The following is a 57,671-nucleotide window of genomic DNA, read 5'->3' on the forward strand; positions in this document are numbered from 1 at the left end:
GGGTCTGGCCGATGGTGCGACGAAGTCGCTGGCGTTCACGACGCGGTCGGTCGCGATCGATGGTGGTGAGCTGACCGTCGATGCGACGGGTGGCGACGGGCTGGATGGGCAGGAGGTGCTCGCCTACGAGGCGGTGTCCTGCTCGTAGGTCGAGTGGGTCGGTGGTCGGTCCGTTCCCCGGGGGTGTGTGTTCCCGGGGGCGGGCCGGCCCCGGCCGGCCACTCGCGGGTGGCCGGGTCGTTGTTGTGATGTGTGGTTCGCGGGCCCGGTGGGCCTGTGTCGTATCGATCGGTTCGGTGTTGAGCCGGAATGGGAGAAGAAGATGGTCAAGCGCAGTGTGGTTCAGCGCGGTGTGGTCGGGCGTGCCGTGGTCGGTGCGGTCGGTGGTGTGATGCTCGTGGGTGTGGGGACGGCGGCGATGGCCGCGCATCCGGATGCCGAGGACACCAGTGCGGTCGAGATCGGTGTCGAGATCGAGTCGGTGGGTGCGTTGACGATGACGGTCGACGGCACTCAGTCGACGCTGGTCGAGGACGGGTCGACCGAGGAGTTCCGTCAGTTCACGGGCGAGTTGCCGAATGTGACCGTGACCGATGATCGCAGTGACGCGCCCGAGGGCGTGTACTGGTATGTGGTGGGTCAGGCGAGTGACTTCGTGGGTGATGCGGGGCAGGCCCCGATCGGTCCGGAGCACCTGGGGTGGACGCCGGCGATGGTGACCGAGAGTTCGAGCGGGGCCGTGGGTGAGGGTCAGGAGGTCGGTACCGTGCTCGACGCGGTCGGCGAGGGTCCCGGGTTGGCGGGTGAGGAGTTGTTCCTGCTGACGCTCGACTCCCAGGAGGCGCAGGCGGAGAACGGCAGCTGGACGGCGAATGCGGACCTGGTGCTGCGTACCGAGACCGATGTGGCCCCGGGCAGCTATTCCTCGGTGCTGACCCTCTCGCTCTTCGAAGACGGACAGTGACCCGACCCTGATCGAGCACGCCGACCGGACGGAGCGGCTCCGGTGCTCGGAATCCGTCGAGTGACCGTGACCGGGTCCTGTTCGCAGGACCCGGTCACGGTTCGCCCGTGCGTTACCGAGCACCGTTGGACGGGTAATGCAATTCGATATCGATGCAGATCGCCGCTATGCTCGGAGCGGGCCCGGGGGTATGGGCTACAGAACGCATCTCGAGGGCATGAGGGCACGACGACAGGAGCATGGACTAATGGCGCGTAACCGACGCTGGAATAGTATTTCGGCCCGATTCTTTGCGGGTGGCATTGCGGCTCTTTCGGTCATGGGGGCCTCGACCAACGGCGCGTCGAGCGAGACCATGGACGCCGACAGTGGCGTGCACGTCGACGTGGAGATCACCTCGACCGAGGCTCCGACCGAGACGCCGACCGAGGCGCCGACCGAGACGGCGACACCGACGGCGACACCGACCGGCGGGCCGACCTCGACGGAGGGGCCCACCTCGCCGGAGGGTCCGACGTCGAGCGCGTCGCCCAGCGATGACGGGGCGTTGTCGACGACCGGATTCGACCTCGGCGAACCCCTGCTCATCGCGGCGATCGCACTCGTCGCCGTCGGCGTCGTGGTGTACCTCGCCGTCCGCCGGCGCGCACGCAGCAGGTGAGCTGAGCTGAGCAGAGAGGCCTGCTCAGCCCGACTGAGGCCTGCTGAGGCCTGCTGAGCCCGACTGCGGCCTGCCGGGCGCGGCCGGCCCCAGGTCGGCAGGCCGTGGGACGGCGTCCGGGGGTCGGGCGCCGTCCCTGGCGTGACGCCGCGCGTTGCCGCTTTCGTCGATGAAAGTGGCACGGTTGCTCACGTTTCCGTCGGTTCGACGACCGCCAAACCGTGCCGCTTCACAGATGTCTCGCCGCGCCAACCGCACTTTTGGTTGACAGGTTCTAGAAGTTCCCCTACGGTCTCCCACATGGCTGTAACTGACGTCACTGTCGACCAGAGCGCGCGCGCTGTCGCGGCAACGACCACATACCGGGCCGGGATCATCGGCGCCGGGTTCATGGGCGGTGTCCATGCTCGTGCGATCCGTGTCAACGGGGGCGAGGTGGTCGGCGTCGTCGCGTCCGATCCCGAGCGCTCCGCCGAGGCGAGCGAGGCGCTCCTGGCGACCCGCACGATCGCGAACGTCGACGAGCTGCTCAGTGCAGACGACGTGGACGTCGTGCACGTGTGCACCCCCAACTACCTGCACCACCCGCTCGTCATGCGCGCCATCGAGGCCGGCAAGCACATCGTGTGCGAGAAGCCGCTCGCCACGAACCCCGGCGATGCCCACGACATGTGGCAGGCCATCGAACAGACCGGCGCCGTCGGCACCGTCCCCTTCGTCTACCGGTTCCACCCGATGGTCCGCGAGGCCCGCGACCGGGTGCGCCGCGGCGAGCTCGGTCGGCTGCTGCTCGCCCACGGCGCCTACCTGCAGGACTGGCTCTGCGCCGCCACGGACGACAACTGGCGGGTGGATGCGCGCCAGGGCGGCCAGACGCGCGCGTTCGGTGACATCGGCTCCCACTGGTGCGACCTGCTCGAATTCGTCAGCGGCGACACGATCACCTCGCTGAGCGCCCGGAGCAGCACCGTGAATGCGACCCGTGGCGTCGACTCCCGGCACGCGGTGGACACCGAGGACCTCGTGGTCATGCAGTTCGAGACCCGGGGCGGCGTGCTCGGCACCGCGACCATCTCCCAGGTCTCGCCCGGCCGGAAGAACCGGCTGCTGCTCGAGGTCTCGGGCACCGAGTCGACCCTGGCCTTCGACCAGGAGGAGTCGGAGAAGCTGTGGGTCGGCCGGCGCGAGGGCTCCCAGCTCCTCGTCCGCGACCCCGAGACGCTCTCCCCGGCCGCCGCCCGCTACACCACGGTCCCCGCCGGGCACCCACAGGGGTACCAGGAGTGCTTCGCGGGCTTCGTCGCGGACACCGCGAGCGCGATCGCGGGCGAGGCGCCGGACGGACTGCCGACCTTCGCCGACGGCCTCCGGGCCGCCCGGCTCGCCGACGCGGTCGTTCGGTCCGCGGCATCACAGACATGGGTGGAGGTCGACCGGTGACGAAGACGACAGGGGCGCCGTTGCTCCGAATGAGCGGGATCACGAAGTCGTTCTTCGGCGTCGAGGTCCTGCACGGCATCGACCTCGAGGTCCGCGCCGGTGAGGTGCATGCCCTCGTCGGCGAGAACGGCGCCGGCAAGTCCACGGTCATGAAGATCCTCGCGGGGGTCCACCAGGCCGACGGCGGCACGATCACCCTCGACGGCCGCGAGGTCGCCTTCTCCCATCCCCTCGAGGCTCAGGCCGCCGGGGTGACCACGGTCTTCCAGGAGTTCAACCTGCTCCCCGAGCGCACCGTGGCCGAGAACGTCTACCTGGGCCGCGAGCCCCGTAAGCACGGCCTGGTCGACCGGGCGCGGATGGTGCGCGAGACGACCGCCCTGTTCGACGACCTGGGCATCGACGGCATCTCCGCCCACACGAGGGTGCGCAGCCTCTCCGTCGCCGAGCAGCAGGTCGTCGAGATCGTCAAGGCGATGAGCTTCGACGCCCGCATCATCTCGATGGACGAGCCGACCGCCGCGCTCGCCGACCACGAGGTCGAGCTCCTCTACGGCCTCGTGCACCGGTTGCAGGAGCGCGGGGTGGCCGTGCTCTACGTCTCCCACCGGCTCAAGGAGATCTTCGACCTCTGCGACCGCATCACCATCCTCAAGGACGGCGCCCTGGTCGACTCGGTCGACGCGGCCGACATCACCACCGACGAACTCGTGCGCAAGATGGTGGGCCGCTCGATGAGCGCGATGTTCCCGGAGAAGCGCGAGGGCACGAGTGTCGGTGACGTCCGCCTGAGCGTGCGCGGCGCCGGCAACGGGATGGTCCGCGGCATCGACTTCGACGTCCACGGCGGCGAGATCGTGGCCCTCGCGGGCCTGCAGGGCAGTGGCCGCACCGAGATCGCCCACGGGATCTTCGGCGTCGAGCGGTTCGTGACCGGCGAGATCGCCGTCGACGGCACCCGCATCGACCCGCGCAGTCCGCGCGACGCCGTCCGCGCCGGGCTCGCCCTCGTGACCGAGGACCGCAAGGCCGAGGGGCTCGCCCTCAACCAGTCGGTCGCGGCCAACGTCCGGCTCGTGCTCGACGCCGTCATGCCGCGCAAGGCCAAGGCCGGCGCCCGCCGTGCCCCCGGGGTCCTCTCGTCGCTCGAACTCGCCGCCCGCAGCGGCGGCCACGAGGTCCGGTTCCTCTCCGGCGGCAACCAGCAGAAGGTCGTCCTCGCCAAGTGGCTGCTGACCGACCCCGGCGTCATCATCATGGACGAGCCCACCCGCGGCATCGACGTCGGCGCCAAGCACGCGGTGTACGAACTCATGCGCGACCTGGCGGCCCGGGGGGTGGCGATCGTGCTCATCTCCTCGGAACTGCCCGAGGTCATCGGCATGGCCGACCGCATCATCGTGCTCAACGACGGCGAGATCAGCGGCGAACTGCCCGGTGGCGCCGACGAGGAGGAAGTCATGGCCCTGGCCATCCGCACCGACGCAATCGAGGAACTCGCATGACCGCCCCGACCGAATCGCGCGCCGCCGCGCCGGCGTCCCGAACGGGCACCGGGAGCGCCTCCCTGCAGTCGAGGCTGCGCTCGTTCCCGCTCATCTACGTCGCCCTCGTCATCGTCGTCGCCGTCGGCGCCGTGCTGCTCGCCACCGAGGGCGAGAACCTCTTCAGCGGCGGGTCGATCGTCGACATCCTCACCCGATCGAGCCTGCTCGGCTTCATCGCCATCGGGCAGACGTTCGTCATCCTGTGCCGCTCGCTCGACCTCTCGGTCGGCTACGTCGCCGCGCTGTCGAGCATCGTCGCGGCCGTCGTCATGAACGGACAGGAGTCCCGGGTCGTCCTCGGGATCGTCGCGGCGCTCGCCGTCTCCGCCGCCGTCGGGTTCTTCAACGGCGTGGTCACCACGAAGCTCGGAGTCCACGCCTTCATCACCACCCTCGGCGCCGGCCTCATGATCAAGGGCTTCCTCGACACCCAGTACCCCGGCCCGTCCGGCGCCGTGCCGAACTCGTTCGTGGCGTTCGGCTACACGCGCATCGGCATCCTGCCGCTCTCGACGATCATCATGCTCGTCATCGCCGTCGTCGGGATCATCGTGCTGCAGCGCACGCGCACCGGCCACAGCATGTTCGCCGTCGGCGGGAACATCGACGTCGCGCGCCTGTCCGGCATCCGCACGGACCGCACCCTCATCCTCGCCCACGTGGCCAGCTCGCTCATGGCGGGCCTGGCCGGCCTGCTCCTCGCGGCCCGGTTCAGCACCGGGGTGGGGGCGCAGATCTACAGCGCCGGCTACGACCTCGACTCGATCGCCGCGGTCGTCCTCGGCGGCACGCTCCTGCTCGGCGGCCGGGGCGGCATCGGCGGCACGATCGCCGCCGTGTTCATCCTCGGCGTGCTCGACAGCGTGTTCAACGAGCTGCAGATCGATCCGTTCGCCCGCGACGTGCTCCGCGGCGTCATCATCATCGCGGCCGTCGCGCTCTACGCCCGCCGTCAGATCGACCCGAACAAGGCGAGGACGAGGTTCCGTGAACTGACCTCGCGTGGCCGGAGAGCCGCCGCCCGCGCAGCCCAAGGAGGACGCTCATGACCGCCGCACCCACGCAGCTGCCCAGGCCCGCCCTGCTGGAGCGCCTCAAGCACAACGGCAGCGCCCCCGTGTTCGTCGTGCTCATCGCCCTCGCGCTCGTCATGGTCTTCCTCAACCCGGGCTTCTACGAGCCGCCCTCGCTCATGGCGTTCCTGCGCTCCGCGGCGCCGCTCGTCATCCTGGCGATCGGCCAGTACTTCGTCATCGTCTCCGGGGAGTTCGACCTGTCGGTCGGCAGCCTCGTGGGCGCCCAGGTCGTCATCGCGGCGCGCCTGATCGACGGCGAGGAGAGCCGCACGTGGCCCGTCATCGCCCTCATGATCGGCTTCGGGCTCGTCGTCGGTCTCGTCAACGGCCTTGCGACGACGCTGCTGCGGGTCCCGTCGTTCATCACGACGCTCGGCACGATGCTCATGCTCTACGGGGCGATCCGGATGTGGACGGGCGGTTCCCCCACGGGCGCCCTCTCGGAGAGCTTCCGGCAGTGGGGCCGCATGGGCATCGAGATGCCGGTGCTGCGCCAGCTGCCGTACGCGGCGATCATCATGGTGGTCATCGCGGTCATCGGGATCTACGTCATGCGCTCCTCCTACGGCCAGGTGCTCGTGGTGACCGGCGACAACGACACCGCCGCCACGTTCGCCGGCGGGCGGGTCTGGCTCGTGCGCACGGGCGCGTTCGTCCTCTCCTCGCTCATGGCGACCGTCGCGGGCATCCTCATCGGCGGCTTCGCCGGCGTCACCGCCCAGGTCGGGCAGGGCATGGAGTTCACGGCGATCACCGCCGTCGTGCTCGGTGGCGTGCTCCTCGGCGGCGGTCGCGGCTGGATCGTCGGCGCCATCGCCGGTGCGCTCACCTATCAGCTGCTCGAGCGGCTGCTCGTGCAGCTGGCGATGCCCTCGACCCTCAATCCACTGATCCAGGGGGTCATCATCATCGCGGCCGTCGCCTTCGCCGCGAATCAGTCCCGCACCCGGCGCACGAAGGTCGCGGCCCAGGCCCCGGCCGAGCCGAGCCCCGTGGGAGTCGGATGACCTGACCTCGCGCCGCCACCCGGACTCCCCGTACCCGTCCCTTCGACCAACCCAACCCATCTCTCATCTCATACCAAGGAGGGTAAAGATGAAGCATAAGCTTCGAATGACCGCCGGATTCCTCAGCCTCGGCCTCGTGCTCGTCGCCTGTACGACCGATGCCTCGAACGAGACGCCGGAGGCCGCCGAGACGACTCAGGGCGCGGGCGGCGAGACCGACGCCGGCACCGCCGAGGGCGGCACGCCCGAGGGCGAGTTCTTCGTGCGCGCCGACTACGAGACCGAGCTCGCGCAGCGCGACATGACGCCCGAGGGCGACCCGGCCACGCCGTGGCTGCAGATGATCGAGCCGATCGAGATGGTCGACACCTCCGAGTTCGCCACCGAGGGCGGCGACGCGACCCTGTGCTTCTCCAACGCCTCGGTCTCGAACCCGTGGCGAGTCACCGGCTTCACCACGATGCAGCAGCAGGTCAAGGTCCTCCAGGAGGAGGGCGTCATCGGTGAGTTCCGCGTCGCGGACGCGGCCGACGACGACAACAAGCAGATCTCGGACATCCAGTCCTTCATCTCCGACGGCGACTGCGACGCGATCGTCATCTCGCCGTCGACGACCGCCACCCTCACCCCGGCCGTCGAGGCGGCCTGCGAGAGCGGCGCGCCGGTCATCGTCTTCGACCGCGGCGTGAACACCGACTGCGCGGTCACCTACATCCACCCGATCGGCGGCTACGCCTACGGCGCCACCGGTGCGGAGTTCCTCGTCGACAACCTCGAGCCCGGCTCGAAGGTGCTCGCGCTGCGCATCCTGCCCGGCGTCGACGTGCTCGAGCACCGCTGGGGTGCGGCGAACGACATCTTCGCGAACAGCGAGCTCGAGGTCGTCGGCGTCGAGTTCACCGAGGGCGACGCCGCCAAGATCAAGGACATCGTCACGCAGTACCTCCAGCGCGGCGACGTCGACGGCATCTGGATGGACGCCGGTGACGGCGCCGTCGCGGCCGTCGAGGCCTTCGAGGACATGGGCGTCGACTACCCCGTCTTCGTGGGTGAGGACGAGCTGAGCTTCATGCGCAAGTGGCAGGACACCGGCATGACCGCCGTCGGCATGAGCTACTCGAACTTCCAGTGGCGCACCCCGGTGCTCGCGGCCGAGATGATCTGGAACGGCGAGGAGGTCCCGGCCGAATGGGTGCTCCCGCAGGCCCCGATCACCGGTGACGACCTCGGCGACTACCTCGAGCGGAACGCGGACATGCCCTCGCTCCACTACGCCAAGTTCGGCGGCGAGGACCTTCCCGGCTTCCCGGAGGCCTGGCAGGGTCGCTGAGCCGACTCAGCCGACACCAGCCGGAACCGGCCGGCACCGGCCTGACACCGGTTGACGACTCGGCCGACCGGTCCCGGTGACCCGGCCGAGTCACCCCGATCCGTGGGGCGCGGCGCGTCCAGCACGCAGCACGCGCCGCGCCCCGCGATCTCCCGCCGCGATCACGCGGCCCCGTGCCGCCGGCACGCGACTCCCCGCCGCGATCACGCGGCCCTTTCTCCCCGACGAAGTGGATCGACGATGCCGTCCCGTATTCGACGCGCCCTGGGCGTCAACACCTGGGTGTGGACCTCCCCCCTGACCGACGAGTCCCTGCGCCGGCTCGCGCCGACCATCAAGGACTGGGGCTTCGACCTCATCGAGCTGCCGGTCGAGAACCTCGGCGACTGGGACCCCGTCGCGGCCGCGGCGCTGCTGGCCGACCTCGGCCTGGGCGCGACCGTCACCCTCGTCATGGGGCCGGGCCGTGAGCTCGTGGCCACGGACCCAGCGACCGTGCGAGTGACCCAGGACTACCTGCGCGGCGTGATCGACGCCGCCCACACCGTCGGCGCGTCCGTCATCGCCGGGCCCGCCTACGCCTCGGTCGGGCGCACCTGGCGGATGAGCGAGGCCGAACGCGCCGGCTGCTACGACGAGCTGGCCGCCCACCTCGCGCCGGTCGCAGCCCACGGCCGCGAGGCCGGGGTGAGCATCGCCGTCGAACCGCTCAACCGCTACGAGACCTCGCTCATCAACACGGTCGACCAGGCGCTCACGGCGCTGGCGGACGTGCCCGAGGTCGGCCTGCTGCTCGACGTCTATCACATGAACATCGAGGAGACCGACGTGCCGGCCGCGATCCGGCGGGCCGGCTCCCGGATCGCGCACGTGCAGGTCTGCGCGAATGATCGCGGGGCCCCCGGCGCCGACCACCTGCCGTGGCCCGAGATCGTGGCCGCGCTCGACGATGCGGAATACACCGGGCCGGTGTGCATCGAGTCCTTCACCGCGGAGAACGCGACCATCGCCACCGCCGCCTCGATCTGGCGCCCGCTCGCAGCGAGCCAGGACGCCATCGCGGTCGACGGTCTCGCCCACCTCCAGGTGGTGATGCCCCCCGCGTGACGTAGCCCGAGGCGCCGCGCGCGCCCCACCAGTGTCGGTGGCCGAGCGCCGCCGAGTTCGAGCTTTCTCATCTGGAAGGAACCCGATGTTCAACGCTCTGGGAAAGAGTTTGAAACGGGGTGCCGTCGCGGTCAGCGCCGGTGCCCTGGGCGTCACCCTGCTGACGACGCTGCCGGCGGCGGCGGCGGTGGACCCGCCCATTCCGGACCTGGACACCCCCCAGGTCCTCATCTTCACCGAGACCACGCAGTACCGGCACACGAGCGCGATCGACGAGGGCACCCCGGTGCTCATCGACGCCTTCGCCGACGTCGGGATCTCCTCGGTCCACACCGAGGACTCGAGCGTGTTCAACGACGAGGACCTCGCGAAGTTCGACGCCCTCGTCATGTTCCAGGCCTCGGGCGACCCGTGGACGGCCGACGAGAAGGCCGCGATGGAGCGCTACCAGCAGGCCGGCGGCGGGATCGTCGCGATCCACAACGCCACCGACATGCGCGGAGACTACAAGTGGTGGGATGACCTGGTCGGCTCGACCATGCCCGGCCACGCCGCCGGCGGCCAGACCGGCACGGTCCGGGTCGAGGACCGGACCCACCCCTCGACCGCTCACCTCCCGGAGCGCTGGGAGCGCGAGGACGAGTGGTACAACTACGCGACGAACGTCCGCGGTGAGGCGCACGTGCTCGCCACGCTCGATGAGACGACCTACGCGCCGGGCGGCAACGCCATGGGCTACGACCACCCGATCACCTGGTGCAAGAAGTACGACGGCGGGCGCGCCTGGGTCACCGGTATGGGCCACGAGGGCTCCTACTACCAGGAGGCGAACCTGGTCCAGCACATGGTCGGCGGCGTGGAATGGGCCGCCGGCCTCGTCGAGGGCGACTGCGGCGGCACCGACTGGGGCATGTACGAGCGCATCCCGCTCGACGAGAACACCTCGGCGCCCTTCGGTATGGACGTGGCCGACGACGGCCGGGTCTTCTACACCGAGCTCGTGCGCGGCCAGGTGCAGGTCTACGACCCCGCCTCCCGCACCACGACCACGGCCCTCGAGCTGGACGTCTACTCCGGCGGTGAGGACGGCCTCCTCGGCATCGCCCTGGACCGGGACTTCCTCGAGAACGGGCACCTGTACGTCTACCGTTCCCCGAACAGCCCGGACAACTCCGACCCCGCGAACTTCTTCAGCGTGCTCTCCCGGTTCACGATGGACCAGGAGACCGGCCTGATCGACCCGGCCAGTGAGCGCGAGATCCTCGAGGTCCCCGCCCGGCGCGAGCCGGACGAGCCGGGTCACACCGGCGGCGTCGTCGAGATCGGCCCCGACGGCAACCTCTTCCTCGGGGTGGGCGACGACGTCAACCCGCACTCGGAGCCGTCCGGCGGCTACGCCCCGCTCTCCGAGCGGGAGGGCACGTTCCACGACGCCCGCGCCACCTCGGCCAACACGAACGACCTGCGCGGGAAGATCCTGCGGATCACCCCGATCCAGGACATCCCGGCGGGCACCGAGCCCGGCCTCGGGAGCACGTACACGATCCCCGAGGGCAACATGTTCCCGGAGACCGAGGACTCGGGCGACAAGACGCTGCCCGAGATCTACGCGATGGGCTTCCGCAACCCGTTCCAGTTCGCGATCGACGAGAAGACCGGCAACATCTCCCTGGCCGACTACTCCCCGGACAACGGCAGCGACAACCCCGCCGACCGCGGTCCCGCCGGGATCGCCGAGTGGATGCTCATCGAGGAGCCCGGGTTCTACGGGTGGCCGCTGTGCATGGGCGACAACGAGCCATTCCGCGACGTCGACTACACGACCAGCCCGGTCACGGTCGGGGACTACTTCGACTGCGACGCCCCGGTGAACGACTCGATCCACAACACCGGCCTGACCGAGCTCCCGGCGGCCGTGCCGGCCGACATGTGGTACGGCTACCAGCGGGCCTCGCACCCGGAGATCATCACGCAGGGCGGCGGCCTGGCCCCGATGGGCGGCCCGTTCTACAACTACGACGCCGACAGCGAGTCCGACACCAAGTTCCCCGAGTACTTCGACGGCCAGCCCTTCTTCTTCGAGTGGGCCCGGAACAAGATGTACTCCTTCCTCCTGACCGAGGACGGCACGGGCCTGGAGAAGGTCAACTCCTTCCTGCCCTCCGAGCCGTTCATGGCCCCGATCGAGGCGAAGTTCGGCCCCGACGGCTCCATGTACGTGCTCGACTGGGGCGGCGGCTTCGGCCGGCACAACCCGGACTCGGGCCTGCACCGGATCGACTACGTCTCCGGTTCGCGGTCGCCCTCGGCGGTCGCCGTCGCGACCCCGGACAGCGGCCAGGCGCCGCTCGAGGTCGCCTTCGACGGCTCGGACAGCAGCGACCCCGAGAACGAGGAACTGCTCTACGAGTGGGACTTCGACGACGACGGGGTGGTCGACTCGACCGATCTCACCGCGGAGTGGACCTACACCGAGAACGGCGTGTACGACGCGCGGCTGACGGTCACCGACCCGTTCGGCAAGACCGGTACGACCACGGTGCCGATCACGGTCGGCAACACCCGCCCGGAGATCCAGTTCAACCTGCCTCCGACGGGCGCGTTCTTCGACTTCGGTGACACCGTGAGCTGGGACATCGACGCGAGCGACGCCGAGGACGAGATCAGCGACTCCAACCTCATCGTGCAGCCCGCCCTCGGCCACGACAGCCACGCCCACCCGGCCGTGGCGTCCTCGGGCCGGACCGGATCGGTCGCCACGAGCCTCGGCGGCGGACACAGCGACGACATGAACGTGTTCTACGTTCTCGACGCCCGCTACGAGGACTCCGGCGGCACCGGAGACGTCCCCAGCCTCACCGGCTCGGACACGTCGCTGCTGTTCGCCAAGACCCGTGAGGCGGAGTTCTACGCCGAGTCCGAGGGGGTGACGGCGAGCGACTCCCGCGACGTCGAGGGCCACGGCACCTCGATCAGCGGACAGGACGGCGCATGGGCCTCCTACGAGCCGGTCAACCTCGTCGGCATCGACCGCCTGCTGCTGCGAGTGGCCTCGGCCACCGGCGGGGACATCGAGCTGCGGCGCGACAGCGCCGACGGCGAGCTGCTCGCCACGGCACAGGTTCCCCCGACCGGCGGCCTGACGAGCTACATCGACGTTCCGGTCGTGATCGAGGACCCGGGTGAGTCCTTCACCCTCGTCGCGGTCTTCCCCGGTGAGGGCGAGCGGCGCCTCAACTTCATCGAGGCCGACGGCAAGGGCGTCTCGCCCACGACCAAGCCCGATGTCGCGATCACCGCTCCGACCGTCACCGACGATCTCGAGCTCGGTGAGATCACCGTGACGGCGGAGGCGAGCGACGCCGAGAACACGATCACCCAGGTCGAGTTCTTCGTCGGCGAGGAGTCCCTCGGAGTCGACACCGAGGCGCCCTACAGCGCCACGTGGACGCCGGCGGAGGAGTCCTTCTTCCAGCTCACCGCGGTGGCGACGAACGACAACGGGGTCTCGACCACCTCGCGGATCGTGCCCGTCACGATCGGTGCGCCGTTCGGCGACTTCAGCACGTTCTCCAACGTCGGCGGCGAGTTCAGCCGGGGCCAGGACGGATCCTTCGTCATCGACTCCGGCGGCGCCAACATGTGGCAGGGGGTCGACGAGTACAGCTCGCTCTACCTGCCCGCCGGCGCCGACGAGGACTGGTCCGCCACGGTGAAGATCGCCAGCCAGGGCAACAGCGCCGGCAGCGCCAAGGCCGGACTGTTCGTGCGCAACGACGTGACCGCCCCCGGCGCGTCCGCCGGCTACGGTGCGCTCGGCATCCGCCCCAGCGGCGGCTTCGAGTGGCTCCGGTCGAGTGACGGCTCGGGGCAGCTCAACGCCTCCGACTCCGGTGGCTCGACGAGCTACCCGGCGTGGGTGCGCCTCGAGCGCAACGGCGAGGACTACCAGGCGTACTGGAGCACCGACGGGGAGACCTTCGCCCCGATCGGCGGCCCGGTCGCACTGCCCGGTGCCGCGTCCGTCCAGGACCTCGGGCTGTTCGTCACGGCGCACAACTCCACCGAGACGAGCGAGGTCGTCTTCTCCGACTTCGTGTTCGACGACGATCCGGACTTCCCGGATCCGGAGGAGCCCGGTCCGGTGCCGGTGTGCGATGGCCCGATGAGCGATGAGTTCGGCGGCAGCACCCTCAACGCCGCCCGCTGGACCACAGTGCGCAACGACCCGGCCCTGCCGATCACGGTGTCCGACGGCGTGCTCCGCCTCCCGGTCACCGGTGCCGACATCGACGGCTCGAACACCGGGCCGATCAGCTACATCGGGCAGCCCGTTCCGGGCGGCGAGTGGCAGGTCGACACGAAGGTCACCATCGAGCAGACCCACGAATGGCAGTACAGCGGCCTGCTCGTGCACTCCGGCGACGACGACTACCGCAAGCTGGCCCTCACCAAGGGTCAGGACGGCGGCCGGTTCATCGAATTCTGGGGTGAGGACTCCGGTTCGCGCACGAACTACGCCGACAACGTCCAGCTCTCCGCCGGTGATCCGGAGACCGTGTTCCTGCGACTGACCAGTGACGGGGACAGCCTCGAGGCCGCCTACTCCTTCGACGGTGAGAGCTACACCACCCTGAGCGGTGCGCCCTCGTACGACCCCGATGCGACCTTCGGCCTCATCGCCGCCGGCGACACGGGCACACCGGAGACGGTCGCGAACATCGACTACTTCCGGGTGACCCCGGAGAGCGGTGACACCGGCGAGCGTGAGCCCGGCGACGAGTTCGAGGGCGACGCCCTCGACGGCTGCCGCTGGGACAGCACCGTCCGCTACAACCCGGACAACCTGTCCGTGCACGACGGCAAGCTGCACATCTCCACCCAGCCGGGGGACGTGAACAACGACAACCCGATCTCGCCGGAGAACTTCATCCTCCAGAGTGCGCCGGAGGGGGACTGGACGATCGAGACCCGATTCCAGGCTCCGCTCGAACACCGGTGGCAGTACGCGGGTCTGCTGGCCTACGGCAGTGACGACGAGTACGTGAAGTTCGACATCGTCGCCAAGAACCAGCCCGGCCAGAGCCTGTTCCTCGGGGCCGAGTTGGTCTCGGAGGTGAACGGCGGCTTCGGCGCCGGCGGCAACGTCGGAATCGATCTCGGTGGAACCCCCGAGAGCCAGTCCTGGCACCTGCGGCTCACCCGCACGGGCGACACGTACGAGGGCTGGGTCAGCGAGGACGGTCAGAACTGGACCTCCGTCGGGGATCCGGTCACCCACCCCGGTGACCTGAACACCTTCGGGCTCGTCGCGATCGGACCGGAGCAGACGAAGCCGGCGACCGTCAGCTTCGACTACTTCCGACTGGTCGACGGCGAGACCGAGCCGCCGGTGGACGAGACCGCCCCGACGGTGACGGGCAACGTGCTCGGCACCCTGACGGGCGGCTTCGAGTCGACGGGCCGGCCCACGAGCCTGGAGGTCGACGGCACCGCGACCCTGACGAAGTCCGAGTCCGGTACCAAGCTCCGGGTGCAGGCCGCCGGCCTCATCCCCGGGCAGACGTACCCGTCGCACCTGCACGCCGGCAGCTGTGAGGTCGCTCAGGAGCACTACATGAACGACCCCGACGGCGTGCACGCCCCGCCGAACGAGATCTGGGCCTCCTCCACGAACGACCCGGAGGGCTCGTTGGTTCCCAACGCGCAGGGCGTGGCCGTCGGATTCGGCAGCGCGGACTGGCTCACCCGCCAGGAGCCGCTGTCGATCATGATCCACGAGTCGCAGGCACCCGGCCTGCCGATCTACTGCGCGGACCTCGTCTCCTACGACGGGCCGGCGACGCTGGCCCTGTCGGCGGACGACGGTGACGGGTCGGGCGTCGACCTGGTCGAGTACTCCCTCGACGGCGGCGAATGGCTTGCCTACGAGGGCGACGTGACGGTCGAGGAGGCGGGCGACCACACGGTCGCCTTCCGCGCGACCGACGCCGCCGGGAACGTGAGCGAGGACGGCGAGCTGTCGTTCTCGATCGCCGCGGACGAGCCGGAGCCGCCGGCGGAGGTGCTGACGGAGACGTCGGTGACGACTCGGTGTGTGGCCGGTCGGCAGGTGTTGGTGGCGTCGGTGACGAATGTGGCCGGTGCCCCGCTCGATGTGAGTGTGGAGACGGCCTTCGGTACCAGGTCTGTTGCGGGTCTGGCCGATGGTGCGACGAAGTCGCTGGCGTTCACGACGCGGTCGGTCGCGATCGATGGTGGTGAGCTGACCGTCGATGCGACGGGTGGCGACGGGCTGGATGGGCAGGAGGTGCTCGCCTACGAGGCGGTGTCCTGCTCGTAGGTCGAGTGGGTCGGTGGTCGGTCCGTTCCCCGGGGGTGTGTGTTCCCGGGGGCGGGCCGGCCCCGGCCGGCCACCCGCGGGTGGCCGGGTCGTTGTTGTGATGTGTGGTTCGCGGGCCCGGTGGGCCTGTGTCGTATCGATCGGTTCGGTGTTGAGCCGGAATGGGAGAAGAAGATGGTCAAGCGCAGTGTGGTCAAGCGCGGTGTGGTCGGGCGTGCCGTGGTCGGTGCGGTCGGTGGTGTGATGCTCGTGGGTGTGGGGACGGCGGCGATGGCCGCGCATCCGGATGCCGAGGACACCAGTGTGGTCGAGATCGGTGTCGAGATCGAGTCGGTGGGTGCGTTGACGATGACGGTCGATGGCACGGAGTCGACGCTGGTCGAGGACGGGTCGACCGAGGAGTTCCGTCAGTTCACCGGGGAGTTGCCGAATGTGACGGTGACCGATGATCGCAGTGACGCGCCCGAGGGCGTGTACTGGTATGTGGTGGGTCAGGCGAGTGACTTCGTGGGTGATGCGGGGCAGGCCCCGATCGGCCCGGAGCACCTGGGGTGGACGCCGGCGATGGTGACCGAGAGCTCGAGCGGGGCCGTGTATGAGGGTGACCCGGTCGAGACCGTGCTGGACGAGGGCCTCGACGCCGTGGGACTGGAAGGTGAGGAGCTGTTGGTCATGACGCTCGACTCCCAGGAGGCGCACGCGGAGAACGGCAGCTGGACGGCGAACGCGGACCTGGTGCTGCGTACCGAGACCGATGTGGCCCCGGGCAGCTATTCCTCGGTGCTGACCCTCTCGCTCTTCGAAGACGGACAGTGACCCGACCCTGACCGAGCACGGGCGATGGGCCCGGTGCGCGACCCTCTAGGCTGAGGAACTGATGACTACATATTCCCGTCGTGGGTTGGGCATTGTCGGCCTGCTGCTCGTGCTCGTCGGATCGATCGTGTTCCCGGCCGGTCCCTCCGCGGCCGATGTCCAGGAGGACGAGTCCATCACCTGGACCGTCGCTCCCGCGGATGCTGAGGGACCGGACGGCCGCATCCGGATCGAGCACGAGCTCGACCCGGGGGAGCGGGTGAAGGAACACATCGCGGTCCGGAACCTCAGCGAGCAGGAGGTCACCTTCCAGCTGTCCGCGGCCGACGGCTACTTCACCCGCAGCGGCCGATTCGACATGCTCGCCTCGGGTGAGGAGTCGGTCGGGGCGGGCACGTGGATCTCGTTGCCGCAGGAGGTCACCATCGCCGCGGGCGAGATGGCGGTCGTGCCGGTGACGATCGAGGTCCCCGAGCGGGCTGAGCCCGGGGATCACGCGGCGGGCGTCGCGGCCTCGGTCATGTCCGTGCAGTCGAGCGAGGACGGCGGGGCCGGGGTCGGCGTGGAGAGCAGGATCGGTATCCGGGTCGAGACCCGGGTGCGCGGCACCCTCGATCCCGCGGCCGGGCTCGAGGTGAGCGGGGCACGGTACGAGCAGTCGTGGAACCCGTTCGTGCCCGGCCGGGCGACGGTCTCCTTCGAGGTGACGAACGAGGGCAACACCACGCTGGACGCGGCCGGCGTCCTGCGGATCGGGGGGCAGGAGATCGCCTTCCCCGCTGCGGACGAACGCCGACAGGAACTTCTGCCCGGTGAGAGCCGCGGGTTCGAGGTCGTGGCACCGGCCACGTGGCCGAGCGTGCGGGTGACCGGCACGGTCGATCTCGAGCCGACATCGAGCGCGATGGATGGAACCGTGTTGACGGTGCCCCCACTCTCGGTGCCGGTCGGGATGTGGGCCTGGCCCTGGTCACAGGCACTCCTGCTCGTGGGGGTGCTGCTCATCCTGGCGGCACTCTTCGGGAACCGCATCCGATCCAAGCGACGGTTCCAGACCCTCTTGGAGGAAGCCAGGCAGGCGGGGCGCCTGGAAGCAGCACGGACATCGACGAGCACGACGAGTGAGGACACATGACCGGCGCCACCCAGACACGCAGCAGGACCACCTGGCTGATCACCTGCTTGACCGCGCTCATGCTGATCGTGGGGATCTCCACGGCCGTGACTGCGGGCGCCGTGACCGCCGGCGCGGAGACGACCGGCGCGGCGGACGGCGATGGAGTCGCCGTCGACGTCGAGATCACCCCGACGGTGGACCCGACGGCGACGGCGGACCCGACAGGTGAGCCGACCGATAGCGCGGACGGCGCCGACGGCACGGACGGTGCCGAGGGTGCCGATGGTGCCGACGGTGCGGACAGCGCAGCGGCCGGAGCCGCTGAGGGGGCGGACGGGCAGACCCCCGGCGACGACAGCACGGCGCCGGGCGGCTCGCTTCCCGACACGGGGACGGACGTGACGCTGGTCGTCTCGCTCGCGGCGCTGCTGCTCATCACCGGCGCCGGGGTCGTGCTGCGCGCACGCCGCGGACGCTCCGCGAGCTCCACCACATCAGCGGGAGACCGCCCCATACGGTGAACGGACTCTCGTCACGGAGTCGGTCGTGGCGCGAAGGCCATCAACACAGTCGTGTAACGATGAGTGCCGTCTTCAGACTTTTGTCTTGACAGTATCGAAAGTCTCTCCCTAAGATCGTCGATTGTGTGATCCGCCGTCGATTCATCGATCAGGGGTCACAGGGAGCTCTCTCTGCTGAGAGCTCGGTATCCATGCCAGAGCACACCGAAGTGTGGCCCCGGGTCGCACGCCGCTGCTGCCCGCCCGTCGGCGAGCGGCCGCGCGCTGTGCTCCGGCCACGTGAAGGAGGAGAGAATGGTCAGACAGACTGGGGCCGGCCGATGGTCGGTCCGAGGCGCGGCGGTGGCGATGGCCGCCGGATTGGTCGTGCCGCTGGCGATGACGGGAGCGGTCGCCGCTCCCGGGCACGGGGGCGATGGATCCGCCGCCGTCCTCGCGGCGGAGGATCCCGCGCTCGACTGGGACAACTACGAGAAGATCCTGCTCACCAAGGACACCGGTGAGCCGATCGACCTGGCGGTGCTGCCCGACTCGCGCGTGCTGCACACGGCGCGCGACGGCGTCGTCCGCCTGACGGACCCGTCGACGGGCCTGACCACCGAGGCTGGGAAGCTCGACGTCTATCACAACTCCGAGGACGGCCTCCAGGGCATCGCCATCGACCCGGACTTCGAGGAGAACAACTGGGTCTACCTCGTCTACGCCCCGCGCGTCATGGCGGGGACCTCGCCGACCGGGGTCGCCTACCCGGAGACGACGCCCGAGGGCAGCGCCCCCGAGCAGCTCCCGGACGGTGAGGATGCCGAGACGTACTGGGACCAGTGGGTCGGCTACAACGTGCTGTCCCGGTTCCAGTGGGACGGCGCCTCGAACACCCTCGACCTGACGAGCGAGCAGGAGATCATCAAGATCACCGCCCAGCGTGGCCAGTGCTGCCACGTCGGTGCCGACATCGCCTTCGACGGGGACGGCAACCTCTATCTGTCCTCGGGCGACAACACCCCTGCGGGCACGCCCGGTGCGAACGGGTTCACCCCGATCAACAACGCCCCGGGGATGAACCCGGGCTTCGACTCCCGCCGCGGCGCGGGCAACAGCAACGACCTGCGCGGAAAGATCCTGCGGATCGACGTGCGCGAGAGCATCGCCGAGGGTGCCGAGCCCGGTCCCGGGAGCACGTACGACATCCCGGCCGGGAACCTCTTCGACTCACCCGAGTACGACCCGGACCTCGTGCGCGAGGAGATCTACGTCATGGGAGTGCGCAATCCGTTCCGCATGGACGTCGATGCCGAGTCCGGCGCGCTGGTCTGGGGCGACTACGGCCCGGACTCCGCCACCGCGCAGGACGACCGCGGCCCCATGGGGTATGTCGAGTGGCAGCTGACGACCGAGCCGATGAACGGCGGCTGGCCGTACTGCCACGGGCCGAACGACGGCGGCGCCTACAACGAGTGGGACTACGAGACTGGCACCCCCGGTGAGTTCTTCGACTGCGCCGCCCCGGTGAACAACTCCACCTGGAACACCGGCCTGACCGAGCTCCCGGCGGTCACGCAGCCGCAGATCTGGTACGGCGACAGCGTCGGCGACCAGCCGTGGGACGAACTGATCGAGTTCAGCACCGGCCGTGGCCAGGCCCCCATGGGTGGCCCGATCTTCCGCTACGACCCGGCGAACGAGTCCCCCGCGCAGTTCCCGGAGTACTGGGACGGCAAGGCCTTCATGGCCGAGTTCTCCATGGACTACGTCGCAGCGATCACGCTGGACGAGCTCAGCTCGGCCGGTCAGGTCACCCAGATCGAGAACTTCCTTCCCAACGCCTTCCTGAGTGACGCCGCCCAGCCCATCTGGGACAACGTCATGGACATGGAGTTCGGACCCGACGGTTCGATGTATGTGCTCGAGTACGGTGACGGCTTCTTCCGTCAGAACCCGGACGCCGGGCTCTACCGGGTCGACTACGCCGAGGGGAACAAGACCCCGCAGGCCTTCGTCACCGCCGACCCGATCTCCAGCAGCGACGTGCCGCTGACCGTGACCTTCGACGCCTCGGACTCGCGTGACCCCGAGGGCGGGGACCTCACCTACGAGTGGGACTTCGACGGATCGGGTGAGTTCGTCGAGGGCGGGCCGACCGCCACGCACACCTATGAGAACCTCGGCCAGTTCCACGTGACGCTTCGCGTGACCGACGAGGCCGGCAAGTTCGGGCTGGCGACCGTTCAGATCACGGTCGGGAACACGGCCCCCGAGGTGAGCCTCAGCGTTCCGAACGGTTCGCTCTTCAGCTGGGGCGACGACGTCCCCGTCTCGGTCACGGTGACCGACGCCGAGGACGACGCGGCCGGGGGTGAGGGGGTCGACTACGAGCGGACCCTCACCGCCCGATCCACCGTCGGCCAGTGGCTCTCGGACGCTCTCGGCGGCCCGATCCTGCTCGACGTGCTCGGCGTTCCCGCCGACGCGCTCGCCGCGGCCGCGGGTGTGCCGCTCGAGGACCTCGTGGCGTTGTCGGGCGGAGCGCTCACGGCGGAGATGGTGGCCGACGTGCTCGCCGCCTACGCCGACGCCCCCGACCCGGAGCCCTCGACCGTCGACTGCTCGCGTGTGAACTGGACCTTCGGGCTCGGACACAACGAGCACGCTCACCCCGAGGTCTCGGGAACGGGTTGCGAATTCACGATCGAGACCAGTGAGAGCGCGCTCGAGCACGGTGCGGGCGAGAAGCTCTACGGCACCCTCGTGGTCACCTACACGGACAACCCGCAGGGCGACGTCCCGGCCGCGACCGGTGAGGCGACGCTCGTGCTCAAGCCCGCCGAGCAGCAGGCCGAGTGGTTCGACGACGCCCAGGGGGTCGAGATCGTCGCGGACGAGTCGGCCGAGGCGCTGAAGAAGGTCGCCTCCTTCGACGTCGGCGACTGGTTCGCCTTCCGACCGATGACGCTCCAGCACGCACCGAGCGGCGAGGCGATCGACCTGGTGACGGCCCGGGCCAGCGGTGAGGGCACCCTCTCGCTCCGCTGGGACGAGTACCGGGCCGAGCCGTTCGCCGAGCTCACCTTCACGGGCGGGGCGGGCTGGCAGGATGTCGCGGCCGTGTTCGACTCGATCCCGGAGGGCTCCGGCACGGTCTACGTGACCACGACCGGTGGCCTCGAGGTCGACTCCCTCGTCTTCGGCGTCTCGGACGTCGAGCCGACCGACCCGCCGACCGACGGCGCCGACGGGGCTGCTGACGGTGCCGACGGTGCTGACGGTGCCGACGGGGCTGCTGAGGGTGCCGACGGTGCCGACGGGGCTGCTGACGGTGCCGACGGTGCCGACGGGCAGACTCCCGGCGACGACGCCACGGTGCCGGGCGGCGCGCTGCCCGACACGGGGGCGGGCGTGATGCCGGCCGCCGTGCTCGGCGCGCTGCTGCTCATCGCCGGCGCCGGGGTCGTGCTGCGCGCACGGCGCGAACGCGCCTGATCACGCCGTAGACGGCCGCCGATGGCCGGGTCCCCGCTCGGGGCCCGGCCATCGGTGTGTCTGAACCCGAATCCGCGCGTATTCAGTGACACATCCGAGCCCAGTCCACCCGAGCGATCGCTGCAAGCGGCGCTTGAAGGATGGCAGATGATGACACACTTATGTTTGACGGAACAACAAAAGGTCGGTAGATTGCGGATCGTGGCTTGCGTCACATGTCGTCCTGTCGTGGATCGGTAGTCGCGCATGACGGCGCCGGCCGCTCGCCCCGGATCCGACGACGGACCCGGGGGACACCGGCGGAATCCCGCCGAAGCGCGCTGACCGACCACCATCCGGGCGGGCGGGCTGCGCACCTTACACACGACTCGAGGAGGATCCGTGGTGAGACGAACACAGGGCGGCAGCTGGCCGTCCCGCGTGGCGGGCATGATGCTCGCAGGAGCGCTCATAGCGCCGCTCGGAATGAGCAGCGCCTTCGCGCAGACAGAACCGCCGCCGCCGGAGGACGAGGCGTTCGACGCCCTCGTCTTCAGCAAGACCAGCGCGTTCCGGCACAGCTCGATCGAGACCGGAATCGCGGCCATCGAGGCCCTCGGGGCGGAGAACGGCTTCTCGGTCGACACGACCGAGGACGCCGGAGCCTTCACCGCGGCGAACCTGGCCCAGTACGACGTCGTCGTCTGGCTGTCGACGACCGGTGACGTGCTCGATGCGGACCAGCAGGCCGCGTTCGAGGACTACATCCGCTCCGGTGGCGGATACGCCGGCGTCCACGCCGCGAGCGACACCGAGTACGACTGGTCGTGGTACGGCGACCTCGTGGGCGCCTACTTCTCCGGTCACCCCGCGAACCAGGACGCGACCGTCGTCGTCGAGGACCCGGCGCACCCCTCGACCGCGCACCTGCCGGCCGAGTGGGACAGGTACGACGAGTGGTACTCCTTCCGCGACAACCCGCGCGGCGACGTCCACGTGCTCGCCTCCCTCGACGAGGACAGCTACGACCCGGGCGGCAACGCCATGGGCGACGACCACCCGATCGCCTGGTGCCAGGACTTCGACGGCGGCCGATCCTGGTACACCGCGGGCGGTCACACGAACGAGTCCTACGGTGAGCCCGGGTTCCGGGAGCACCTCCTCAAGGGCCTGCAGACCGCGGCCGGAGTCGTTCCCGCCGACTGCAGCGCCTCGCTCGACGCGAGCTTCGAGAAGGTTCCGCTCGACCTCAACACCCAGAACCCGATGGACGTCTCACCGACGCCGGACGGGCGGGCCGTCTACCTCGAACGCGACGGCCGCGTCCAGATCGTGCAGGCCGACGGCGGCACGGTCACGGCCGGGACCCTCGCGGTCACCCAGGTCCAGGAGTTCGGACTGCTCGGCATCGAGCTCGACCCGGACTTCGCCGAGAACGGGTGGATCTACCTCTACTACTCGCCGCAGGGCTCCGAGACCGACCGCGTCGCCCGGTTCACCCTCGAGGGCAACACGCTCGACCTGAACAGCGAGAAGGTGCTGCTCGAGGTGCCGGTGCAGCGGGACGAATGCTGCCACGCCGGGGGAGCGCTCGAGTTCGACGGCGAGGGCAACCTGTACATCGCCCTCGGCGACAACACGAACCCCTTCGCCTCCGACGGCTACACCCCGATCGACGAGCGGGACGGCCGCGCCGCCTGGGACGCGCAGCGGACCTCCGGGAACACGAACGACCTGCGCGGCAAGGTCCTGCGGATCACCCCGCAGGACGACGGCAGCTACACCATCCCCGACGGCAACCTCTTCGAACCGGGCACCGAGCTGACCCGGCCCGAGATCTACGCGATGGGCTTTCGCAACCCGTTCAAGATCGGCATCGACCCGCGCACGGACACGCTGCTCGTGGCGGACTACGGCCCCGACGCGGGGTCGAACAACCCGAACCGCGGGCCCGCCGCCACCGTGGAGTGGAATGCGCTGACCCAGCCGGGCAACTACGGCTGGCCGCTGTGCGTGGGCCCGAACACGCCCTACAACGACTACGACTTCGCGACCGGCACGAGCGGGGCGACGTTCGACTGCGAGAACGGACCGACGAACGACTCGCCCCACAACACCGGCCTGACCACCCTGCCCCCGGCGATCCCGGCCACCATCTGGTACCGGAACAACGGATCCGAGAGCAACGCCCCGGAGATCGGCAACGGCGGGGCACCGATGGCCGGCGGGGTCTACGTCTACGACGAGACCTCCGACTCCGAGCGGAAGTGGCCTGCCTACTGGGACGGCAAGGCGATGTTCGGCGAATGGAACACGAACAAGCTGTTCTCGTTCCAGCTCTCCGACGACTCGAGCAAGGTCCTCGACATCAACGAGATCTTCACCTCCATGTCGTTCGCTCGCCCGCATGCGCTCGAATGGGGTGCCGACGGCGCCCTGTACGTGATCGAGTGGGGTGGCGGCTTCGGCGGGAACAACGCCGACTCCGGCCTGTACCGGATCGATTACGTCTCCGGCAACCGATCGCCCATCGCGCGCATCGCCTCCGACGTCACCTCCGGCCCCATCCCGCTCGAGGTGACGTTCAGCGCCGACGGATCCCGGGATCCGGACGGCGGCGAGGTGACCTACGCCTGGGACTTCGGCGACGGGTCGACCTCGACCGAGGCGAACCCCACGCACACCTACACCGGCGCCGGCAACTACACGGCGACCCTGACCGTGACCGACCCGGACGAGAAGTCGACCTCGGCCACCCTGCCGATCACGGCCGGGAACACCGCCCCGGTGATCGACGTCGAGTTCCCGGCGAACGGCGGGTTCTTCAACTTCGGTGACGTGGTCAGGTACAAGGTCTCGGTCACCGATCCCGAGGACGGCGAGATCGACTGCGACAACGTCATCGTCCAGCCCGCCCTCGGCCACGACGAGCACGCCCACCCGGCCGATCAGTTCCGCGGCTGCGAGGGTGCCATCCCCGTCGAGGGCGACCAGGGCCACATCGGCGCCAACATCTTCGGCGTCCTCACCGTGACCTACACGGACCAGGGCGCGGACGGGGTGGACCCGCTCACGACCCAGGAGATCGTGATCCTCCAGCCCAAGCGCAAGGAGGCGGAGTTCTTCTCCGACACCGGACGGCTGCCGGGCTCGACGAGCACGGGAGACCCGGGGGTCCAGACCGAGGACACGAGCGACGTCGGCGGCGGCCTGAACATCGGCTACGCCGAGGTCGACGACTGGTTCTCCTTCGACCCGACCAACCTGACCGGCATCGACGCCATCCGCGTGCGCGGCGCGTCCGATCCGGGCGGCACCATCGACATCCGCACCGGTGCGCCGGACGGGCAGTCGTTGGGCACCGTGACGATCCCGGACGGCGACTGGCAGGGCTGGGGCGACTACGACCTCGACCTCCCCGCGGACGTCACCACGGAGACCGGGCCGCTGTACTTCGTGATCACGGCCGGTCAGGCCAACGTCAACTGGGTCGAGTTCCTCGGCACGGGCGTCACGGACAACTCGAGCCCCGTCGTCGAGGTCGAGACCTCCGCGACGACCGGCACCGCCCCGCTCACGGTGGACTTCACCGCGACCGGCAGCGATCCGGACGGCGACACCCCGCTCACCTACTCGTGGGACTTCGGTGACGGATCGGCGACGGTGGACACCGCCGCGGCGACCCACACCTATACGAGGCCGGGAGAGTACGCCGCCACGGTGACCGTCACCGACACCCGCGGTGCCACGACCTCGAGGGGTGTGGCCATCACGGCGAGGCCGGCGACCCTCATGTGCTTCGCCGGCCGGTCGGACGACTTCACCGGCGACGCGCTCGACACCGGCCGCTGGGACGGCGTCGTCCGAGGAAACCAGGAGCTGCGGATCGAGGACGGATCGCTCATCATCCCGACGAGTTCGACCGACATCTACGGCACCGGCAACTCGGGCACACCGAACCTCGTGCTGCAGGATCTGCCGGAGGGCCCGTTCACGGCGACCACCAAGGTGACGATGCCCGGCACACAGGCCTACCAGCAGGCCGGCCTCCTCATCTACGGCGACGACGACAACTACGCCAAGATGGTCTTCCAGGCGCGGGACACGGCGTCGCCGAACGCGGACTCCCGGATCTTCCAGTACATCGTGGAGGAGAACGGCGATCCCCGTGAGGTGGACGACTCGAACACCGCCGACCTCGGTGCGGACTACCCCACGACCGTGTGGGTGCGGTTCATCAGCGACGGTGAGAGCCTCAACGCCGCCTACAGCGCGGACGGGGTGACCTTCACCGAGATGCCGGAGACCAAGTCGATCGCCGGCATCGACAACCCGCGGATCGGTCTCGTCTCGCTCCAGGGCGGCGACCGTCCGCAGGCACCCGTCGAGGCGGCGTTCGACTACTTCACGTTCACCCCGGACGACACCGTGCCCCCGGTCGGCCCGGACGACGAGTTCGACGGCACCGCGCTCGACGGCTGCCGCTGGGACGTCGTGCGCCCGGACTACGACCACCTGCGGGTGATCGACGGCCGGCTCGAGCTCGATGCGCTCACGGGAGACATCTACGGCACCGACAACTCCGGCACCGGGAACTTCGTGCTCCAGGATGCGCCGGAGGGTGACTGGACGGTGGAGACCCTCGTCGATGCCGACTCCTTCAGCCGGCAGTACGAGCAGGCGGGCCTCATCGCCTACGTCGACGACGACAACTACGTCAAGCTCGACGTGCTCGCCACGAGCACCGAGGGAAGCGCCGTGACGCGCAACCTCGAGCTCCGCAGCGAGATCGGCGGCGTCGTCCAGGATCCGCAGCCCTCGCAGTCCGGGGTGGACCAGGGCGTGTGGCACCTGCGCCTGCAGAAGGAGGGGACGACGCTGACCGGCTCGTACTCGGCCGACGGCGAGGCATGGACGCAGTTCGAGTCCGTGACCAACGCCGACGTCGCGAACATCGGCCGCGTCGGCCTCTTCACCCTGGCCGCCGGCTCGACCGCGCAGCCCACCGCGACGTTCGACTACTTCCGGGTGGTCGACGGCGATCCCGAGCCGCCGGCAGAGGTACTGACGGAGACGGCGGTGACGACCCGGTGTGTGGCGGGTAGGCAGGTGCTCGTGGCGTCGGTGACGAATGTGGCCGGTGCGCCGCTCGATGTGAGCGTGGAGACGGCCTTCGGTACCAGGTCCGTTGCGGGTCTGGCCGATGGTGCGACGAAGTCGCTCGCGTTCACGACGCGGTCGGTCGCCATCGACGCCGGTGAGCTCACCGTCGATGCCGCGGGCGACGGCTTGGACGGGCAGGAGGTGCTCGCCTACGAGGCGACGTCCTGCTCCTAGGACGTGCGTGACGTCGGTCCGTTCCCTGGTGAGTATCGCCGGGGAGCGGGCCGACGATCAGGCGCCGGCGAGGAACTCGTCGATCGCGGGCGCGTCGAGCACCCGCTTGGCCACCATCCGGGCGGCCCCGAGGATCCCGGCCCGGCCGGCGGTCTGGGAGGTGACGATCCGCAGGTGCTCGGTGGCCAGCGGCAGCGAGCGGCTGTAGACCACCTCGCGCAGGCCGGCGAGCAGGTGCTCGCCCGCATCGGCGATGACCCCGCCGATGACGATGACCGACGGATTGAGCAGGTTGACGCACCCGGCGACCACGTCGCCGATGTCGCGACCGGCCTGGCGCACGGCCTGCATCGTGCGCGTGTCGCCGGCGCGCACGAGGTCGACGATCTCGGCCGTGGCCTCGATGTCGTACCCCTGCTCGCGCAGTGACTCCACGATCGCGTGGCCGCTGGCGAGTGCCTCGAGGCAGCCAAGGTTGCCACAGCGGCAGGGCACCGGTTCCCCGCGGGGGACCGCGATGTGCCCGAGGTCGCCGGCGGCCCCCTGCGCGCCCCGCCGCAGCTCGCCGTCCGAGATGATCCCCGAGCCGACGCCCGTGGCGACCTTGATGAACAGCAGGTTCGCGACGTCGGGCCACTGCGACCGGTGCTCGCCGAGCGCCATGATGTTCACGTCGTTGTCGACCAGCACGGGGACCGGGAACGTCCGTTGCATCCGTGCGGGCACGTCGAAGCCGTCCCAGCCGGGCATGATCGGAGGGCTGATCGGCTGGCCCGTGTCGTGCTGGACCGGGCCCGGCAGCCCGATCCCCACCCCGAAGACGTCGGTGACCGGCCGGTCGATCTCGATGAGCATCTGCTCGAACTCGGCCGCGACCGAGTCGAGCACCGGCTCGGGGCCGGCGCTGATCGTGACCGGCAGCGAGCGCTCGCTCACGATGTTGGCGGCGAGGTCGGTGATGGCCAGCCGGTAGTGGCTCGCGCCGATGTCGGCGACGAGGATGAGGCGCACGCCGGCGTTGAACGCGAACGTGGCGGGCGGGCGCCCGCCGGTGGAGACCGCCTCGCCCGTGGCGATGAGGAGGCCGGAGGCGAGGAGCTCGTCGACCCGGGCGGCCACCGTCGGCCGCGCGAACCTCGTCGCCGCGGCCAGCTCGGCGCGCGTGTGGGGGAGTCCGTCGCGGACGAACTGGAACAGGGCTCCGGCGGAACGAGGATCGTTCCCCCGTGGCTTGGCGGCCACGAGCTGGGAGACTCGGGTGTCGGTGTCTGTCATGGGACAAGTTAACCACCCCGAAGTGCCCCAGCTTTTAGGAATGGGCGGCGAGTTACGATTCGGACACGGCGTAACTTTTGGTTGACTCGTTCCATAAGTGGCGCTAGTCTGTGGCTATGGTCACAGCAGACCCCTCCACACCGCTCCTGAGCGTGACGGGGCTCATCAAACACTTCCCTGGTGCCAAGGCGCTCGACGGGGTCGACTTCGACGTGCGTACGGGCGAGGTGCACTGCCTCCTCGGCCAGAACGGTGCCGGCAAGTCCACCCTCATCAAGGTGCTCGCGGGCGCCCATCAGCTCGACTCCGGGCAGGTGCGATGGAACGGGGAGGACGTCACGATCGCCTCGCCCTCCGTCGCACTCGAGATCGGGATCGCGACGATGTACCAGGAGCTCGACGTCGTCGACGGGCTGAGCGTCGCCGAGAACATCTTCCTCGGGCACGAGCTCGCCCGCGGCGGGGTGCTCCGCCGGGGCGAGGCCCACGACCGAACGAGGAAGCTCCTCGCGCGGCTCGGACATCCGGAGATCCGGCCGGGCCAGGAGGTCGGGCAGCTGTCCGCCGCCGGCCGCCAGATCGTCTCGATGGCGCGGGCACTCTCGCGCAACGCCCGCGTGATCGTCATGGACGAGCCCTCGGCGGTGCTCGACCCCGAGGAGGTCGACAACCTGTTCAAGGTGGTGGAGTCCGTGACCGCCGAAGGCGTCGCGGTCATCTACATCTCCCACCGACTCGAGGAGATCCGCCGCATCGGCGACCGGATCACCGTGCTCAAGGACGGCAAGACGGTCGCGAGCGGCCTGCAGGTCTCCGAGACCTCGACGCCGGAACTCATCGAACTCATGACCGGTCGCGTCATCGCCGCCGACTTCGGCGGCGCCCGCACGGGCGAGATCGGCGAGGTGCGACTCGAGGTCGAGGACCTCGAACTCGCCGGGGTCTTCGAGCACGTCTCCTTCACCGTCCGCGCCGGGGAGATCGTCGGCCTGGCCGGGCTCGTCGGGGCCGGCCGTTCGGAGATCGTCGAGAGCGTCTACGGCGCGCGCACCTCGACCGGCGGCACGGTGCGGGTGAACGGCAAGGCGCTGCGCCGGGGCTCCGTGGAGCGCGCCGTCGCGCACGGCATCGGGCTCGCCCCCGAGGAGCGCAAGAGCCAGGGCCTGCTCCTCGACGAGCCCGTCTACCGCAACATCACGCTGTCCACCTTCGCGCGCTTCGCCCGCGGCGGCTTCCTCAAGGAGCGCGCCGAGCGCGCCGCCGCCCGCGAACAGATCGAGTCCCTGCAGCTGGCCCCGGGCGATCCGGACCGGCGGATCCGGACCCTCTCCGGCGGCAACCAGCAGAAGGCGATGCTCGCCCGCTGGCTCGTCCACGGCTGCGAGGTCCTCATCCTCGACGAGCCGACCCGCGGCGTGGACGTCGGCGCCCGAGCCGAGATCTACGCACTGATCCGTACCCTCGCGGCCCAAGGCGCCGCCGTCCTCATGGTCTCGAGCGAGATCGAGGAGGTGCTCGGCCTGGCGGACCGGGTGCTGGTCATCGCCGACGGCCGCGTAGTCCACGAGGGACCGGCCGATCAGATCGACGAGCACGGAGTGCTCGACCTCATCATGGAAGGAACCAGCGTATGAGCGAGAACGTATCGGCGGTCCAGTCCGCCGGACCCCTCGCGCGAGTTCGGAGCAGCCCGGGGCTCGTGCGCAACCTCGGCCTCATCATCGCCCTCGTGCTCTTGTGCGTCGTGGGCGCGGTGACCTCGGGCGACCAGTTCGTCAGCTCCGCGAACCTCATGGTCATCCTCAGCAGCGCCGCGACCATCGGCATCATGTCCATCGGGATGACGTTCGTGATCACCGGCGGCGGGATCGACCTCTCGGTCGGCTCGATGCTCGGCCTCGCGACCGTCTGGGCGACGACGCTGGCCACCCAGACGATGGCCGCCAGCAGCGGCTGGTTCGTCATCGCCGTCACGGCAGTCCTCGTGGGCGCCGGAGTCGGGCTGGTCAACGGCATCATCATCGCCTACGGCCGGGTCGAGGCGTTCATCGCGACGCTGGCCATGATGGTCGGTGCGCGCGGCCTGGCCGAGATCATCTCCGGCCGCCACACCCAGCTCGTCGACAACGACGCGTTCCTCGACGTGTTCCGGGCGGACGTCCTGGGCGTGCCCGCGATCGTGTGGATGTTCCTCGTCGTGGCCGTCGCCGGCTGGTTCCTGCTCAACCGCACGACCTTCGGCCGACGCACCATCGCGGTGGGCGGAAACCCGGAGGCGGCTCGCCTGGCCGGAATCAAGGTCAAGCGCCACACCATGTACCTCTACGCGCTCGCGGGCACCACCGTCGGGATCGCCGCGATCACGATGCTCGCGCGCACCCGCTCCGGCTCGTCCACGAACGGCACCATGTACGAGCTGGACGCGATCGCCGCCGTGGTGATCGGCGGCACGCTGCTCATGGGAGGGCGCGGGACCATCTTCGGCACGGTCCTGGGCGTGCTCATCTTCTCCACCCTCACGAACGTCTTCATCCAGAACAACCTGTCCACATCGGCCCAGTCGCTCGTCAAGGGCGCCATCATCGTCATCGCGGTGCTCCTGCAGCAGCGCTTCGCCAATCGCGGGTCGAGTTAGCCCGCGGTGATTCCGCATCCATCATCAGCTCCCGATTCACCTGTCACTACGTCAAGGAGGACACCTATGTCACGGACCATCACGCGTCGCCGGCTCACCGTCGCCGCCGGACTCTCCACCATGCTGCTGCTCGCCGGCTGCGTGAGCAACACCCCGGAGGACACCTCCGGCGAGGGCGGCTCCGACACCGGCTCGGACTCCGCGCCGGCCGCCTCGGGCAACGACGAGCCGGGTGACACGGTCACGATCGGCTTCTCCGCCCCGGCCGCCGACCACGGCTGGATGGGCGCCATGACCACCCTCGCGCAGGCCGAGGCCGCGAAGTTCGAGGACGTCGACCTTCAGGTCGCCGAGGGCACGAACGACGTCGCCCTGCAGATCACCCAGATCCAGACCTTCATCAACAACGGGGTCGACGCGATCGTCATGGTCCCCTTCGACGGCGCGGCCCTCACCGGCGTGGCCCTCGAGGCCATGGCCGCGGGCATCCCGGTGATCAACGTCGACCGCGAGTTCTCGGACTCCAACGCCTCCCGCGTGACCGTGCTCGGCGACAACTACGGCATGGGCGTGAGCGCCGGCGAGTACATCTGTGAGCGCCTCGGCGGCCAGGACGACGCGGTGATCGCCGAGATCGCCGGGATCGACAGCCTGCCCCTGACCCAGGACCGGAGCCAGGGCTTCGCGGACGCCCTCGGCGACTGCGGCCTCGAGGTCTCCAACCGCGTCGCCGCCGACTTCACGGTCCAGGGCGGGGAGGAGTCGACCTCCAACCTGCTGCAGGCCGCCCCGAAGATCGACGCGATCTGGAACCACGACGACGACCAGGGCGTCGGCGTGCTCTCGGCGATCGACGCCGCCGACCGCGACGAGTTCTTCCTCGTCGGCGGTGCCGGCTCGGCGAACATGATGCGTCACATCCAGGAGGGCGACTCGGTGGTCGAGGCCACGGTGCTCTACCCGGCGACCCAGGCCGCCGACGGCGTGCGCCTCGCGCGACTGCTCGTGCAGGACAAGGCGATGGCGGACCTCGCCGAGGTGCAGGTGCCCCGCAAGGTGCAGCTGTACGCCCCGGTCGTGACCTCGGACAACGTCGACCAGTTCATCGACGCCGCGTTCGAGTCCTGAGTCGCGGGCGGCGTGCCGGGAAGGGCCGGCACGCCGCCTCGTCGTTGCCGGGCCCGGTGGGTCCGGCACCACCGCAGAAGGGGATGACACATTGAATAAGCAAGGCCGACTGAATGTCGCGATGATCGGATACGCCTTCATGGGGCGGGCCCACTCCCAGGCGTGGCGGGTGGCCCCGAGGTTCTTCGACCTCCCGCTCGAGCCCCGCATGGGGCTGCTCGTCGGACGGAACGAGGCGGCGGCCACGGCGGCGGCCGGCAGGCTCGGCTGGGCGGAGGTGGAGACCGACTGGCGCCGCGTCGTCGAACGAGACGACGTCGACCTCGTCGACATCTGCACGCCCGGCGATACGCACGCCGAGATCGCCGCGGCGGCATTGCGCGCCGGCAAGCACGTGCTCGTGGAGAAGCCGATGGCCAACTCGGTCGCCGAGGCCGAGGCGATGGTCGCGGCCGCCGAGGACGCCCGCGGGAGCGGCGCCCGGGCGATGGTCGGCTTCACCTACCGGCGCGTGCCCGCGGTCGCCCTCGCCCGCCAACTCGTGGCCGAGGGCCGGATCGGGCAGGTGCGCCAGGTGCGCGCCCAGTACCTTCAGGACTGGCTCGCCGACGATGAGGCGCCGCTGTCGTGGCGGCTCGACAAGGACCGGGCCGGCTCCGGGGCGCTCGGCGACATCGGCGCGCACATCGTCGACCTGACCGAGTTCGTCACCGGGGAGCGCTACGTCGGGGTCTCCGGGATGCTCGAGACGTTCGTGCACGAGCGCCCGACCGCGGGCAATTCGGACGGCCTGAGCAGCACGGCCGGGACCGGACGGGGCCGGGTCACCGTCGACGACGCGGCCGCATTCACCGCTCGCCTCTCCGGCGGGGGAACCGCGGTGCTCGAGGCGACCCGCGTGGCCTGGGGCCGGAAGAACGCGATGCGCTTCGAGATCTCGGGCAGCACGGGAACGCTCGCGTTCGACTTCGAGGAGATGAACATCCTCCACCATTACGACGCCTCGACCCCCGCCCGCGACGGCGGATTCCGGCGGATCCTCGTGACCGAATCGGATCACCCGTACATCGCGGCCTGGTGGCCGCCCGGGCACGGTCTCGGCTACGAACACGGCTTCACCCACCAGGCCGTCGATCTCGTCGAGGCGATCGCGGGCGGGCACGACCCCGCGCCGTCCTTCGCCGACGGGCTGCACGTGCAACAGGTCCTGGCCGCCGTCGAACGCTCGAGCACTGCCCAGGGCGCCTTCACGGCCGTGGGCGACTGACGCCGTCGGGCACGGTCACGAACCACCGGCGGCACCGCCGCCGCCATCACGAGAAAGGACGCCATCCATGGCACGACCGATCACGCTGTTCACCGGCCAGTGGGCCGACCTGCCGTTCGAGGAGGTGGCCCGGCTCGCGGGCGAGTGGGGCTACGACGGCCTCGAGATCGCCTCGTGGGGCGATCACCTCGACCCGTGGCGCGCCGCCGAGGACGACGCCTACGTGCGCAACCGCCTCGACATCCTGGAGAAGAACGGCCTGCAGGTCTTCACCATCTCCAACCACCTCAAGGGTCAGGCCGTCTGCGACGACCCGATCGACGAGCGCCACCGGGGCATCCTGCCGGACCGGATCTGGGGCGATGGCGACCCCGAGGGCGTGCGCCGGCGCGCGGCGGAGGAGCTCAAGGTGACGGCGACGGCCGCGGCCCGGCTCGGCGTCAAGACCGTGAGCGGCTTCACCGGCAGCTCCATCTGGAAGTACGTGGCGATGTTCCCGCCGGTGTCGGAGGAGCTGGTCGAGGCCGGCTACCGGGACTTCGCCGACCGCTGGAACCCGATCCTCGACGTCTTCGACGCCGAGGGTGTCCGGTTCGCGCTCGAGCCGCACCCCTCCGAGATCGCCTACGACTACTGGACGACGCAGCGCACCCTCGAGGCGATCGGGCACCGGGAGGCGTTCGGCCTCAACTGGGACCCCTCCCACTTCATGTGGCAGGACCTCGACCCGGTCTCGTTCCTGTGGGACTTCCGCGACAAGATCTTCCACGTGCACTGCAAGGACTCCAAGCGGCGCCTCAACGGGCGCAACGGCCGGCTCGGATCGCACCTGCCGTGGGCGGACCCGCGCCGGGGCTGGGACTTCATCTCGACCGGTCACGGCGACGTGCCGTGGGAGGACGCGATCCGCATGCTCAACGCCATCGGCTACGACGGCCCGCTCTCGGTCGAGTGGGAGGACGCCGGCATGGACCGGCTCGTGGGCGGACCGAAGGCGCTCGAGTTCGTGCGCTCGCTCTCGTTCAAGACCTCGGATGCGGCCTTCGACGCCGCCTTCTCCACCCGCTGAGGCACACCGGCTCCACGCGCTGAGGCGCACCGGGCGCCGCCGTCGTTCGGCGTCACACAGCGGTTCTATCGCTGACCAGGGTCACATCCCTGGAATCGGATCCGATTCCAGGGATGTGACCCTGCTCGTTTCCGGGGAAGCCTCCCGTTGTCCCGCACCGGCGAGTTTCCCCGCGTGCCCGATACAAGACACCCGCGTGCCCGATGTTCACGCCGCCCCCACCAGCCACCGGCCATCGCCGACACCTCCCGCCGCACCCACCCGGGCGGACGCCTTCCGCCCCGCTCCGGGCGGCAGTAGCGTTGACCTCGATCGACGCGCCGCCGTTCCACCGCGCGTGCCGGCATTCCCCGACCGGGGCGTGCCGGCGCGATGTCCCGGCCGCCGCGTCAACCCGTGACGATGACCTGTCGGTCGGATGCGGCCACCCGGACCGGACGGCCCACCTCGACCCATTCTTGACGAAGACGACCCGCGAGGTGCCCGGCCGGGCGGCGCGGGCTCGGTTCGCCCCGGGCGTGCCACGTGCCGCGCGGGTCTCTGGGAAGGAACGGCAATGAATCGACGAATTCCTCGGTCGATCGCGGTGGCGGCGGGTGTGCTGCTGGCCGCGGTGGCGGGTGTGGCCCCGGCGGGAGCACACGGGCGCGGGCATCCGCGCGGGCCGGATGCGGATCCCGTGGTGATCGCCACCGGGCTCGACAATCCCCGGCAGCTGAGCGTGGGACCGGGTGGCGCGCTGTACGTCGCGGAGTCCGGGGTCGGGGGCGACGGCCCCTGCATCACGACGTCGGAGGGCGTATTCGCCTGCTACGGGCCCACGGGTGCGATCACGCGGATCACGCACCACCGGGGCGACTGGTCGCAGCGCCGGGTGGTCACGGGCCTGCCCTCGCTCGCCCCGCCCGCGAACCTGCCCCCCGCGCAGCCGGGCCAGGCACCCGTGGTCAAGGGCGGCAGCGCCACGGGCCCGAGCGACGTCGCCGTGTTCGGATCCCATTACGTGGCGAGCATCGGACTCGGCGCCCCGCCGGCCGCGCTCGCCGAGGGGGCGGCCACGAGCCAGGACGGCGACACCGCCCAGACGCTGCCCGAGGGATTCGCCTCCCTCGTCGAGGGACGGCTCTCGCATTCGTGTTCGCGGGACGGGCGCCACGGCGGCCACGGGCGTCACGCCGGCCGCGGGCATCAAGGCGGCCACGGGCGTCACGGCGGCGACCCGCGGGAGTGCGGTCAGTGGCGCACCGTCGCCGACCTCGCCGGATTCGAGGCCGAGCACAACCCGGTCGACGGCCCGGACAGCAACCCGGCGTCCGTCGAGCGCGTGCGCGGCGGCTACGTGGTCGCCGACGCGGGCGGCAACACGGTCGTCGACGTCGGCCGGCGCGGGCGGACCTCGCTCGTCGCCTCGTTCGACGACGTCATGGTCGAGTTCCCGCCGAACTCGGGCAACGAGATGCCGATGCAGTTCGTGCCGACGAGCGCCGTTCCGGGGCCCCGCGGGTCCTACTTCGTGAGCCAGCTGACCGGCTTCCCGTTCCCCGAGGGCGGGTCGACGATCTGGCAGGTGTTCCCGGCCCGCGGTCATCGTGACGCGCGCGCGGTGCCGTACGCGACCGGCCTGACGAACGTGACCGACCTGGCGCTCGCCCCGGGCGGCGACCTGTACGCCGTGCAGATCTCCTCGACCGGGCTCGCCTCACCGGCCGGGCCCACGAACGGGGCGCTCGTGCGGATCTCGCACCGTCGTGGGCACGAGGTCACGACCGTGGCGGGCGGGCTGTTCGCGCCGTACGGGGTGGCGCTGCACGGCCGGTCGGCCTACGTGACGACCGGCAGCATCCTTCCCGGCGGGGGAGAGGTGGTTCGGGTTCCGCTCGGCCGTTGAGTCCGCTCGGGTCGGGAGGCGTCGATCATGGACGGCGCCTCCCGCACCCGGTCAGGCCGGTGGCACGGGGGGCTGTGGCTCGGCCGGGTGCCACGCGAGCTCGGTGATCCGGGTGCCGGTCATCCGCGTCACCGCGAGCGTGTGGTCGTCGACGGCCACCGTGTCGCCGACGGCGGCGATCCGGCCCAGCCGGGCGATGACGTAACCGGCCACGGTCTCGTAGCTGCCGTCGTCGGGGAGCTCGACCCCGGTGGCCTCGGCGAACTCCTCGAGGGTCGAGCTTCCCGGCACGATCGAGGGGTCCTGCATCGACGGCGCCGGCCGGGCGTCGTACTCGTCGCGGATGTCGCCGACCAGTTCCTCGACGAGGTCCTCGAGGGTGACGATGCCGTCCGTGCCGCCGTACTCGTCGACGACCACGGCCAGGTGGGTTCCGGCGTGGCGCATCTGCGAGACAGCGGGGAGGACCCGGTTGGTCCCCGGCAGCACGAGCACCTCCCGGATCACGTCGTGGACGCGGCGGGTCTCGTCCACTCGCAGGTCGATCAGGTCCCGCGCGTGCAGGTAGCCGAGGACGTCGTCGAAGCCCTCGCCGATGACCGGATAGCGGGAGAAGCCCTGCCGGCGTGCCCAGGGGGCCGCGTCCCGCAGCGGCATGTCGGCGTCGATGAAGACGACGTCGGTGCGTGGCCGCATCGCCTCGCGCAGGAGGGTCTGGGCCGCTCCGAGGACGTCCTGGATGATCTGCCGCTCGTCGTCCTCGAGCCCGTCGTGCGTGGCCACGAGGTCGCGCAGCTCCCGCTCGCTCAGCTCCTCCCGGGTCGCCTCGGGGTCGCCGCCGAGGAGCCGGACGAGGGCGTTGGTCGAGACCGACAGCAACCAGATGACCGGCCGCATCACGGTGGCGAACCGGTCGAGGGACGGGGTGGCGAGCAGCGACAGTCCGGCGGAGTTCTGCAGGGCGAGGCGCTTGGGCACCAGTTCGCCGAGCACGAGCGAGAGGTAGGCGATGAGCAGGGTCATCACGAGCAGGGCGGTCGTGGCCGCGGCGGACTCCGACAGGCCGAGGCGCTGCAGGTAGGGGGCGAGGTCGGGGGCGAGGGTCGAGCCGCCGTAGGCCGCGCTGAAGAAGCCGGCGACCGTCACCCCGATCTGCACCGCGGCGAGGAAGCGGTTCGGGTTCCGGGCGACCGCCGCGACCCGGGCGCCGCGGGCCCCCTGGCGTTCCAGCTGCGTGAGCTGACTGTCGCGGAGTGAGACGAGGGCGATCTCGGTCGCGGCGAAGACCCCGCCGACGATCACGAAGAGGACGACGAGGCCGAAGCTGGCGAGGGTGTCGGTGTCCATCAAGCTCGTTCGCCCGCGCGGCGCGAACGGCGGCTGGGCCGGGGGTCGTCCATGATGGGATTCTAGACGAGACGACGGAGGAATCCGTGGAGCGGGTGACGGGAATCGAACCCGCACCATCAGCTTGGAAGGCTGAGGTTCTACCATTGAACTACACCCGCAGTGCAGCCCCCAGGGTACCCGATCGGCGGCACTGGAAAAGACCACTACACTGAGCCTGGCCGGAGCACCGGCACGCATCGGGATGTGGCGCAGGTTGGTAGCGCGTCCGCTTTGGGAGCGGAAGGTCGCAGGTTCAAATCCTGTCATCCCGACCAGGGGCCCGGGGGCTACCGGCCGGTGGGATCGACGATCCGGGCCACCTCGACCGCCAGCTCGAGCCGTTCCTGTGCCGTGGCGATCCGAGGATCGTCGAGCGCGCACACGACCACCCGGTCCGCGCCCGCCACGACGGTCACGGGCAGGTCGGCGCGGGCGTCCACGGCCGACCGGATCGCCGCTCCCCACGTGTCGAGCACGCGGGGGTCGCCGTCGACGTGGGCGCGGGAGCCGCGATCGCGCCGATCCCGCTCCCGGGTGCGCAGGTCGACCCAGGCCGGCTTCATGAGCGCGGGGTCGAGGCCCACGCCGCTCAGGACGGCCACGCGGTGCCCGCGCGTGCGGGCGCGGACCGAGACGATCTCCCGATACGTGCTCTGCCGCTTCGACGTCGACGCCGACCGCAGGTGCCACGACTGCACGAGCGCCTCGCGGCCACCGATCACCCCGCGGAGCGAGCCGAACGCCACCGGTGCCCGCCACCCGCGCGGCAGCACGAGGCCGGCCGTCGCCGGATCCGCGGCGGTCTCGGCGCCCGCGTACGCCCACCCCCGCGCCTCGGCCCAGGCCCGGCGCTCCCGCTCGATGCGCCGGCGAACCGCGATCGCGCCGACGAGGGCGCGGGTCGCCGCGAAGGCCGCGGCACCCGCCGCGAGCACCCCGGCGACGGCGAGCAGCTGTACGGAACGGGGCTGCGTCGTCGTCCATGCCGTCGCGATCACGACACCGGCGACGGTGCCGACGGCCACGAGCAACGGCGCGCCGCGGCCCCAGGTCCAGGACCGCCGTCCCAGCGCGCTCGCTCTCACGGCTCGAACGGCGCGGGAGCGGGCCCGGGCGGTCCCGAGGAACTCCGGCTGCTCGTCCGTTCTCACGCCGTGAGTGTATCGCCGCGGACGATTCGGGTGCCGGACGCCGCAACGACAGATCCGATGTTTGGACCTCTGATATCGTCGCCAGTCGACCCAGTCACCGTAGACTCGCGGAGGAGATCGGATGTATAAACGCTTGAAGCAGGTTGGAATCATGACAATGGCAGCGGGAATGCTCGTGGCGACCGCGGGGGCGAGCTTGGCGGACGACGGCACGGACGCGCCCGCGCAGTCCCAGCAGAACCTGCTCTGGTTCGACGAGCCCGCTCCGGTGGACACCGACCGCAACCAGTGGCAGTCGACCGTGCTCCCGATCGGGAACGGCTACATGGGCGGGCTCGTGTTCGGAGGGGTCCAGCAGGAGCGGATCCACTTCAACGACAAGACCCTGTGGTCGGGCGGGCCCGCCGAGTCGCGCCCCGACTACAACGGCTCCAACCGCACGACCCCGGTCACCCGGGGGCAGCTGACCGACTTCGCCGAGCAGCTCGACGACAAGAGCACGGACGTGTTCGGCCTGCCGTTCGACGAGGCCAACCGCATCCTCACCCGCGAGATCATCGACCCGTCCGCCTGGAAGAACGGCATGGGGATGTACCAGGACTTCGGGGACATCCGCCTCGACTTCGGCGAGGACGCCCCGGCCGAGGGCGAGGTCGAGGACTACATCCGCGACCTCGACCTCGAGACCGCCATCGCCGGCGTCTCGTATACGGCGGGCGGCGTGGCCTATGAGCGGGAGGTGTTCACGAGCTACCCGGACAACGTGCTGGCGGTGCGCCTGAGCGCCGACGAGGCGGCCTCGATCACGGTCGGCGTGAGCCTCGACGACGCCCAGAAGGTCGGTTCGACGAGCGTCTCCGGCGACACGATCACCCTCGCCGGCGCCCTGCGCGACAACCAGCTGCAGTACGAGGCCCAGGTCAAGGTGGTCGCCGACGGCGGGCAGGTCGCCCGCGCCGGCGACGGCCTCCAGGTCACCGGCGCCGACACGGTCACCCTGTACCTGGCCACCGGCACCGACTATGCGAACGACTACCCGACGTATCGCGGCGATCACCCCCACGAGGCGGTGACCGAGCGGGTCACCGGCGCCGCAGCCAAGGGATACGAGGCCGTCCGCGCCGACCACGTGGCCGACCACGCGGAACTCTTCTCCCGCGTCCAGCTCGACCTGGGGCAGGGGCGCACGGACCTGCCGACCGACGAGCGGATCCAGGCCTACCGCGACGGCGGGGCCGACCCGGCGCTCGAGGCGCTGCTGTTCCAGTTCGGCCGCTACCTCACGATCGCGACGTCGCGGGAGGGCACGCTGCCCTCGAACCTCAACGGCGTGTGGATGATCGGCAGCGGCTCGCAGTTCTGGAACGCCGACTACCACTTCAACGTCAACGTGCAGATGAACTACTGGCCGAACCTCGTGACCAACCTCGCCGAGACCGCCGTGCCGTTCAACGACTACATGGAGAGCCTGCGCGAGCCGGGGCGGGTGACCGCCGGGGCGACCTCGGCCAGCCCGAGCGGCCCGGGGGAGGAGAACGGCTTCATCGTCCACACGGTGAACAACATCTTCGGCCTGACCGCCCCGTACGCCGTGCAGGAGTTCGGCTGGAACATCGGCGGGTCCACGTGGGCCATGCAGAACGTCGGCGAGTACTACAAGTTCACCCAGGACCGGGAGTACCTCCGCGAGGAGATCTACCCGATGCAGCGGGAGATGGCCGGCTTCTGGCTCGACTACCTCTGGTACAGCGAGTACCAGGACCGGCTCGTGGTCACGCCGTCGGTCTCGGCCGAACAAGGCCCCACGGTCAACGGGTCGACCTACGACCAGTCGCTCGTGTGGGAACTCTTCGAGGACGCCATCGACTCCGCGACGGAGCTCGGGGTCGACGAGGAGCTCGCCCAGGAGTGGCGCGCGGCGCAGGCCCGGCTCGATCCGATCATGATCGGCGAGGCCGGCCAGATCAAGGAGTGGTACGAGGAGACGACCCCGGGGCGGGCCCAGGCCGGTGACCTCGCCGAGGTCGACATCCCCAACTTCAACGCCGGATACCGGCCGCTGCCGCACCGCCACCTCTCCCACCTCGTGGGGCTCTACCCGGGCACCCTGCTGAGCAAGGAGGACCCGGCCGAACTCGCCGCGGCGCGCGTCTCCCTCGAGGAGCGGGGCTTCGAGTCGACCGGATGGGGCAAGGCCCACCGGATCAACCTGTGGGCCCGTGCCCTCGACGGTGAGGGCGCCTACCGGGCGCTCACCTCGATGGTCGGCACCCCGAACGGCTACGCCGGGATCATGGACAACCTGCTCGACTCCCACGGCCAGGGCACGAACCACGACGAGCGGCCCGTGTTCCAGATCGAGGGCAACATGGGGCTGACCGCCGGCATCGCCGAGATGCTCATCCAGAGCCATCTCGACCGGGTCCAGCTCCTGCCCGCACTCCCGGACGAGTGGGCCGACGGCAGCATCGCCGGCATCAAGGCGCGCGGCGACTTCGAGCTCGACTACCGGTGGCAGGACTCCCGTCTGGTCGAGGCGACGATCGAATCGGGAAGCGGGCAGGACCTGCTGCTCGAGAACCCCGGCCTCGCCGACTTCGTCGTCCTCGACGGCGCCGGCGACCAGGTCGCGCTGACGGAACGGACCGAGGACACGATCGGGTTCGAGACCGAGGCCGGGCAGACCTACCGGCTCGTGCGCGCCCACGACCTCACGGTCGAGGCCGGTGACGGGGGCGCGGTCTCCGTCGCCGGAGCGCAGGCGGCCGGCAGCTACGAGGGTCGCGTGCCCGACGGCGCGCAGGTCGTGCTGGTGGCCGAGCCGGAGTCCGGATTCACGTTCGACCGGTGGGTCGACGAGGCCGGCGCGGAGGTCTCCGCCGACGCCGAGCTCGCGGTCACCGTGGCGGAGGACACCTACCGGCGCGCCGAGTTCGTGGCCGCCCCTGATCCCGCCCCGACGGATCCCGCGCCGACGGATTCCAGCGATCCGGCCCCGACGGATCCGGCACCCACGGGTGGCGCAGACTCGCAGGCCGGTGCGGACCAGGCCGGTGACGATCCGGCCGACACCCTGCCCGACACCCTGCCGAACACGGGGGCCAAGGTCGGGGTGGCGGCCGCCGTGGCAACGATCCTGGCCGCGGCCGGGTGCCTGATGCTGCTGCGGCGCCGTACGTCGGCAGCCTGAGGATCCAGCGCGGGATTCTGTCGAGGTCGACGCCCTCGACAGAATCCCGCGTTCGGCTACTGCTCCGGCGCCGCGACCGCGCAGCGAAGGCCCGGTGCCCGGCCGATCCGCCGGTCGAGGGTGACGAGCGTCGCGTCCAGGAGCTCCGCCAGCGCGACGTAGCCGGCGTCGTAGGCCGTCAGATTCGGCCGCAGTTGCCAGGCTCTGGGGCCGAGAAGCTCATAGGGCCACTGCTCGATGGCCAGTCCGAGGAGATCGGCGTGGGCGGCGGACGCCTGATCGGACGTGACGAGTCCGGCGAGTTCGTGGCGCCGGATGATGTTCGCGACCTCGAACGGGAGCAGCGTGGGGGCGTGGAGGTCGGCGCCGATCAGCGCATCGGTGGACCAGCGTCCGTCGGCCCCGGAGTCCAGCAGGAGCGCGACCACCGCGGAGGCGTCGCAGACGACCTGCGCTTTCATCGCCGGTCGGCGTCACGGGCGGCGAGGATCGATCCGGCATCGACCCGGGTTCCGGTCGCCTCGACCCGGGCCCGGGCGCGCGCGATCGCGTCGTCGACATCGGGGCGCGCTGCCTTCGCCACGAGCATGCCGCGCAGGTACTCCTGGAGTGACATCCCGGCGCGGGCGGCGCGCACGGCCAGCTCGGCCCGCACGTGGTCGGGCACGTCCCGCACCGTGATCGCAACCATGCAGCTATTTTAGCAGCAGTGCCTGCAATTCGGCGGTGTCGATGTCGCCGGGTTCACGCCGCCGGTTCGAACCGGCGCAGCTCGACCGAGCGGGCCACCACGGCCCGCAGCTCCTCGAGGCCGCCGGTGACCCAGCCGTGATGGCGGGCCTGCACGAGCACATTCCCCAGCGCCGTCCCCTCGACGGGACCGGCGACCACGGGCAGGCCGGCACGGTCGGCCGTGCGCTGACACAGCAGCTCGTTGAGCGAGCCGCCGCCGACCACGTGGATCGTGCGCAGGGGCGTGATGCCGCCGAGCCGGGCGGCGTCGTGGGCGGTGCGGGCGAACGCCTCGGCGAGGCTCTCGACGATCGAGCGGGTCACGGCGGCCGGCCCGGCGGGGGCGCGCAGGCCGCGGCCGGTGAACCATGCGGTGATCCGGGCGGGCATGTCGCCCGGGGCGAGGAACGCCTCGTCGTCGACGTCGAAGAGCGGTGCCTCCTCGACCCGGGCCGCCTCCCGCAGCAGGGCAGGCACGCTCACGTCCAGGCCCGAGCGCTGCCACGTGCGCACCGATTCGCTCAGGAGCCACAGCCCCATGACGTTGCGCAGCAGCCGGATCCGCCCGTCCACGCCGCCCTCGTTCGTGAAGTTCGCCGCGCGGGCGGCCTCCGTGGTCACGGGCGCCGCGGTCTCCACGCCCACGAGCCCCCACGTGCCGCAGGAGACGTAGGCGCTCGTGCCGGGGTCCATCGGCACGGCCGCCACGGCCGAGGCCGTGTCGTGCGATCCCACGCTCAGCACCGGCACCCCGGCCGGGATGTGCCAGTACTCGCTTGCCCGGGCGTGGGTCGGGCCGATCAGCTCGCCGGGGTCCACGAGCGGGGCCAGCAGCGCGCGGTCGACGCCGGCGGCGCGCAGGATGGCCGGATCCCAGTCGCCGGTGTGCACGTCGAGCATGCCCGTGGTCGAGGCGTTCGTGCGTTCGGTGGCGCGGACCCCGGCGAGCTGGAAGTTCACCAGGTCCGGCATGAGCAGCAGCGAGTCGGCCGCCTCGAGCACGCCCCCGCCCCGTTCGGCGGCGAGCTGGTAGAGCGTGTTGAAGGGGAGGAACTGCAGGCCCGTGCGCGCGTAGAGCGCCGCGAAGTCGAGCCGCTCGTGCACATACGCCACGCCGCGGGCCGTGCGCGGATCCCGGTAGTGGAACGGGTCGCCGAGGAGCCGGTCCCCGCGCAGCAGCCCGTAGTCGACCGCCCAGGAGTCGACCGCGATCGAGGCGGCCCCGTGCTCCCGCACGCAGGCCGCCACCCCGCGCGCGAGCGCGCCGAGGAGCCCCGTGAAGTCCCAGTGCAGCCCCGAGGCGAGCGGCGCCGGGCCGTTGCGGAAGCGCGCCACCTCCTCCAGGTGCACCTCGGCCCGGCCGGCCGCCCCGGTGAGGCGGCCGGCCATGACGCGTCCGCTCGTGGCACCCAGGTCCACGGCCGCGACCGTGCGCGTCGTCGAAGCCATGGCGCTCAGCGCAGGAACGCGGCGGCGACGCCGGCGTCGACGGGGATGTGCAGGCCGGTCGTGTGGGTCATGTCCGGGCCGGTGATCGCGTGCACCGCGCCGGCGATGTGCTCGGGTAGCACCTCCCGCTTGAGGATGGTGCGCTGGGCGTAGAACGCGCCCAGGTCCTTCTCCTCGATGCCGTACGTGGCGGCCCGGTTCGCGCCCCAGCCGGAGGCGAAGATGCCCGAGCCCTGCACGACCCCGTCGGGGTTGACCCCGTTCACCTTGATCCCGAACGCCCCGAGCTCGACCGCGAGCAGGCGCACCTGGTGGGCCTGATCGGCCTTCGCCGCGGAGTAGGCGATGTTGTTCGGTCCGGCGAAGACAGAGTTCTTCGAGGAGATGTAGACGATGTCCCCGCCCAGGTCCTGCTCGATGAGCACGGCCGCGGCGGCCTTCGACACGAGGAAGGAGCCCTTGGCCATGACGTCGTGCTGGCGGTCCCAGTCGGCCTCGGTGGTCTCCAGCAGCGGCCTGGACAGCGACAGGCCCGCGTTGTTGACCACCAGATCGACGCCCCCGAAGGCGAGCACCGCCGTCCGTAGGCTCTCGGCGATGGCGCCGGCGTCGGCGACGTCGACGCCCACACCGATCGCGACGTCACTCGAGCCGATCTCGGCGGCCACGGCGACCGCCTTCGCCTCGTCCAGGTCGGCGACGATCACGCACGCGCCCTCGGCGGCGAGCCGCTCGGCGATGGCCCGCCCGATCCCGGAGGCTGCGCCGGTGACGAACGCGACCCGGGTGGCGTGCGACTTCGGCGCCGGCATGCGCGCCAGCTTGGCCTCCTCGAGCGCCCAGTACTCGATCCGGAACTTCTCGGAATCCGAGATCGGCGCGTACGTCGAGAGCGCCTCGGCCCCGCGCATCACGTTGATCGCGTTGAGGTAGAACTCGCCCGCGACCCGGGCGGTCTGCTTGTTCCGCCCGAAGGAGAACATGCCCACCCCCGGCACGAGCACGATCGCCGGATCGGCCCCGCGCATCGCGGGGGAGTCGGCATCGGCGTGCGCGTCGTAGTAGGCCGCGTAGTCGGCGCGGTAGGCCTCGTGCAGCTCCTTCAGCCGGGCGATCGCCTCGTCCACGGGCGCGTTCGCGGGCAGGTCGAGCACGAGCGGCTTGACCTTCGTGCGCAGGAAGTGATCGGGGCAGGAGGTGCCCAGCGCCGCGAGGTCGGCGAGCTTCTCGCGGGCCATGAACTCCAGCACCGCGTCCGTATCGGTGAAGTGTCCGACCTGGCGCAGGTCACGCGAGGCGAGCCCGCGGATCGTCGGGGCCAGCGCCGCGGCCTTGGCCCCCCGTTCGGCCGGCTCGAGCGCCTCGAACCCGGGCACGACCGCACCGAACGGGTCGGGCCTGCCGTGCTCGGCGATATGGGCCTCCGCGGTGCGGATGATCCACAGCGAGTTCTCCTCCGCCTCGCCCGAGGTCTCACCCCAGGCGGTGATCCCGTGCCCGCCGAGGATGCAGCCGATCGCGGCCGGGTTGGCCTCCTTGATCGCGGCGATGTCGAGGCCGAGCTGGAAGCCCGGGCGGCGCCACGGCACCCACACGACCTTCTCGCCGAAGATCGTGGCCGTGAGCTCCTCGCCGTCGGCGGCGGTGGCGATCGCGATCCCGGCGTCGGGGTGGAGGTGGTCCACGTGCGCGGCGTCGACGAGGCCGTGCATCGCGGTGTCGATGCTCGGCGCCGCCCCGCCCTTGCCGTGCAGGGCGTAGTCGAAGGCGGCGACCATCTCGTCCTCGCGTTCGAGGCCCGGATACACCGCCGTCATCGCCCGCAGCCGGTCGAGGCGCAGCACGCACAGGCCCGGCTCGGTCAACGTGCCCAGGTCACCCCCGGAGCCCTTGACCCACATGAGGTCGACGCCCTCCCCGGTGACCGGGTCGGTCTCGGTGCCCTTGGCGGAGGTGTTCCCGCCGGCGTAGTTCGTGTTCTTCGGGTCGGCGCCCAGCCGGTTGGAGCGGGCGAGCAGGTCGGCGACAGTGGGGTTCATGGTTCAGCTTTCTTGGCTTGTGGACGACGTCTGGCTGGGTTGGTCTCAGGCGCCCCAGCTCGCCTGGGTTCCGCCGATGCGATCGGCCTCGATCCGCTCCTGGTAGCCGGAGGCGCGGTGGGCGGCCATCGGGTCGGCGGGCAGGCCCCGGGACTGGCGCCACTGCGCGAGCGCGGGGCGCACGTCGGTGTAGAAGGCGTCCATGTAGACCTCGTTCGCGGTGAGCACGTCGCCGTCGCGTTCGGCGGCGGCGAGCGCGTCGCGGTCGAGGAGCAGGGCCCGGGCGGTCATCTCCTGCACGTTGAGCACGGAGCGGATCTCGCCGGCGATCTTCGCCTCGACGTTGTGGCACTGGTCGATGAGGAACGTGACCTCGGGGTTGTTCAGGCCGCCGCCGCGGATCACCTCGGCGAGGATGCGGAAGAGCTGGAACGGGTCGGCCGCGCCCACGATGAGATCGTCGTCGGCGTAGAAGCGGGAGTTGAAGTCGAACGCGCCGAGCTTGCCGAGCCGCAGCAGCTGCATGACGATGAACTCGACGTTCGTGCCGGGGGCGTGGTGGCCCGTGTCGAGGCAGACCTTCGCCCGGTCGCCGAGCGCGGAGACCTGCGCGAAGGAGGTGCCCCAGTCGGGCACGTCGGTGTGGTAGGTCGCCGGCTCGAAGAACTTGTATTCGAGCACCATCCGCTGCTCGGGGCCGAGGCGGGAGTAGATCGCCTCGAGGGACTCGGCGAGGCGGTCCTGGCGGCCGCGCAGATCGCCCTGCCCCGGATAGTTCGTGCCGTCGGCGAGCCAGACCTTCAGGTCGCGGCTGCCCGTGACGTCCATGACGTCGATGCACTCGTAGTGGTGGTCGATCGCCTTCTGGCGGACCCCGGCGTCGACGTGGGCGAGGCTGCCGAACTTGTACTCGTCCTGCTGGAACGTGTTGGAGTTGATCGTGCCGATCCGCACCCCGTGCTCGCCGGCGTGGTCGCGCAGGTCGGCGAAGGAGTCGACCCGGTCCCACGGGATGTGGAGCGCGACCGCCGGTGCCTGACCGGTGTGCCGGTGCACCTCGGCGGCGTCGGCCACCTTCTCGAACGGGTCGCGCGGGGTGCCCGCGGTGGAGAACACCTTGAACCGGGTGCCGGAGTTCCCGAACGCCCAGGAGGGCAGTTCGATGGCCTGGTCGGCGAGCTGGCTGGTGATGGCCTCAGGAAGCGCAGTCACGATCCTCTGCTTTCTACTTCTCGGTGCGCGGCTGGGCCGCGGCTGTCAATTGGTCCTCGAGATGGAAGATCTCGGTCAGGGGGAGGGCGGCCTGGTCGGGTCGCCCGTCGAGGCCGAGGAAGAATCCCGCCATGGCGGCCTCCCATCGGGCCGTGCGGGGATCCGCCGCGAGCGCCGCCCGGGAGGCTGCGTCGTCGTCCGTCTCGTAATAACCCACGAGCAGACCATCGGGACGCAGAAACAGGGAGTAGTTGCGCCGTCCGCTCGCGGCGATCGCCTCGAGCATCTCGGCCCGGACGCGCCGGTGGGCGTCCACGTACTCGTCGATCCGTGCGGGATCGACCTGCAGCTGGAAGCAGATCCGTTCCACCCCTGTGCCTCCCTGATGAGGTGGTCCGGGCCGGGGGATGCCCGGCCCGGACCACGGTCGACTAGAAGTCGAAGTCGCCGATGTTGTCGGCGTCGAACACGTACGGGTCGCCGAGGAGCACGACGGAGTCGGCCCCGACGGTGTACTCGCCGAGCTTGCCGGCGGTGAACGTGTCACCCTCGGCGCCGGTGATGTCGCCCGCCACGAGCGCCGCGGCGGCGTAGGAGGTGAGGTAGCCGAGGTCCTCGGGGTTCCACAGGGCGAAGGCGGTCACGGTGCCGTCCTCGACGTAGTCGCGCATCTGGTTCGGCGTGCCGAGGCCGGTGAGTGCGACCTCGCCCTTGTACTCGGAGGTGCTCAGGTAGCGGGCGGCCGCGGCGATGCCGACGGTCGTGGGGGAGATGATGCCCTTGAGATCCGGGTTCGACTGCAGCAGGGCCGCGGTCTTGTCGAAGCTCGTCTGGTCGTCGTCGTCGCCGTAGACGACCTCGGTGATGGTCAGGTCGGGGTACTCGGAGGCCGCGTAGGTCTTCATGTCCTCGATCCAGGCGTTCTGGTTCGTGGCGTTGGCCGAGGCGGACAGGATCGCCACGTCGCCGGCGCCGCCGATCTGGTCGGCCACGAGGTCGACCTGCACCTTGGCGATGCCTTCGGCGTCGGCCTGGTTGATGAACAGGTCGCGGCACTCGGCGTCGGTGTCGGAGTCGAACGTGACCACCTTGACGCCGGCGTCGCGCGCCTCGTTCAGGGCGTCGCAGATGGCGGTCGGGTCGTTCGCGGAGATCGCGATCGCGCCGACGCCCTGCTGGGTGAGGGTGTTGATGTAGCTCACCTGGGCGTCGGGGGTGGCCTCGGCCGGGCCGACCTCGTTGAACGTGCCGCCGATCTCCTCGAGGGCCGCCTTGCCGCCCTTGGAGGAGGTGTCGAAGTAGGGGTTGCCGAGGTTCTTCGGGAGGAAGGTGACCGAGACGTCGCCGCCGCCGTCGCCATTGCCGGCGCCGTCGCCGTCGCCGTTCGAGCCTGTGCCGCTCGAACACGCGCCGAGCGCGAGGGCGACGGATGCGGCGAGCGCGGCGAATGCACCTGCACGGATCTTCTTCATGGGGTGTCCCTTCATTGGGTGATGGATGGCGAGGATTCGCCGGGTTCGCCGGTCAGGTGTCCGACCGGGAGGATCTGCGCCACGTGGTTCGGAGTCTCCCGAACCACGCGGCGACGCTGGTCGAGACCACGGAGGCCACGAGCAGGAGTCCGGTGATGATGTTGATGACGTCGGAGGTGACGTTCGCGAGCCGGAGTGCGCTGGCGAGGGCGCCGATGAGCAGCACGCCGAACACGACGCCGTGGATCGCGCCCCGGCCCCCGAAGATGGAGACCCCGCCGAGGAGTACGGCCGCGATGACCTGGAGTTCGAGGCCCGTGGCGTTGTCGCCGCGGGCGCTGCCGTAGCGGAGCGTGTAGTAGATGCCCGCGAGGGCGCTGATCAGGCCCGTGAGCATGAACAGGATGAACTTCGTGCGGTGCACGCGCACCCCGGAGAAGTGGGCGCCCTCCTTGGACAGGCCGATCGCGAAGATGCCCCGGCCGAAGGAGGTGAAGTGCAGCACCGCGGCGAACACCACGAGCAGGGCGAGGAAGAGCAGCGTGACCACGGGCAGGTCCGTGGAGCCGATGTTCGCCTTCGCCAGGTCGGTCCAGAACTCGGGGAAGTCGGTCACGGCGGTGGTTCCGAGGAGCCCGACCGCCAGGCCGCGGAACAGGGCCAGGGAGCCGATGGTGACCGCGAGGGAGGGAAGGCCGACGACCGTGACGAGGAAGCCGTTGATCGCCCCGGCCACGGCGCCCGCGACGAGGGCGAGGATCGCCGCGAGCCCGAACGGCATGCCCGCCTGCACGAGGACCCCGGTGAGCACGCTCGAGAGCCCGACGACGGAGGCGACCGACAGGTCGATCTCGCCCGTGACGATCACGAGGGTCATCGGCAGCGCGATGAGCAGGATCGGCATGTTGTCGAGCAGGAGGTAGCGCAGGGTGATGGGCTGGGAGAAGCCCTGGACCGTGCCGGCGGCGACGAGCACGACCGCCACGAGCAGGGCGAGGATCGCCATCTCGCGGGTGAGGAGCATGCGCTGCCAGGCGGGCCTGGCGTGGTCGGGGATGATCCGGGCCTGGGGCGCCTCGGTGGCCACGGTCGTCATGATTCGTCCCTTTCTCGGGCGAGGCGCAGTTGTCGCTTCTGGCGCAGCTCGAGCACGCGGTCGAGCACGATGGCGCCGATGATCAGGGCACCGACGACGGCGCGCTGCCAGAAGTCGGGGATGCCGAGGATGGGCAGGGAGCGGTTGATCGTCATGAGGAGCACGGCGCCGATGGCCGCGCCGAGCACGGTGCCGGAGCCGCCGAAGATCGCCACGCCGCCGATGACGGCGGCCCCGACCGCCTCGAGCTCCCAGCCGGAGCCGGCGCCGGAGGAGACCGTGCCGTAGCGGGCGGCGTAGAGCACGCCGGCCAGGCCGGCGAGTGCGCCGGAGGCCACCATGACCGTGAGCACCCGGCGGCGCACGTTCAGGCCGTAGAGCTCGGCCGCGTCGGGGTCGGAGCCGATCGCGTAGAACTCGCGGCCCGCCCGGGTGTTCTTCATGTACCAGGCGGCGACCACGAGCACCGCGACGGCGATGATCGTGAGGATCGGGATGGTCAGCACGCGGCCGGTGCCCAGGTGGAGGAACGGTTCCGGCAGGTCGGAGGCGTTGATGCGGCTGCTGCCGGCCCACATGACGTTGACGCCGCGGAATGCGTAGAGCGTTCCGAGGGTGATGACGAGGGAGGGCACCTTCGCGTACGTGACCAGCACGCCGTTGAACAGCCCGAGCGCCGCCCCGAACGCGACGGCGATGAGCACGACCGCGATGATCGGCAGGCCCGGGTGGTCGATGAACAGACGGCCGGTGAGGAACGCCGAGAGCCCGAGCACGGATCCGACCGAGAGGTCGACGTTGCGGGTGATGATGACCATCGCCTGGCCCACGGCCAGGAGCACGAGGATCGACGGGGTGAGCAGCAGGTCGCGCCAGCCGTCGGAGCTGAACAGGAAGTTCTGGTTCGTCAGGGTCGCGGCGGCGATCACCAGGAGCAGCGCGAGCAGGATCCCCAGCTCGCGGGCCCGGCCCGCGTGGGCGACCCGGCGGGTCACGGTGGTCTTCTCGATCGTGGCGGTGGTCATGAGGCCGCTCCTTCCGCGTGGGTGGCCGCGAACATGACGTTCTCGGAGGTGGCGTGCGCGCGGTCGATCTCGGCGGTGATCCGCCCCTCGTGCATGACGAGGATCCGATCGGCCATGCCGAGCACCTCGGGGAGTTCGGAGGAGATCATGACGATCGCCAGGCCCGTGCCGGCCAGTTCGGACAGGAGCCGGTGCACCTCGGCCTTCGTGCCGACGTCGATGCCCCGGGTCGGTTCGTCGATGAAGAGCACCCGCGGGTTCGTGGCGAGCCACTTGCTCAGCACGACCTTCTGCTGGTTGCCGCCGGAGAGGGTGCCGGCGACCGTGTCGAGGGAGTTGGACTTCACCTCGAGTCGGCGGGCCCAGTCGCGTGCGCTCGCGTTCTCGGTGCGGGTGGCGATGAGGCCGAACCGCGCGAGGGCGGTGCGGATCGCGAGGGTCATGTTGCGTCCGACCGAGGCGTCGATCACGAGCCCCTGCTTGCGCCGGTCCTCGGGCACGAGCGCGAGCCCGCGGGCCATCGCGGCGGCCGGATTGCCCGGGGGGAGCCGCGTGCCGTCGACCGTCACCGCGCCGGAGTCGTAGGGGTCGACGCCGAAGACGGCGCGCGCGACCTCGCTGCGGCCGGCGCCGACGAGGCCCGCGAGGCTGACGATCTCGCCGGCCCGCACGGTGAAGGAGATGTCGGAGAAGGTGCCGGCTCGGGTGAGGTGCTCGACCCGGAGGATCTCCTCGCCGACCGCGGCCGGTTGTTTGGGGAAGAGCTCGGTGACCTCGCGCCCGACCATCTGCCGCACGAGTTCGTCGACGCTCGTGTCGGCGACCGGGGAGGTGGCGATGTAGCTGCCGTCGCGCATGACGGTCACGACGTCGCACAGGGCGAAGATCTCGTCGAAGCGGTGGGAGATGAAGACGAGCGCGCGGCCCTCGTCGCGCAGGCTGCGCGCGATCGCGAAGAGCCGCTCCACCTCGACCCCGGACAGCGCCGCGGTGGGCTCGTCCATGATGAGCAGGGAGGCGTCGAGGGAGACGGCCTTGGCGATCTCGATCACCTGCTGATCGGCGATCGAGAGGCCCTCGGCCGGACGCTCGGGATCGATCGAGACGCCGAGCCGGTCGAAGAGCTCGGCGACCTCGGTCCGCATGGCGGCGCGGTCGATGCGGCCGAACCGGCCCACCGGCTGGCGCCCCATGAAGATGTTCTCGGTCACGCTCAGGTCCGGGAACAGGGTCGGCTCCTGGTAGATCACCGCGATGCCGGCGCCCTTGGACTCGGCGGTCGAGGTGAAGTTCACGTCCTCGCCCTGGAAGGAGAACGTGCCGCCGTCGCGCTGGTAGAGGCCGGCGACGATCTTGACGAGGGTCGACTTGCCGGCGCCGTTCTCGCCGACGAGGGCGTGGATCGATCCTCCGTGGACTTGGAGCGAACCGGAGCGCAGCGCGACGACCGGGCCGAACGACTTGCGGATCTGCTGCAAGTCGAGGACCGGAGTCGGCGGTGGAGGGGGAGTGGTCGTCATTGATCCTGATCACTGTCTAGCGGATGGACACCATGTCTCGTGGAGAGACGCTCTATGAATCGTTTCATGGAGTGATGGTGCACACTGTCGCACGACCGATCCGCAGGCGTCAAGACGACGGCGCGGACCGTGACCTGGGTGTTACCCTTCCCGGCAGTTGGTCGGGTGAAACGATTCGAGATGAGGATGGCGATGGCCGTAAGCGTGCGGGATGTGGCTGCCTTGGCGGGGGTGTCGGTCGGCACGGTCTCGAACGTGCTCAACCGGCCCGAGAAGGTCGCCCCGGCGACCGTCGAGCGCGTGCAGGGGGCGATCGGCGAGCTCGGCTTTGTGCGCAACGACGCCGCCCGGCAACTGCGGGCTGGGCGCAGCAGCACCCTGGCGATGGTCGTGCTCGACGTCGCGAACCCGTTCTTCACGGATGTCGCCCGCGGGGCGGAGGAGCGGGCCGCCGAGGACGGCCTCACCGTGCTGCTGGGCAACAGCGACGATCAGGCCGAGCGCGAGGCGCTCTATCTCGAGCAGTTCGAGCAGCAGCGCGTCCGGGGCGTGCTCATCACCCCGGTCGCCGAGGACATGCCGCTGCTGAGACAGCTCCGCGAGCGCGGCACGCCCGTGGTGCTCGTCGACCGGGAGGTGGGGGACCGCACGTTCTCATCCGTCGCGGTCGACGACGTCGCCGGGGGCCGGCTCGCCGTGGAACACCTCCTCGACGGTGGGCGTCGACGCATCGCCTACGTCGGAGGGCCCGTGGGGACCCGGCAGGTCATCGACCGCCTCAGTGGTGCCCGGCGCGCGGTCGCCGCCGTCGACGGGGCGAGCCTCGAGACGGTCGAGACCAGGGCGCTCACCGTTCACCAGGGCCGCGAGGCGGGCGAGGCGATCGCCGGCCGCGACCGGGCCGACCGGCCCGATGCGATCTTCGCAGCGAACGACCTGCTCGCCATCGGGGTGCTCCAGGGCCTGCAGCGATCCGGGGTGGACGTGCCGACCGAGGTCGCGCTCATCGGCTACGACGACATCGACTTCGTGCAGTCCACCGTCGTGCCGCTCTCCTCCATCAAGCAGCCCGCCCACCTCATCGGCCGCACGGCCGTCGAACTGCTGCTGCAGGATGCCGCGAGCACGGGAGCGGCCCCCGAGCAGGTCGTCTTCGACCCGGAGCTCGTGGCACGGGAGTCGACGCAGACGACCTGAGTCGATCGGAGGTATCGCTCCTCCGCCGTTCCGGGCCGCGCTGTCAGCTCTTGACGCCCCCCAACCCACACGCTAGTCTCGGAAAGACGTCAAATTTAATCGATTCAATGACGACGATCGATCGCTTGACGAGGCGTCGACCACGGAGGTCGGCGCGAGGCTCACGTCTCCAGGCGTCAAGTGAATCGTATCAATTGCGGAAGTCGGACCACCGAAGGTCCGACGGCGAACGGAAGGACGGAGAAAGGACGAAGGTAGGGCGTCGAACCGCAGGATGCGTCGACGCTGGAGTCGCAACGATCGGGCGCTGCCGGACTGGGAGTGCCCGGAAGGTCTTCGACGACGAAGAGAGAGTGGATCAATGAATATCGTGAGAAGTCGCGCTCTGAAGAGAGCGGCTTGGCTGCCTGCGGGAGCGCTGGCATTGTCGATGGTCGCGGCCTTGCCGGCCACGGCGGACGACGTCGCGTCCGATGTTGGGTTGCCCCCGGCGGCGGATCCGGCAGTGTCGGCGTTCGCCCAGCAACTAGAAGACGACTACATCGACCCCGACCGGGTCTACAGCACGGACGTCCGCTGGTGGCTCGGCGACGCATCGCACACGGACGAGACCCTCCTCGAGGAGATCCAGGCGCTCTACGATGGTGGCTTCCGCGGAGTCGAACTCTGCATGCAAAACGACAGTGCGGCGTCCGATCAGGTTTATGGGTACGGCACAGAGATGTGGGCCCACAAGTGGAACCTGATGATGAACAAGCTGCTCGATCTGGGCATGGGTGTCTATCTGACATCAGGGACGAATTGGTCCACATCTAATGTTCCCGGACTGGACCCGACAAGCCAGTCCGCGATGCAGAACCTCACCCTCGGCACCGCAACCGTCCAGGCCGGGGAGTCGGTCGACGTGTTGCCGACCCCCGCAGCGAATGCGCAGCTCGATGGTGCCTCATTCGTGACGGCATATGCCTACAGGATCGTTTCTGACAACACGGTTGACACAGGAAGCTTCGTGGATCTTGCCCCCATGCTCGAAGAGGGCGAGACGGTGTGGGAACAATCCCCTGACTGGGACGTTCCGACTGACGGCGACTACCGGATCTTCGCGCTCTGGACCCAGGGGACCTACCAGACGTCAAGCCCGGCGAATGAGCCGAGCTACGCAACGAACTACTTCGATGAGCGTGGTGTCGAGGCGCTGAAGTCCTTCTGGGAGGATCACTACCTGGCTGACCCTGAGCTTCGAGCGAAGATCCTGGAAGGCGACGTCCAGCTGTTCATGGACTCACTCGAGATGAGCACGGGCCGTGGATTCACGTGGTGGGCTGAAGACATGGCTGAACAATTTGAAGAGCGGAAGGGGTATGATGTTACGCCGTACCTGTTCCTCATCGACGGGGTCGGAAATGTGTGGAACAACCCGTACCATTCGGTCGCTACAGCCGGCAAGTACCGGCTGGACGGTGACGAGGATCTTCGCCAGCGGGTGGTGAATGATTATCAGGATGTCCTCACCCAGTTGTACCGGGAGCGAATGCTGCAGCCTCTGAAGACGTGGCTCAACTCTGTCGGGATCGAGACTCGCGCGCAGATCTCCTACGGGCAGCCGATTGAGATGTCGGAGCCCGCGATGGACGTGGACTACCCCGAGACGGAGAACCGGAACCAATACAACCAGGTTGACATCTTCAGGTATTGGACTGGCGGTGCGAAGCTGGAGAACAAGGTCCTCTCGTCGGAGACGACCGCTCTCACGTTCGGCGCTAATGCGACACAACAGCTGCGACTTCAAGACGCCTACTCGCAGTTCGCGTCCGGCATTCAGCGGACGATTTGGCATATTTGGAGTGCGGGTTACGGATACGGGAAATATGAATGGCCCGGATACGAGACTGGTGGCTTCGGGGGCGGCTTCGCTCTCATGGCAGACCGCTTCCCTGCCGCGGAAACATATGACGAGCTGAATGCCCACCTGGGACGAGTTCAGCAGTTGATGCAGACTGGCAAGGCGCGATCTGATGTCGGCTTCGTGCAGCAGAAGTTCGTGCACGGGATGGCATACGGCGGCGGCACCGGGAGTGACAACCGTGCGATGAACTGGCAGCTCGCGCATCAGGGTGTGCAGTATCGATCCACCGAATTGCAGGACAACGGTTACACGTACGACTACTTCAGTCCGCGATTCCTCTTTGATGACGACGTGTACTTTGACGAGGGGTCCAAGACGATCGAAAAGGCCGGATACAAAGCCATCGTATTGTATCAGGACTGGCTCGATTTCGCAAGTGCTCAGCGAATCCTCGATTGGGCGAAGAAGGGTCTCAAGGTCGTCATCCTAGAAGACGCCGCCGCGCGTACCCCGTTCAACGATGGGAAGGACGGAGCGCTTGCCAAAATTGTGAACGAGTTGAAGGGGTTGCCTACTGTCCGACAGGCGACGGTCTACGATAACATCGACTATTTCAGCACGCAGCCGGGTGGATACAACGATAACGTCATTGAGAAGCTGCAGGAGCTTGGCGTGCATCCGTATACTGGCTATTCGGAGCTGAATCAGCAGCTGCTGACTCAGACAAGGGTGGACGACGCTGGCAATCAGTACCTGTACGCCTACAACTATGACGACGGTTCGTATCGGAGCAAGAGTCTGAGGCCTGAAGTTCGAAACGCTCCGAACCCCGGAGGTAATATCTCAACAGATATTGAAATGCAGGGAACATTTGTTCCCTACATCATCGATGCGTGGACCGGGGAGGTGACCGAGGTCGCCGACTATCGATGGGTTGATGGGAAGACAATTGTGCCCTTCAGTCTGGACTACAACGACATTAGTCTGATGGCATTCGAAAAGGTTGACGATGCGAGATTGCATGTGACGGACACCTCGGGTGATTCGGCTTACCCTGTACAAGGAGGCATTGCAGTCCGTACGACGGAATCCGGCGAGTTGACTACTGAGCTGAGTGACGGGCGATCGTTCCGCGACAGTGTCACGGTTCCCGAGCGCTTTGATGTCCGCGACTGGGATCTGGCGGTGGAGTCTTGGCGGCCAGGCGAAGTGACGGGCGACCTGGTCCGCACGGAGACGATCGACGGAGTCACGACGATCAACCGGAAGACCTCCACAGAGGTCACGACAATTGAGGTTGAACTCCCTGAACTGACGACATGGGATGAGATCCCTGAGGTTGGCCAGGCGGTTTCCGGAGTGGGACACTACCAGGCCACGTTCGATTGGGAAGCTGACTCGGCCACGGGCGCGTATCTCGACTTCGGTCGCTCCTTTGAGGAGAGCATGGAGGTGTGGATCAACGGCACCAAGGTTGGCGGTGAGGTGAGCACGAATCCGACGAAGGTCAAGCGGGACGTCGGCGGAGTCGGCAAGCCGACGATCGACAACGGTCTCGGTGAGCAGGTTCCTCTGGTCGGAGAAGACCTCTCCACCGGTGGTGTCAACTGGATGCGTCCTCTGGTCGACATCGGTCCGTACCTTCAGGATGGCGACAACGAGATCGAGATTCGGTACTACTCGGCATTGTCGAACGTGCAGTTGGATCGAGGTGTCGCCCGTGTCACGGAGAATGCCAGTGGCTGGTGGAACTACGACATCGACTACCTCTCGTTCGGACCGGAGCAGGCCGTTGTGATTCCGTACGTGGATCAGGAATACGTCGAGGACGACGACTCGGCGGAGGCCGGCTCCGATGGTTCTGGCGACGATTCTGAGGCAGATTCCAACGGTGGCTCGGACGGCGCTGGAACTGATGCATCGGGTGACACGGCCGGTGCAGAGGCGAGCGCCGGTTCTGACGGCGGCGGCGACGACAGCGTGGGTGACGACTCGTCTGCAGTGGACGGGTCGGCTTCTACGGCTGCGGACTCTGACTCTGAGTCGGACGCCGGCGCGGCCGACGACGCTGGTGTCAACGCCGACGGGTCCACCGGTGGCTCTGATTCTGGAGCCTCTGGGGCGACGAACGGTTCCGACGCCGTTCCGCAATTGCCCGACACGGGCGGCTCGAGTCAGGCGGGTCTCATCGTGGCGAGCGTGCTGCTCCTGCTGAGCGGCGCCACCGCCGTGGTCGTACGACGACGGCGCCACACGGCGTAGTCGGCGTCGCGCCTCATCAGGGTGCTCGGTTCGTTCGATCGAACGAATCGAGCACCCTGATGTGTGCCGGTTCTCGGGTGCATTGCCGGGACGGGTTGCAGCCGGCG

Annotated in this window: 36 protein-coding genes and 2 tRNA genes; 24 read left to right on the top strand and 14 right to left on the bottom strand. The window is 69.7% G+C overall.

The annotated features are described in order from the left end of the window. The first annotated feature begins 322 nt into the window (after positions 1 to 322). From GCG21_RS12800 to GCG21_RS12875, 14 genes are all read left to right on the top strand, one after another. A complete protein-coding gene (locus GCG21_RS12800; protein WP_227993797.1) occupies positions 323 to 964 on the top strand; it encodes a hypothetical protein in 642 nt (213 codons plus the stop codon). A 355-nt stretch (positions 965 to 1,319) separates the two neighbouring features. Then, positions 1,320 to 1,625: a hypothetical protein gene (locus GCG21_RS12805; RefSeq protein WP_152910084.1), complete on the top strand. Its 306-nt coding sequence runs from the start codon at positions 1,320 to 1,322 to the stop codon at positions 1,623 to 1,625. A gap of 300 nt (positions 1,626 to 1,925) precedes the next feature. Further along, positions 1,926 to 3,065 carry a Gfo/Idh/MocA family protein gene (locus tag GCG21_RS12810; RefSeq protein WP_152910085.1) on the top strand — a complete coding sequence of 380 codons (1,140 nt, stop codon included), beginning with the start codon at positions 1,926 to 1,928 and terminating at the stop codon, positions 3,063 to 3,065. Next, positions 3,062 to 4,570 carry a sugar ABC transporter ATP-binding protein gene (locus GCG21_RS12815; protein ID WP_370517511.1) on the top strand — a complete coding sequence of 503 codons (1,509 nt, stop codon included), beginning with the start codon at positions 3,062 to 3,064 and terminating at the stop codon, positions 4,568 to 4,570. Before GCG21_RS12810 ends, GCG21_RS12815 begins: the two co-directional genes overlap by 4 nt. Further along, entirely contained in the window at positions 4,567 to 5,661 is a 1,095-nt protein-coding gene (locus GCG21_RS12820; protein ID WP_152910087.1) for an ABC transporter permease, read from the top strand. The genes GCG21_RS12815 and GCG21_RS12820 overlap by 4 nt, the downstream gene beginning before the upstream one ends. Next, the gene (locus GCG21_RS12825; RefSeq protein WP_152910088.1) at positions 5,658 to 6,695 is read left to right on the top strand and encodes an ABC transporter permease; all 1,038 of its coding nucleotides are present in this window, start codon (positions 5,658 to 5,660) and stop codon (positions 6,693 to 6,695) included. The genes GCG21_RS12820 and GCG21_RS12825 overlap by 4 nt, the downstream gene beginning before the upstream one ends. 88 nt (positions 6,696 to 6,783) lie before the next feature. Then, positions 6,784 to 8,025 carry a substrate-binding domain-containing protein gene (locus GCG21_RS12830; protein WP_152910089.1) on the top strand — a complete coding sequence of 414 codons (1,242 nt, stop codon included), beginning with the start codon at positions 6,784 to 6,786 and terminating at the stop codon, positions 8,023 to 8,025. 240 nt (positions 8,026 to 8,265) lie between these two features. Next, positions 8,266 to 9,132, top strand: coding sequence for a sugar phosphate isomerase/epimerase (locus GCG21_RS12835; RefSeq protein WP_152910090.1), 867 nt, complete (start codon positions 8,266 to 8,268; stop codon positions 9,130 to 9,132). Positions 9,133 to 9,217: 85 nt separating this feature from the next. Next, entirely contained in the window at positions 9,218 to 15,475 is a 6,258-nt protein-coding gene (locus GCG21_RS12840; RefSeq protein ID WP_152910091.1) for a ThuA domain-containing protein, read from the top strand. 174 nt (positions 15,476 to 15,649) lie between these two features. Continuing rightward, positions 15,650 to 16,291, top strand: a complete 642-nt coding sequence (locus GCG21_RS12845; protein ID WP_227993800.1) for a hypothetical protein — start codon at positions 15,650 to 15,652, stop codon at positions 16,289 to 16,291. A gap of 61 nt (positions 16,292 to 16,352) precedes the next feature. Further along, a complete protein-coding gene (locus tag GCG21_RS12850) occupies positions 16,353 to 17,426 on the top strand; it encodes a WxL protein peptidoglycan domain-containing protein (protein WP_152910092.1) in 1,074 nt (357 codons plus the stop codon). Next, positions 17,423 to 17,929, top strand: a complete 507-nt coding sequence (locus tag GCG21_RS16330) for an LPXTG cell wall anchor domain-containing protein (protein WP_194165086.1) — start codon at positions 17,423 to 17,425, stop codon at positions 17,927 to 17,929. Before GCG21_RS12850 ends, GCG21_RS16330 begins: the two co-directional genes overlap by 4 nt. Positions 17,930 to 18,223: 294 nt before the next feature. After that, positions 18,224 to 21,406 carry a PQQ-dependent sugar dehydrogenase gene (locus GCG21_RS16335; RefSeq protein WP_194165087.1) on the top strand — a complete coding sequence of 1,061 codons (3,183 nt, stop codon included), beginning with the start codon at positions 18,224 to 18,226 and terminating at the stop codon, positions 21,404 to 21,406. Between the two features lie 384 nt (positions 21,407 to 21,790). Beyond that, entirely contained in the window at positions 21,791 to 26,722 is a 4,932-nt protein-coding gene (locus tag GCG21_RS12875) for a ThuA domain-containing protein (RefSeq protein ID WP_370517512.1), read from the top strand. 57 nt (positions 26,723 to 26,779) lie between these two features. Here GCG21_RS12875 and GCG21_RS12880 read toward each other — a convergent pair whose 3' ends face one another. Further along, positions 26,780 to 27,997, bottom strand: coding sequence for an ROK family protein (locus tag GCG21_RS12880; protein WP_152910094.1), 1,218 nt, complete (start codon positions 27,995 to 27,997; stop codon positions 26,780 to 26,782). A gap of 116 nt (positions 27,998 to 28,113) precedes the next feature. Between GCG21_RS12880 and GCG21_RS12885 the strand changes: the two genes are divergently transcribed. The 6 genes from GCG21_RS12885 to GCG21_RS12910 all read left to right on the top strand — a co-directional run bounded on the left by GCG21_RS12885 (position 28,114) and on the right by GCG21_RS12910 (position 35,984). Then, the gene (locus GCG21_RS12885; RefSeq protein WP_152910095.1) at positions 28,114 to 29,631 is read left to right on the top strand and encodes a sugar ABC transporter ATP-binding protein; all 1,518 of its coding nucleotides are present in this window, start codon (positions 28,114 to 28,116) and stop codon (positions 29,629 to 29,631) included. Further along, positions 29,628 to 30,632 (top strand): ABC transporter permease, encoded by a 1,005-nt coding sequence (locus GCG21_RS12890; RefSeq protein ID WP_152910096.1) that lies wholly within the window; start codon positions 29,628 to 29,630, stop codon positions 30,630 to 30,632. Before GCG21_RS12885 ends, GCG21_RS12890 begins: the two co-directional genes overlap by 4 nt. 66 nt (positions 30,633 to 30,698) lie before the next feature. Next, positions 30,699 to 31,760, top strand: a complete 1,062-nt coding sequence (locus tag GCG21_RS12895; RefSeq protein WP_152910097.1) for a substrate-binding domain-containing protein — start codon at positions 30,699 to 30,701, stop codon at positions 31,758 to 31,760. Between the two features lie 121 nt (positions 31,761 to 31,881). Continuing rightward, positions 31,882 to 33,027 carry a Gfo/Idh/MocA family protein gene (locus GCG21_RS12900; RefSeq protein ID WP_152910098.1) on the top strand — a complete coding sequence of 382 codons (1,146 nt, stop codon included), beginning with the start codon at positions 31,882 to 31,884 and terminating at the stop codon, positions 33,025 to 33,027. Between the two features lie 67 nt (positions 33,028 to 33,094). After that, complete coding sequence (locus GCG21_RS12905) at positions 33,095 to 34,096, top strand: sugar phosphate isomerase/epimerase (protein WP_152910099.1); 1,002 nt, start codon at positions 33,095 to 33,097, stop codon at positions 34,094 to 34,096. 556 nt (positions 34,097 to 34,652) lie between these two features. Continuing rightward, positions 34,653 to 35,984: a ScyD/ScyE family protein gene (locus GCG21_RS12910; protein WP_194165088.1), complete on the top strand. Its 1,332-nt coding sequence runs from the start codon at positions 34,653 to 34,655 to the stop codon at positions 35,982 to 35,984. Positions 35,985 to 36,035: 51 nt separating this feature from the next. On the opposite strand, the gene GCG21_RS12915 is transcribed toward GCG21_RS12910, so the two are convergent. Continuing rightward, on the bottom strand, positions 36,036 to 37,331 hold the full coding sequence (locus GCG21_RS12915; protein WP_152910101.1) for a hemolysin family protein: 1,296 nt from the start codon (positions 37,329 to 37,331) through the stop codon (positions 36,036 to 36,038). A gap of 87 nt (positions 37,332 to 37,418) precedes the next feature. Continuing rightward, a tRNA-Gly gene (locus tag GCG21_RS12920) sits at positions 37,419 to 37,492 on the bottom strand. 79 nt (positions 37,493 to 37,571) lie between these two features. Between GCG21_RS12920 and GCG21_RS12925 the strand changes: the two genes are divergently transcribed. Next, positions 37,572 to 37,648 (top strand) — tRNA-Pro (locus GCG21_RS12925). Between the two features lie 12 nt (positions 37,649 to 37,660). Here the strand turns inward: GCG21_RS12925 and GCG21_RS12930 are convergent. Next, positions 37,661 to 38,524, bottom strand: a complete 864-nt coding sequence (locus GCG21_RS12930; RefSeq protein WP_152910102.1) for a hypothetical protein — start codon at positions 38,522 to 38,524, stop codon at positions 37,661 to 37,663. Between the two features lie 151 nt (positions 38,525 to 38,675). Between GCG21_RS12930 and GCG21_RS12935 the strand changes: the two genes are divergently transcribed. Continuing rightward, entirely contained in the window at positions 38,676 to 41,714 is a 3,039-nt protein-coding gene (locus GCG21_RS12935) for a glycoside hydrolase N-terminal domain-containing protein (protein WP_194165089.1), read from the top strand. 56 nt (positions 41,715 to 41,770) lie between these two features. Here the strand turns inward: GCG21_RS12935 and GCG21_RS12940 are convergent, their stop codons facing one another. The 10 genes from GCG21_RS12940 to GCG21_RS12985 form a co-directional block, all read right to left on the bottom strand. After that, on the bottom strand, positions 41,771 to 42,175 hold the full coding sequence (locus GCG21_RS12940) for a type II toxin-antitoxin system VapC family toxin (protein WP_152910104.1): 405 nt from the start codon (positions 42,173 to 42,175) through the stop codon (positions 41,771 to 41,773). Next, positions 42,172 to 42,405, bottom strand: a complete 234-nt coding sequence (locus tag GCG21_RS12945; RefSeq protein WP_152910105.1) for a hypothetical protein — start codon at positions 42,403 to 42,405, stop codon at positions 42,172 to 42,174. The genes GCG21_RS12940 and GCG21_RS12945 overlap by 4 nt, the downstream gene beginning before the upstream one ends. A gap of 53 nt (positions 42,406 to 42,458) precedes the next feature. After that, a complete protein-coding gene (locus tag GCG21_RS12950; protein ID WP_152910106.1) occupies positions 42,459 to 43,895 on the bottom strand; it encodes a rhamnulokinase family protein in 1,437 nt (478 codons plus the stop codon). 5 nt (positions 43,896 to 43,900) lie between these two features. After that, positions 43,901 to 45,934 carry a bifunctional aldolase/short-chain dehydrogenase gene (locus GCG21_RS12955; RefSeq protein ID WP_152910107.1) on the bottom strand — a complete coding sequence of 678 codons (2,034 nt, stop codon included), beginning with the start codon at positions 45,932 to 45,934 and terminating at the stop codon, positions 43,901 to 43,903. 45 nt (positions 45,935 to 45,979) lie between these two features. Continuing rightward, on the bottom strand, positions 45,980 to 47,149 hold the full coding sequence (gene rhaI / locus GCG21_RS12960; protein ID WP_370517514.1) for an L-rhamnose isomerase: 1,170 nt from the start codon (positions 47,147 to 47,149) through the stop codon (positions 45,980 to 45,982). Positions 47,150 to 47,159: 10 nt separating this feature from the next. Then, positions 47,160 to 47,516: an L-rhamnose mutarotase gene (locus tag GCG21_RS12965; protein ID WP_153878450.1), complete on the bottom strand. Its 357-nt coding sequence runs from the start codon at positions 47,514 to 47,516 to the stop codon at positions 47,160 to 47,162. A gap of 61 nt (positions 47,517 to 47,577) precedes the next feature. Continuing rightward, positions 47,578 to 48,618, bottom strand: coding sequence for a rhamnose ABC transporter substrate-binding protein (rhaS, locus tag GCG21_RS12970; RefSeq protein WP_152910108.1), 1,041 nt, complete (start codon positions 48,616 to 48,618; stop codon positions 47,578 to 47,580). A 52-nt stretch (positions 48,619 to 48,670) separates the two neighbouring features. Continuing rightward, entirely contained in the window at positions 48,671 to 49,714 is a 1,044-nt protein-coding gene (locus tag GCG21_RS12975) for an ABC transporter permease (RefSeq protein ID WP_152910109.1), read from the bottom strand. Then, on the bottom strand, positions 49,711 to 50,739 hold the full coding sequence (locus tag GCG21_RS12980) for an ABC transporter permease (protein WP_152910110.1): 1,029 nt from the start codon (positions 50,737 to 50,739) through the stop codon (positions 49,711 to 49,713). Before GCG21_RS12980 ends, GCG21_RS12975 begins: the two co-directional genes overlap by 4 nt. After that, the gene (locus GCG21_RS12985) at positions 50,736 to 52,259 is read right to left on the bottom strand and encodes a sugar ABC transporter ATP-binding protein (protein ID WP_152910111.1); all 1,524 of its coding nucleotides are present in this window, start codon (positions 52,257 to 52,259) and stop codon (positions 50,736 to 50,738) included. Before GCG21_RS12985 ends, GCG21_RS12980 begins: the two co-directional genes overlap by 4 nt. Positions 52,260 to 52,451: 192 nt before the next feature. Between GCG21_RS12985 and GCG21_RS12990 the strand changes: the two genes are divergently transcribed. Together GCG21_RS12990 and GCG21_RS12995 are read left to right on the top strand one after the other, a co-directional pair. Then, a complete protein-coding gene (locus GCG21_RS12990) occupies positions 52,452 to 53,456 on the top strand; it encodes a LacI family DNA-binding transcriptional regulator (RefSeq protein WP_152910112.1) in 1,005 nt (334 codons plus the stop codon). 361 nt (positions 53,457 to 53,817) lie between these two features. Then, entirely contained in the window at positions 53,818 to 57,564 is a 3,747-nt protein-coding gene (locus GCG21_RS12995; protein ID WP_194165090.1) for a glycosyl hydrolase, read from the top strand. Positions 57,565 to 57,671 lie beyond the last annotated feature (107 nt).

The sequence above is a fragment of the Pseudactinotalea sp. HY160 genome, assembly GCF_009372055.1.
In the GTDB taxonomy this organism is placed as follows: domain Bacteria; phylum Actinomycetota; class Actinomycetes; order Actinomycetales; family Beutenbergiaceae; genus HY158.

What these genes read in the sequence shown, in the direction of transcription:
- GCG21_RS12800 (WP_227993797.1), top strand. Translation starts at nt 323, where the DNA reads ATGGTCAAGCGCAGTGTGGTTCAGCGCGGTGTGGTCGGGCGTGCCGTG.
- GCG21_RS12805 (WP_152910084.1), top strand. Translation starts at nt 1,320, where the DNA reads ATGGACGCCGACAGTGGCGTGCACGTCGACGTGGAGATCACCTCGACC.
- GCG21_RS12810 (WP_152910085.1), top strand. Translation starts at nt 1,926, where the DNA reads ATGGCTGTAACTGACGTCACTGTCGACCAGAGCGCGCGCGCTGTCGCG.
- GCG21_RS12820 (WP_152910087.1), top strand. Translation starts at nt 4,567, where the DNA reads ATGACCGCCCCGACCGAATCGCGCGCCGCCGCGCCGGCGTCCCGAACG.
- GCG21_RS12825 (WP_152910088.1), top strand. Translation starts at nt 5,658, where the DNA reads ATGACCGCCGCACCCACGCAGCTGCCCAGGCCCGCCCTGCTGGAGCGC.
- GCG21_RS12830 (WP_152910089.1), top strand. Translation starts at nt 6,784, where the DNA reads ATGAAGCATAAGCTTCGAATGACCGCCGGATTCCTCAGCCTCGGCCTC.
- GCG21_RS12835 (WP_152910090.1), top strand. Translation starts at nt 8,266, where the DNA reads ATGCCGTCCCGTATTCGACGCGCCCTGGGCGTCAACACCTGGGTGTGG.
- GCG21_RS12840 (WP_152910091.1), top strand. Translation starts at nt 9,218, where the DNA reads ATGTTCAACGCTCTGGGAAAGAGTTTGAAACGGGGTGCCGTCGCGGTC.
- GCG21_RS12845 (WP_227993800.1), top strand. Translation starts at nt 15,650, where the DNA reads ATGGTCAAGCGCAGTGTGGTCAAGCGCGGTGTGGTCGGGCGTGCCGTG.
- GCG21_RS12850 (WP_152910092.1), top strand. Translation starts at nt 16,353, where the DNA reads ATGACTACATATTCCCGTCGTGGGTTGGGCATTGTCGGCCTGCTGCTC.
- GCG21_RS16330 (WP_194165086.1), top strand. Translation starts at nt 17,423, where the DNA reads ATGACCGGCGCCACCCAGACACGCAGCAGGACCACCTGGCTGATCACC.
- GCG21_RS16335 (WP_194165087.1), top strand. Translation starts at nt 18,224, where the DNA reads ATGGTCAGACAGACTGGGGCCGGCCGATGGTCGGTCCGAGGCGCGGCG.
- GCG21_RS12880 (WP_152910094.1), bottom strand. Translation starts at nt 27,997, where the DNA reads ATGACAGACACCGACACCCGAGTCTCCCAGCTCGTGGCCGCCAAGCCA.
- GCG21_RS12885 (WP_152910095.1), top strand. Translation starts at nt 28,114, where the DNA reads ATGGTCACAGCAGACCCCTCCACACCGCTCCTGAGCGTGACGGGGCTC.
- GCG21_RS12890 (WP_152910096.1), top strand. Translation starts at nt 29,628, where the DNA reads ATGAGCGAGAACGTATCGGCGGTCCAGTCCGCCGGACCCCTCGCGCGA.
- GCG21_RS12895 (WP_152910097.1), top strand. Translation starts at nt 30,699, where the DNA reads ATGTCACGGACCATCACGCGTCGCCGGCTCACCGTCGCCGCCGGACTC.
- GCG21_RS12900 (WP_152910098.1), top strand. Translation starts at nt 31,882, where the DNA reads ATGATCGGATACGCCTTCATGGGGCGGGCCCACTCCCAGGCGTGGCGG.
- GCG21_RS12905 (WP_152910099.1), top strand. Translation starts at nt 33,095, where the DNA reads ATGGCACGACCGATCACGCTGTTCACCGGCCAGTGGGCCGACCTGCCG.
- GCG21_RS12910 (WP_194165088.1), top strand. Translation starts at nt 34,653, where the DNA reads ATGAATCGACGAATTCCTCGGTCGATCGCGGTGGCGGCGGGTGTGCTG.
- GCG21_RS12915 (WP_152910101.1), bottom strand. Translation starts at nt 37,331, where the DNA reads ATGGACACCGACACCCTCGCCAGCTTCGGCCTCGTCGTCCTCTTCGTG.
- GCG21_RS12935 (WP_194165089.1), top strand. Translation starts at nt 38,676, where the DNA reads ATGACAATGGCAGCGGGAATGCTCGTGGCGACCGCGGGGGCGAGCTTG.
- GCG21_RS12940 (WP_152910104.1), bottom strand. Translation starts at nt 42,175, where the DNA reads ATGAAAGCGCAGGTCGTCTGCGACGCCTCCGCGGTGGTCGCGCTCCTG.
- GCG21_RS12945 (WP_152910105.1), bottom strand. Translation starts at nt 42,405, where the DNA reads ATGGTTGCGATCACGGTGCGGGACGTGCCCGACCACGTGCGGGCCGAG.
- GCG21_RS12950 (WP_152910106.1), bottom strand. Translation starts at nt 43,895, where the DNA reads ATGGCTTCGACGACGCGCACGGTCGCGGCCGTGGACCTGGGTGCCACG.
- GCG21_RS12955 (WP_152910107.1), bottom strand. Translation starts at nt 45,934, where the DNA reads ATGAACCCCACTGTCGCCGACCTGCTCGCCCGCTCCAACCGGCTGGGC.
- rhaS (WP_152910108.1), bottom strand. Translation starts at nt 48,618, where the DNA reads ATGAAGAAGATCCGTGCAGGTGCATTCGCCGCGCTCGCCGCATCCGTC.
- GCG21_RS12975 (WP_152910109.1), bottom strand. Translation starts at nt 49,714, where the DNA reads ATGACGACCGTGGCCACCGAGGCGCCCCAGGCCCGGATCATCCCCGAC.
- GCG21_RS12980 (WP_152910110.1), bottom strand. Translation starts at nt 50,739, where the DNA reads ATGACCACCGCCACGATCGAGAAGACCACCGTGACCCGCCGGGTCGCC.
- GCG21_RS12985 (WP_152910111.1), bottom strand. Translation starts at nt 52,259, where the DNA reads ATGACGACCACTCCCCCTCCACCGCCGACTCCGGTCCTCGACTTGCAG.
- GCG21_RS12990 (WP_152910112.1), top strand. Translation starts at nt 52,452, where the DNA reads ATGGCCGTAAGCGTGCGGGATGTGGCTGCCTTGGCGGGGGTGTCGGTC.
- GCG21_RS12995 (WP_194165090.1), top strand. Translation starts at nt 53,818, where the DNA reads ATGAATATCGTGAGAAGTCGCGCTCTGAAGAGAGCGGCTTGGCTGCCT.